The sequence below is a fragment of the Pseudomonas sp. Eqa60 genome, from assembly GCF_018326405.1.
Taxonomy (GTDB): domain Bacteria; phylum Pseudomonadota; class Gammaproteobacteria; order Pseudomonadales; family Pseudomonadaceae; genus Aquipseudomonas; species Aquipseudomonas protegens.
Genome location: NZ_AP024342.1, coordinates 2617767 through 2671899, shown reverse-complemented (window position 1 = coordinate 2671899; position 54133 = coordinate 2617767). Strand labels below are relative to the sequence as shown.

The 54133-nt window shown below is 66.2% G+C and carries 59 protein-coding genes, 1 pseudogene and 1 riboswitch (2 of these 61 only partly in view); of the genes and pseudogenes, 27 read left to right on the top strand and 33 right to left on the bottom strand.

Translation table 11 applies throughout. From position 1 onward, the window contains the following. On the bottom strand, positions 1-280 hold the 5' end (the start) of the coding sequence (locus KI242_RS12265; RefSeq protein WP_103407871.1) for an SDR family NAD(P)-dependent oxidoreductase. 578 nt of this gene lie to the left of the window's left edge; 280 of the gene's 858 nt are visible here — the first part of the coding sequence; it begins with the start codon at positions 278-280; the stop codon falls past the left edge of the window. A gap of 161 nt (positions 281-441) precedes the next feature. On the opposite strand from KI242_RS12265, the gene KI242_RS12260 reads away from it, so the two are divergent. Beyond that, entirely contained in the window at positions 442-1347 is a 906-nt protein-coding gene (locus tag KI242_RS12260) for a LysR substrate-binding domain-containing protein (protein ID WP_072444672.1), read from the top strand. A 39-nt stretch (positions 1348-1386) separates the two neighbouring features. On the opposite strand, the gene KI242_RS12255 is transcribed toward KI242_RS12260, so the two are convergent. The 7 genes from KI242_RS12255 to KI242_RS12225 form a co-directional block, all read right to left on the bottom strand. Further along, on the bottom strand, positions 1387-3861 hold the full coding sequence (locus KI242_RS12255; RefSeq protein WP_011060591.1) for a TonB-dependent siderophore receptor: 2475 nt from the start codon (positions 3859-3861) through the stop codon (positions 1387-1389). A gap of 102 nt (positions 3862-3963) precedes the next feature. Then, positions 3964-4935, bottom strand: a complete 972-nt coding sequence (locus KI242_RS12250) for a FecR family protein (RefSeq protein WP_212806196.1) — start codon at positions 4933-4935, stop codon at positions 3964-3966. Next, complete coding sequence (locus KI242_RS12245; protein WP_015635079.1) at positions 4932-5453, bottom strand: sigma-70 family RNA polymerase sigma factor; 522 nt, start codon at positions 5451-5453, stop codon at positions 4932-4934. The genes KI242_RS12250 and KI242_RS12245 overlap by 4 nt, the downstream gene beginning before the upstream one ends. A gap of 110 nt (positions 5454-5563) precedes the next feature. Then, the gene (gene hemB, locus KI242_RS12240; RefSeq protein WP_015635078.1) at positions 5564-6538 is read right to left on the bottom strand and encodes a porphobilinogen synthase; all 975 of its coding nucleotides are present in this window, start codon (positions 6536-6538) and stop codon (positions 5564-5566) included. Between the two features lie 286 nt (positions 6539-6824). Next, positions 6825-7421 (bottom strand): hypothetical protein, encoded by a 597-nt coding sequence (locus tag KI242_RS12235; RefSeq protein ID WP_212806195.1) that lies wholly within the window; start codon positions 7419-7421, stop codon positions 6825-6827. Further along, on the bottom strand, positions 7418-8320 hold the full coding sequence (locus KI242_RS12230) for a PhzF family phenazine biosynthesis protein (protein ID WP_125063400.1): 903 nt from the start codon (positions 8318-8320) through the stop codon (positions 7418-7420). Before KI242_RS12230 ends, KI242_RS12235 begins: the two co-directional genes overlap by 4 nt. A 217-nt stretch (positions 8321-8537) precedes the next feature. Continuing rightward, positions 8538-9242: a glutathione binding-like protein gene (locus KI242_RS12225; protein WP_011060585.1), complete on the bottom strand. Its 705-nt coding sequence runs from the start codon at positions 9240-9242 to the stop codon at positions 8538-8540. A gap of 227 nt (positions 9243-9469) precedes the next feature. On the opposite strand from KI242_RS12225, the gene KI242_RS12220 reads away from it, so the two are divergent. Then, a complete protein-coding gene (locus tag KI242_RS12220) occupies positions 9470-10144 on the top strand; it encodes a histidine phosphatase family protein (protein WP_174395031.1) in 675 nt (224 codons plus the stop codon). Here KI242_RS12220 and KI242_RS12215 read toward each other — a convergent pair whose 3' ends face one another. The 4 genes from KI242_RS12215 to KI242_RS12200 are packed head-to-tail and all read right to left on the bottom strand — an operon-like array spanning position 10145 to position 13661. Next, a complete protein-coding gene (locus KI242_RS12215; RefSeq protein WP_212806194.1) occupies positions 10145-11434 on the bottom strand; it encodes an FAD-binding oxidoreductase in 1290 nt (429 codons plus the stop codon). Beyond that, entirely contained in the window at positions 11431-12177 is a 747-nt protein-coding gene (locus KI242_RS12210; protein ID WP_011060582.1) for an amino acid ABC transporter ATP-binding protein, read from the bottom strand. Before KI242_RS12210 ends, KI242_RS12215 begins: the two co-directional genes overlap by 4 nt. Further along, positions 12174-12830: an amino acid ABC transporter permease gene (locus KI242_RS12205; protein WP_011060581.1), complete on the bottom strand. Its 657-nt coding sequence runs from the start codon at positions 12828-12830 to the stop codon at positions 12174-12176. Before KI242_RS12205 ends, KI242_RS12210 begins: the two co-directional genes overlap by 4 nt. A 60-nt stretch (positions 12831-12890) precedes the next feature. Next, positions 12891-13661 carry an ABC transporter substrate-binding protein gene (locus tag KI242_RS12200; protein ID WP_183000119.1) on the bottom strand — a complete coding sequence of 257 codons (771 nt, stop codon included), beginning with the start codon at positions 13659-13661 and terminating at the stop codon, positions 12891-12893. Positions 13662-13832: 171 nt separating this feature from the next. On the opposite strand from KI242_RS12200, the gene KI242_RS12195 reads away from it, so the two are divergent. From KI242_RS12195 to KI242_RS12175, 5 genes are all read left to right on the top strand, one after another. Next, complete coding sequence (locus tag KI242_RS12195; protein WP_019094200.1) at positions 13833-14609, top strand: IclR family transcriptional regulator; 777 nt, start codon at positions 13833-13835, stop codon at positions 14607-14609. 414 nt (positions 14610-15023) lie between these two features. Beyond that, complete coding sequence (locus tag KI242_RS12190) at positions 15024-16079, top strand: permease (RefSeq protein WP_053157597.1); 1056 nt, start codon at positions 15024-15026, stop codon at positions 16077-16079. 87 nt (positions 16080-16166) lie between these two features. Then, a complete protein-coding gene (locus KI242_RS12185; RefSeq protein ID WP_019094202.1) occupies positions 16167-16418 on the top strand; it encodes a type II toxin-antitoxin system HicA family toxin in 252 nt (83 codons plus the stop codon). Beyond that, positions 16415-16756 carry a type II toxin-antitoxin system HicB family antitoxin gene (locus tag KI242_RS12180; RefSeq protein WP_072451388.1) on the top strand — a complete coding sequence of 114 codons (342 nt, stop codon included), beginning with the start codon at positions 16415-16417 and terminating at the stop codon, positions 16754-16756. The genes KI242_RS12185 and KI242_RS12180 overlap by 4 nt, the downstream gene beginning before the upstream one ends. 460 nt (positions 16757-17216) lie before the next feature. After that, on the top strand, positions 17217-17558 hold the full coding sequence (locus KI242_RS12175; protein ID WP_053157594.1) for a DUF3077 domain-containing protein: 342 nt from the start codon (positions 17217-17219) through the stop codon (positions 17556-17558). Between the two features lie 52 nt (positions 17559-17610). Here KI242_RS12175 and mnmH read toward each other — a convergent pair whose 3' ends face one another. From mnmH to KI242_RS12160, 3 genes are read right to left on the bottom strand one after another with little or no spacing between them, the layout of a single operon-like run. After that, positions 17611-18714 carry a tRNA 2-selenouridine(34) synthase MnmH gene (gene mnmH / locus KI242_RS12170; protein WP_210456994.1) on the bottom strand — a complete coding sequence of 368 codons (1104 nt, stop codon included), beginning with the start codon at positions 18712-18714 and terminating at the stop codon, positions 17611-17613. Then, on the bottom strand, positions 18714-19748 hold the full coding sequence (gene selD / locus KI242_RS12165; protein WP_015635068.1) for a selenide, water dikinase SelD: 1035 nt from the start codon (positions 19746-19748) through the stop codon (positions 18714-18716). The genes mnmH and selD overlap by 1 nt, the downstream gene beginning before the upstream one ends. A gap of 43 nt (positions 19749-19791) precedes the next feature. Beyond that, a complete protein-coding gene (locus KI242_RS12160; RefSeq protein WP_227454131.1) occupies positions 19792-20193 on the bottom strand; it encodes a nuclear transport factor 2 family protein in 402 nt (133 codons plus the stop codon). Between the two features lie 262 nt (positions 20194-20455). Here KI242_RS12160 and KI242_RS12155 point away from each other — a divergent pair, with 262 nt between their 5' ends. Together KI242_RS12155 and KI242_RS12150 are read left to right on the top strand one after the other, a co-directional pair. Next, the gene (locus KI242_RS12155; RefSeq protein ID WP_015635066.1) at positions 20456-21412 is read left to right on the top strand and encodes a nucleoside-specific channel-forming protein Tsx; all 957 of its coding nucleotides are present in this window, start codon (positions 20456-20458) and stop codon (positions 21410-21412) included. A gap of 87 nt (positions 21413-21499) precedes the next feature. Beyond that, positions 21500-22528, top strand: a complete 1029-nt coding sequence (locus KI242_RS12150; protein WP_041117289.1) for a purine nucleoside permease — start codon at positions 21500-21502, stop codon at positions 22526-22528. A gap of 104 nt (positions 22529-22632) precedes the next feature. Here KI242_RS12150 and KI242_RS12145 read toward each other — a convergent pair whose 3' ends face one another. The 3 genes from KI242_RS12145 to KI242_RS12135 all read right to left on the bottom strand — a co-directional run bounded on the left by KI242_RS12145 (position 22633) and on the right by KI242_RS12135 (position 24974). After that, the gene (locus KI242_RS12145) at positions 22633-23589 is read right to left on the bottom strand and encodes a zinc-binding alcohol dehydrogenase family protein (protein WP_011060572.1); all 957 of its coding nucleotides are present in this window, start codon (positions 23587-23589) and stop codon (positions 22633-22635) included. A 41-nt stretch (positions 23590-23630) separates the two neighbouring features. Next, a complete protein-coding gene (locus KI242_RS12140) occupies positions 23631-23804 on the bottom strand; it encodes a DUF1427 family protein (RefSeq protein WP_015635062.1) in 174 nt (57 codons plus the stop codon). Positions 23805-24200: 396 nt separating this feature from the next. Continuing rightward, the gene (locus KI242_RS12135) at positions 24201-24974 is read right to left on the bottom strand and encodes a helix-turn-helix transcriptional regulator (RefSeq protein WP_123473625.1); all 774 of its coding nucleotides are present in this window, start codon (positions 24972-24974) and stop codon (positions 24201-24203) included. A gap of 224 nt (positions 24975-25198) precedes the next feature. Between KI242_RS12135 and KI242_RS12130 the strand changes: the two genes are divergently transcribed. Beyond that, complete coding sequence (locus KI242_RS12130) at positions 25199-25426, top strand: DUF6555 family protein (RefSeq protein WP_011060569.1); 228 nt, start codon at positions 25199-25201, stop codon at positions 25424-25426. Positions 25427-25475: 49 nt separating this feature from the next. Here KI242_RS12130 and KI242_RS12125 read toward each other — a convergent pair whose 3' ends face one another. Beyond that, on the bottom strand, positions 25476-25646 hold the full coding sequence (locus tag KI242_RS12125; RefSeq protein WP_015635060.1) for a hypothetical protein: 171 nt from the start codon (positions 25644-25646) through the stop codon (positions 25476-25478). 132 nt (positions 25647-25778) lie between these two features. Beyond that, entirely contained in the window at positions 25779-26546 is a 768-nt protein-coding gene (gene glcC / locus KI242_RS12120; protein WP_011060568.1) for a transcriptional regulator GlcC, read from the bottom strand. A gap of 231 nt (positions 26547-26777) precedes the next feature. Here glcC and glcD point away from each other — a divergent pair, with 231 nt between their 5' ends. From glcD to KI242_RS12100, 4 genes are read left to right on the top strand one after another with little or no spacing between them, the layout of a single operon-like run. After that, the gene (glcD, locus tag KI242_RS12115) at positions 26778-28277 is read left to right on the top strand and encodes a glycolate oxidase subunit GlcD (RefSeq protein WP_210694217.1); all 1500 of its coding nucleotides are present in this window, start codon (positions 26778-26780) and stop codon (positions 28275-28277) included. Further along, entirely contained in the window at positions 28277-29341 is a 1065-nt protein-coding gene (glcE, locus tag KI242_RS12110) for a glycolate oxidase subunit GlcE (RefSeq protein WP_212806193.1), read from the top strand. The genes glcD and glcE overlap by 1 nt, the downstream gene beginning before the upstream one ends. Positions 29342-29344: 3 nt before the next feature. Then, positions 29345-30562, top strand: a complete 1218-nt coding sequence (glcF, locus tag KI242_RS12105; protein WP_212806192.1) for a glycolate oxidase subunit GlcF — start codon at positions 29345-29347, stop codon at positions 30560-30562. A 23-nt stretch (positions 30563-30585) separates the two neighbouring features. Next, positions 30586-30993 carry a heme-binding protein gene (locus KI242_RS12100; protein WP_011060564.1) on the top strand — a complete coding sequence of 136 codons (408 nt, stop codon included), beginning with the start codon at positions 30586-30588 and terminating at the stop codon, positions 30991-30993. 7 nt (positions 30994-31000) lie between these two features. On the opposite strand, the gene KI242_RS12095 is transcribed toward KI242_RS12100, so the two are convergent. Both KI242_RS12095 and KI242_RS12090 read right to left on the bottom strand, forming a co-directional pair. After that, on the bottom strand, positions 31001-31453 hold the full coding sequence (locus tag KI242_RS12095) for a DMT family transporter (protein ID WP_041117272.1): 453 nt from the start codon (positions 31451-31453) through the stop codon (positions 31001-31003). Positions 31454-31455: 2 nt separating this feature from the next. After that, complete coding sequence (locus KI242_RS12090; protein WP_244868218.1) at positions 31456-31881, bottom strand: DMT family transporter; 426 nt, start codon at positions 31879-31881, stop codon at positions 31456-31458. Positions 31882-32072: 191 nt separating this feature from the next. Here KI242_RS12090 and KI242_RS12085 point away from each other — a divergent pair, with 191 nt between their 5' ends. Further along, the gene (locus KI242_RS12085; RefSeq protein WP_011060561.1) at positions 32073-33017 is read left to right on the top strand and encodes a LysR family transcriptional regulator; all 945 of its coding nucleotides are present in this window, start codon (positions 32073-32075) and stop codon (positions 33015-33017) included. Positions 33018-33196: 179 nt separating this feature from the next. On the opposite strand, the gene KI242_RS12080 is transcribed toward KI242_RS12085, so the two are convergent. After that, positions 33197-34465: an Nramp family divalent metal transporter gene (locus tag KI242_RS12080; RefSeq protein ID WP_244868217.1), complete on the bottom strand. Its 1269-nt coding sequence runs from the start codon at positions 34463-34465 to the stop codon at positions 33197-33199. Positions 34466-34673: 208 nt separating this feature from the next. Here KI242_RS12080 and KI242_RS12075 point away from each other — a divergent pair, with 208 nt between their 5' ends. Continuing rightward, a complete protein-coding gene (locus KI242_RS12075) occupies positions 34674-35129 on the top strand; it encodes a thiol-disulfide oxidoreductase DCC family protein (RefSeq protein ID WP_187682875.1) in 456 nt (151 codons plus the stop codon). 18 nt (positions 35130-35147) lie between these two features. On the opposite strand, the gene KI242_RS12070 is transcribed toward KI242_RS12075, so the two are convergent. The 3 genes and pseudogenes from KI242_RS12070 to folE all read right to left on the bottom strand — a co-directional run bounded on the left by KI242_RS12070 (position 35148) and on the right by folE (position 36787). Continuing rightward, on the bottom strand, positions 35148-35675 hold the full coding sequence (locus KI242_RS12070; RefSeq protein ID WP_011060558.1) for a DUF3833 domain-containing protein: 528 nt from the start codon (positions 35673-35675) through the stop codon (positions 35148-35150). Positions 35676-35699: 24 nt separating this feature from the next. Beyond that, positions 35700-36227 (bottom strand): chalcone isomerase family protein, encoded by a 528-nt coding sequence (locus KI242_RS12065; protein WP_212806190.1) that lies wholly within the window; start codon positions 36225-36227, stop codon positions 35700-35702. Next, a pseudogene (gene folE, locus KI242_RS12060) lies at positions 36228-36787 on the bottom strand (GTP cyclohydrolase I FolE). Between the two features lie 421 nt (positions 36788-37208). On the opposite strand from folE, the gene KI242_RS12055 reads away from it, so the two are divergent. Both KI242_RS12055 and KI242_RS12050 read left to right on the top strand, forming a co-directional pair. After that, positions 37209-37994 carry a hypothetical protein gene (locus KI242_RS12055; RefSeq protein WP_053157560.1) on the top strand — a complete coding sequence of 262 codons (786 nt, stop codon included), beginning with the start codon at positions 37209-37211 and terminating at the stop codon, positions 37992-37994. 154 nt (positions 37995-38148) lie between these two features. Next, complete coding sequence (locus KI242_RS12050; protein ID WP_011060554.1) at positions 38149-38727, top strand: hypothetical protein; 579 nt, start codon at positions 38149-38151, stop codon at positions 38725-38727. A 13-nt stretch (positions 38728-38740) separates the two neighbouring features. On the opposite strand, the gene KI242_RS12045 is transcribed toward KI242_RS12050, so the two are convergent. The 5 genes from KI242_RS12045 to KI242_RS12025 all read right to left on the bottom strand — a co-directional run bounded on the left by KI242_RS12045 (position 38741) and on the right by KI242_RS12025 (position 42717). Continuing rightward, positions 38741-39457, bottom strand: a complete 717-nt coding sequence (locus tag KI242_RS12045; protein WP_011060553.1) for an alpha/beta fold hydrolase — start codon at positions 39455-39457, stop codon at positions 38741-38743. Between the two features lie 62 nt (positions 39458-39519). Further along, positions 39520-39894, bottom strand: a complete 375-nt coding sequence (locus tag KI242_RS12040; RefSeq protein ID WP_212806189.1) for a hypothetical protein — start codon at positions 39892-39894, stop codon at positions 39520-39522. Positions 39895-40012: 118 nt separating this feature from the next. Further along, on the bottom strand, positions 40013-41125 hold the full coding sequence (locus KI242_RS12035; RefSeq protein ID WP_212806188.1) for a succinylglutamate desuccinylase/aspartoacylase family protein: 1113 nt from the start codon (positions 41123-41125) through the stop codon (positions 40013-40015). 103 nt (positions 41126-41228) lie between these two features. Then, entirely contained in the window at positions 41229-42008 is a 780-nt protein-coding gene (locus KI242_RS12030) for an ABC transporter substrate-binding protein (protein ID WP_011060550.1), read from the bottom strand. Positions 42009-42282: 274 nt separating this feature from the next. Further along, positions 42283-42717 carry a rhodanese-like domain-containing protein gene (locus tag KI242_RS12025; protein WP_011060549.1) on the bottom strand — a complete coding sequence of 145 codons (435 nt, stop codon included), beginning with the start codon at positions 42715-42717 and terminating at the stop codon, positions 42283-42285. 103 nt (positions 42718-42820) lie between these two features. Here KI242_RS12025 and ftrA point away from each other — a divergent pair, with 103 nt between their 5' ends. Next, on the top strand, positions 42821-43807 hold the full coding sequence (gene ftrA, locus KI242_RS12020; protein ID WP_053157556.1) for a transcriptional regulator FtrA: 987 nt from the start codon (positions 42821-42823) through the stop codon (positions 43805-43807). Between the two features lie 45 nt (positions 43808-43852). On the opposite strand, the gene cobF is transcribed toward ftrA, so the two are convergent. Both cobF and KI242_RS12010 read right to left on the bottom strand, forming a co-directional pair. Continuing rightward, positions 43853-44614 (bottom strand): precorrin-6A synthase (deacetylating), encoded by a 762-nt coding sequence (gene cobF, locus KI242_RS12015; protein WP_015635042.1) that lies wholly within the window; start codon positions 44612-44614, stop codon positions 43853-43855. Positions 44615-44805: 191 nt separating this feature from the next. After that, a complete protein-coding gene (locus tag KI242_RS12010) occupies positions 44806-45381 on the bottom strand; it encodes a histidine phosphatase family protein (protein WP_210693719.1) in 576 nt (191 codons plus the stop codon). A 354-nt stretch (positions 45382-45735) separates the two neighbouring features. On the opposite strand from KI242_RS12010, the gene KI242_RS12005 reads away from it, so the two are divergent. The 8 genes from KI242_RS12005 to KI242_RS11970 all read left to right on the top strand — a co-directional run. Next, complete coding sequence (locus KI242_RS12005) at positions 45736-46590, top strand: MurR/RpiR family transcriptional regulator (protein WP_011060545.1); 855 nt, start codon at positions 45736-45738, stop codon at positions 46588-46590. 2 nt (positions 46591-46592) lie between these two features. Beyond that, complete coding sequence (locus tag KI242_RS12000; RefSeq protein ID WP_011060544.1) at positions 46593-47237, top strand: isochorismatase family cysteine hydrolase; 645 nt, start codon at positions 46593-46595, stop codon at positions 47235-47237. Further along, entirely contained in the window at positions 47234-48589 is a 1356-nt protein-coding gene (locus tag KI242_RS11995) for a glutamine synthetase family protein (RefSeq protein ID WP_015635040.1), read from the top strand. The genes KI242_RS12000 and KI242_RS11995 overlap by 4 nt, the downstream gene beginning before the upstream one ends. Continuing rightward, positions 48573-49325, top strand: a complete 753-nt coding sequence (locus KI242_RS11990; RefSeq protein ID WP_011060542.1) for an N-formylglutamate amidohydrolase — start codon at positions 48573-48575, stop codon at positions 49323-49325. Before KI242_RS11995 ends, KI242_RS11990 begins: the two co-directional genes overlap by 17 nt. Before the next feature lie 215 nt (positions 49326-49540). Beyond that, complete coding sequence (locus KI242_RS11985) at positions 49541-50890, top strand: APC family permease (protein WP_212806187.1); 1350 nt, start codon at positions 49541-49543, stop codon at positions 50888-50890. A 173-nt stretch (positions 50891-51063) separates the two neighbouring features. Further along, positions 51064-52080, top strand: coding sequence for an arginine N-succinyltransferase (locus tag KI242_RS11980; RefSeq protein WP_212806186.1), 1017 nt, complete (start codon positions 51064-51066; stop codon positions 52078-52080). Between the two features lie 49 nt (positions 52081-52129). Next, positions 52130-53203 (top strand): arginine N-succinyltransferase, encoded by a 1074-nt coding sequence (locus tag KI242_RS11975; protein ID WP_011060539.1) that lies wholly within the window; start codon positions 52130-52132, stop codon positions 53201-53203. 216 nt (positions 53204-53419) lie between these two features. Beyond that, a riboswitch (cobalamin riboswitch) is annotated at positions 53420-53624 on the top strand. 151 nt (positions 53625-53775) lie between these two features. Next, positions 53776-54133 carry the beginning of a TonB-dependent receptor gene (locus tag KI242_RS11970; protein WP_212806375.1) on the top strand. The gene runs 1568 nt beyond the window's last position, so 358 of the gene's 1926 nt are visible here — the first part of the coding sequence; it begins with the start codon at positions 53776-53778; its stop codon lies off the right edge, out of view.

The following is a 54133-nucleotide window of genomic DNA, read 5'->3' as shown; positions in this document are numbered from 1 at the left end:
TATCCAGGCTGCCAAAGGCCTCCAGGGTGCGCTGCACCAGCCCCTGGCAACCGGCCTCGGTGCCCAGGTCGGCGGTGTCGGCCAGCGCCCTGGCACCGCTGGCCCGCAAGGCCTGCACCGCATCATGGGCGACACTGTCATCCGCCCCGCTGCCGCTGCCGTCACTCCCGCAATCGCTGATCACCACCTGGGCACCACGACGGGCCAGGGCCCGTGCATAACTCAAGCCCAGGCCGCGCCCGGCGCCGGTGACAATCGCCGTTCTGCCGCTGAAATCCATGCTCTTCCCTCCTGAGTGAATTCCAGGGTAACAGCATGAAAATCAGTGACTTAATACTAAATTCCAGGTTCTGTGAGAGGTTTTTGATATCAATGAATTCGCTGTGAAACCATGAGCCTTGGGGTTTACAGTCCCAAGGCCCCCAGCCAGGAAGCATCGCCATGATCGAAACGCGCCTGTTGCGCCAGTTCATCGCCGTCGCCGAAGAACTGCACTTTCACAAGGCCGCCACGCGCCTGCACATGGCCCAGCCGCCCCTGAGCCAGGCCATCGCCCGCCTGGAGGAAAAACTCGGTTTCAGCCTGCTGCGGCGCAATCGTCGAGGCGTGGCCCTGACCCCGGCCGGGGCGGATTTTCTGCACAGCGCCCGGCGCACCCTGGCTACCCTGGAACAGGGCATCGAGCAGGCGCGCCATATTGCCCAGGGCCTGGCCGGCAGCCTGCGCGTCAGTAGCCTGTCACTGGCCGGCTACCCGAGCTTGCTCGCCCGCCTGCGGGGCTTTCGCCAGGCCTTGCCCGAGGTGCGCCTGGAACTGCGGGAACTGCCTTCGGCCGAGCAACTCAAGGGCTTGCTCGGCGGCGACATCGACCTGGCGTTCATGCGTGAGCTGCCGCTGCCCGAAGGGCAGATAGCCTCGCGCCTGATCCTCGATGAGCCGATCGTCATCGCCCTGCCCCACGACCACCCCCAGGCCCAGGCGCCAGAGGTGGACCTGCGGGAGCTGGCCAACGACGACTTCGTGTTCACGCCCCAGGCCCTGGGCAGCGGCTACCACAACCAGTTGATGGCGCTGTGCAGCGCGGCCGGGTTCACCCCGAAGGTGGTCCAGGAAGTGGCCCGGGTCCAGACCCAGCTGGGCCTGGTGGGCTGCGGTTTCGGCGTGGCCCTGGTGCCCCGCTCGATGGCCGATGCGGTGCTGCAGGGCAGCGTCGCCTACCGCCCGCTGCGGGCCATGGGCACGCAGCCCGGGCCAAGCATCGGGCTGTACATGAACTGGCACCGGGACAACCCTTCGCCACAGCTGCAGCGTTTCATGGCCTTGCTCGACGCCGGGCCCGGGGCCTGAAGCGGCCGTGCAGAAGGTCTGCGCGGCCGCCACCAGGCCTTAGAAGTCGGCCTTGACCGACAGGGTGAGGTTGCGCGGGTCACCGTAGAAATTGCCGAAGCCTTCGGTGCCGATGGTGGTGTAGTAGCGCTTGTCCAGCAGGTTGTTGCCGTTCAGCGCCAGGGACCAGGTGTCGTCGATGCGGTAACCGATGCGGCCGTTCCAGATCGCATAGCCGGCCTGGCGGATGTGGTTGCCGCTGGTGGGCGAGACTCGGTAGTTGTCACTCTGGGCGTTGACCCCGGCCCCCACGGTGAAGCGCTCCAGGGCACCTCCCAGCTGATAGTCGCCCCAGACCCGCAGCAGGTGGCGCGGCACGTAGGTGGTGAACGGCAAGCCGTTGTTGGCGCTGTTGGCATCCTCCAGGGTCTTGGTCTGGGTGTAGGTGTAGCCGGCCAGCACTTGCAGGCGTTCGATCACCTCACCGCTGAGCTCCGCTTCAAAGCCCTGGGCGCGGACCTTGCCCGAGTTCAGCGAGCAGGTGCTGTCCGGGCAGGCCGGGTCGTCCTGCTGCGCGTCCTGCTGGATGGTGCGGAACAGGCTGAAGGCGCTGTTGAGGCGGCCATCGAACCACTCGCCCTTGATCCCCAGCTCGTAGCTCTTGCCCACCAGCGGCTTGAGGGAGGCGCCGTCCAGGGTCCGATAGCTGCCCTGGGGGGTGAAGATGCTGGAGTAGCTGGCGTAGGCCGTGAGGTTGTCGTTGAGGTCGTACAGCACCCCGGCGAACGGCGTGACCTCGCCGGTTTCCTTGGATCGGGCACTGCTGGGCGTGCGCGTATCGCGCCAGTAGGCCACCGAATCGTTCTGCGACTTGTACCAGCTGACCCGGCTGCCCATGACCAGGGTCAGCGGGTCGGCCAGCTTCAGGCGCACAGTGGAATACAACCCTTGCTGCTGGATCCGCAGATCAGTGGGGCCGCCCCGGGTGGAATTGCTTTCGTAGTAGCTGTCGTCGGGCTTGGGCAGGTGGTGATCGGGGTCCAGCACATTCTGCCGCTGGGGCAAGCCGGCCACGGCGTAGAAGTCGTCCTTGATCGAGCGGCTGGCGTTGGCGCCGAAGGTCAGCTCGTGCTCCTGGCCAAAGGCCTGGAAGTGCCCGTCGACATAGGCATCGAAGCCGTAGTCCACCTGGTCGTAGTCGTAGATGCTGCCCAGCATCAGGGTGCTGGAACGGCTGGCCCCCACCGGCACCGAACCGCTGGGGAAGGCGTACTCGATATCCTGGGTATTGCGGGTGTAGACCCCGGCCACCTTCAGCGCCCAGTCGTCGTTGAGTTGCTGGCGCAGGTCGGCGAAATAGGTCGCGCGCTTGCTGCGCGAGTTGTTCCAGGCGGTGTTCAGGCAGGTGGAACGGCCCAGCTTGAGGTCGCTGCCGTCGCTGTAGCGCGGCAGGCCGCCCCAGCACGGGCGCGAGTCGACGTCTTCATAGGCCATGCCCAGGCCCAGGGTGGTGGCGTCGCTGAGGTCGAAATCCAGGGCGCCGTAGTAGACCTGGTCCTTGCGCTCGCCCAGGTCGTAGAAGTACTGCCGGGTCTGCTGGGTCACCACCGCCCGGCCGCGGACGGTACCGGCATCGTTCAACGGCCCGCCGGTGTCCACCTGGGCCCGGTAGTTGTCCCAGCTGCCGGCGGACATCGTCAGTTCGGTGTGCGGCGTGGCCTGGCCGCGCTTGCGCACGAAGTTCACCGAGCCGGCAGTGCCGCCCGCGCCCTTGAGCATGCCGGCAGCGCCGCGCAGGATCTCCACCCGGTCATAGAAGGCCATGTCGCTGCTGAAGCTGTCGGCCTGTACGTAGCTGCTACCCATGTCCAGGGGCACGCCGTCGTACTGGTACTGGCCGGTCATGCGAAAGCCCCGGGAGTAGAAATACTTGCCGCCCATGGGCGAGTCGTAAAGGGTGATGCCCGGAGTCTTCTCCATCACCTGGTCAATGGTGTTGAGGTTCTGGTCATCGAGCATCTTGCGAGTGATCACGGTCACCGACTGCGGGGTTTCCTTGAGCGAGTGCTGGCCCTTGCCGATGGTGACCGCGCCGGTGGTGTAGGAACCGGAATACTCGGTGGTGGCCCCCAGCTCCTGGCCCTGCACCTGGGTGGTGCCCAGCTCCAGAGCGCCGCTGCCCTGGGGCACGGGGCGCAGCACGAAGCTGCCGTTGCTCTGTGGCTCGGCCTGCCAGCCGCTGCCGGCGAGAATCCGCGCAAAGCCTTCCTGTACCCCGTATTCACCCTTGAGCCCCGCCGAACGCAGGCCGGCGGTCTGCCGGGCATCGAAGGAAATGGCCGCGCCGGCAGCGCTGGCGTAACGGCTCAGCACCTCGGTCAGGTCACCGGCGGCAATATCGAAGCGGCGCACCGCGGTCTGTTCGCTGGCCGCCACTGCGGTCAACGGCAGCAGTGCCGCACCGTAGACCGCCAGTGCGCCCCAAAGCCCGACCTTGATCGCCTGGGCCAACTTCGACTTGTGAACATCAGACATGCTTTGCCTTCCCCGCTAACGAAAATGAATCCACTGGGGGATAAGCCGGACCAGGAGGGGCAAACATGCAAAGACCCTTGAATTTTTTTTCGCCCCGCGGATTCAACCCACGCGGCTATCGGAAACCCGTACCCAGTAGCGGGTGTAGCGCTTGATCTGCAGGGAGAAACCGCTTTCCAGCGCCGCCAGGGCGCGGTCGGTGTCATCGATGGGGAAGGCCCCGGAGATCTTCAGCCCGGCAATCTGCGGATCGCACTGCACAACCCCGCGGCGGTAGCGCGACAGGTCGGCCAGCAATTCCCCCAGGGGCAGGTCGATGGCGATGATGCTGCCCTGGCGCCAGGCACCCACCGCGGCATCGTTGGGCCGCAGCGCGGCAAAGCCCCCGGCGCTGAACGCCAGTTGCTGGCCGGCCTCGACCCGACGCGGCGCAAGGCCTGCGCCCAGGCTGACCTGCACCGCGTGCTCCAGCACCGCCACCTGCTCCTCACGCTCATCGCTGCGCAGCACGAAGCGAGTGCCCAGGGCCAGCACCTCGGCGTCCCGGGTGAAGACCCGGAACGGCCGCTGCAAGGGATCGGCAGCGGTGCTGACCAGCATCTCGCCCCACAACAGCTGCACCTTGCGTTGCTGGCTGTCGAACTGCACGTTGATCGAGGTGTTGGTATTGAGCAGCAGCGAAGTGCCGTCCGCCAGGCGCACTTGCCGGCGCTCGCCGATCCGGGTCCGGTAGTCCGCCAGCAGTTGCTGGGCGCTGTCGCTGCGCCAGCCCAGCCAGCCCAGGGAACCGGCCGAGGCCAGCACCACCAGGTTGCGCATCAGCTCGCGGCGCGAGCGCCCTGCCCCGCGCAAGGTGGAACCGGCCAGGCCGCCGGGCAGCGCCGACATCTGCTCGCCCAGTTGCTGCATGCGTTCCCACGCCTGGCGGTGCAAGGGGTCGGCGGCCAGCCATTCGCGCCAGGCGGCCTGCTCCTGCTCGCTGGCGCTGCCGGAGCGCAATTGCGCGTACCAGCGTGCCGCGCCGCTGATGGCCTGGCGCTCGCCGACGCTCAGTTGCAGGCCGGCGAAACTCATGACAGCTGCATCCGCATCTGCATCAGGCAGCAATGCTCCATGGCCTTGGCCATGTAGTTGCTCACGCTGCGCACGGAAATCTGCAGGCGCTCGGCGATCTGCTCGTAGGTCAGGCCGTCGCACTGGGACAGCAGGAAAGCCTGTTTCACCTTGGGCCCCAGGCCATCCAGCAGCCGGTCGATTTCCATCAGTGCCTGGAACAGCACGCTCTGCTCCTCCGGCGACGGGTGCTCGCCCTCGGGCACCAGCGCCAGGGCTTCGAGGTAGGCCTGCTCCAGGGAACGCCGGCGAAACAGATCGATCAGCAGGCCCCGGGCAATGCGCGACAGGTAGGGCCGCGGCTCACGGATCTCCACTGCGTTGCGCGCCTTGAGCACCCGCACGAAGGTGTCCTGGGCCAGGTCGGCGGCATCGAAGGCGTTGCCCAGGCGCTGGCGCAACCAGCCCTGCAGCCAGCCATGGTGATGGGTGTAGAGGTCGGTGACGGCACAGCGCAGGGATAAGTCGTCGGCGGGCATGACAGTAAGGATTCATATTTGATAATGAATCGCATTGTCATGTAGAGGCGGAAGTCTTGGCAATAGCCACGAACGCCGGGCGACGTTCGTGGCAGTACTGCGGGGCCTAATCAGATCCCGGCCAGGGCCAGGTCCATGGCGAAGTAGGTGAAGATCAGATCGGCGCCGGCGCGCTTGATCGAACCCAGGGTTTCGCGCACCACTCGCTGCTCGTCGATGGCGCCGGCCTGGGCGCCGAACTTGATCATCGCGTACTCGCCGCTGACCTGGTACGCCGCCACCGGCAGGCGCGAAGCCTCGCGGATGTCGCGGATGATGTCCAGGTAGGCCCCGGCGGGCTTGACCATCAGCGAGTCGGCGCCTTCCTGCTCGTCCAGCAAGGACTCGCGCACCGCTTCGCGGCGGTTCATCGGGTTCATCTGGTAGCTCTTGCGATCGCCCTTGAGCGCGCTGCCGCCGGCTTCACGGAACGGGCCATAGAGCGCCGAGGCGAACTTGGTGGAATAGGCCATGATCGGCGTCTGGGTGAAGCCGGCGGCGTCCAGGGCGCGGCGGATGGCCTGGACCTGACCGTCCATGGCCGCCGACGGCGCGATCACATCGGCGCCGGCACGGGCCGCGGCCACCGCCTGCTTGCCGAGGTTGAGCAGGGTCTGGTCGTTGTCCACTTCATGGCCGTGCATCACGCCACAGTGGCCGTGATCGGTGTATTCGCAGAAGCAGGTGTCGGACATCACGATCATCTCCGGCACCGCATCCTTGGCGATGCGCGACATGCGCGACACCAGGCCGTTTTCCTTCCAGGTATCGCTGCCGTCGCAGTCCAGGTGGTGGGAGACGCCGAAGGTCATCACCGACTTGATCCCGGCGCGGGCGTAGCGCTCGATCTCGCCGGCCAACCTGGATTCGGGAATGCGCATCACCCCGGGCATGCTCTTGATCGGCACGAAATCGTCGATTTCTTCCTCGACGAAAATCGGCAGCACCAGGTCGTTGAGGGTGAATTCGGTTTCCTGGAACAGGCTGCGCAGTTGTTCGGAGCGACGCAGGCGACGCGGACGGGCTTCTGGGAACTGGCTGGACATGATTTTTCCTAAGGCTGAGCGCGAAACAACACGAGCTATGGCGAAAAAAGGCTGAAAGCTTATGCCCGCAGCCGCCCCGGTACAAACCCGCACGGCTCAAGAGAGTCTTGCCCAAGCCGTAACAATGCCCTTGAGGCCCCGCGATCCAAGGGGTATCGGTCACTCGACGCGGCCAGCCTGCGACCATCTGACGCAACAGCGGCAGCCGCCATTGAAAAACCTGCGTGCGACAAATCCGGCGGTTGGCCGCTTGCAGCAGCTCCTGGCTCCCGCACGGGTGTGCACACTACGGCGGCTCGCTGCCCTGCAAATTGAGGGTGTAGTCCTTCAGAGGCGTTTTGAAGTAGGCCATGCCGGTATCGTCAACCTTTCCCCTGAGCACGATCTTCTTGATCCTGTCGGCAATTTCATCGGCAGCGTTTTCGGACTGAATCGTCGCTTCGATGCACTCGCCAGGCCGGTAACCCACAGTTCGAACGATCAGATTGAGATCGACGTAATGGTCAGCCTCGCGGCCCACCACGCGACGATTTTCCGGGCCCTGGGTCCAATATATCTCCACGACTTTGCCGGCTGATGGCTTGACCGGCAGGTTGCACGTGGCATTCACCGCCACGCCGTTGTCCCCTGGCGTGGCCGCCACGCTGGCGGATGCCGCGGATTCGCTCCCCGGTGTATTACCAGGCAAGGTTGCCGGGCCGGGCGGTTGTTTGACCGCCGTGGTTTGTGCAATGCAAAGCAGTGGATCAAGCGCCAGCAAACCCAGCAGGCCTGCCCGCAGCATCCCGCCCTTACAGGAAACAACCTGGGCCCAGGCGCACAGGAGCCGTGCCGGCTTGTGCGTGGCGGTGCCTGCAAAATCGCCAGGCGCCAGCGCGCTCATGGATGCCTCGGTCCAGTGGGCGAAGGTGTATTCCCGCACGCTTGCTCACTGGTTTGGAGAAGCCGCAGGTGTCCCTCAATGCAGGTTCGCACCGTGCCGCCGATCCAGATTTCGTCGCCGATCTGTTCCACGTCAATCCGCCCTGCCCGCCCCATACTCAGGCCCTGGCTGACCCGGTAGCGAGCCGGTGCCAGCCCCGCGCCCAGCAACCACTGGGCGATGCCGGCATTGAGGCTGCCGGTGGCCGGGTCTTCGGGCATGCCATCACCGGCGATAAAGGCCCGTACCTCGAACTGCGCGTCGCTGTCATCACGCTCGGGGTCACAGGGCGCGATCACCCCGACCGCCAGACCGATCAGCGCCGGGTAGTCCGGTTGCAGGTCCAGCACCTGCTGGCGTTCGCCGAGCATCACCGCCAGCCAGCCGGCGCCGTTGTCGACCCACTGCGCCTGCACGATGTCCCCGGGCGTAAGGCGCAGGCCACGGCGCACCTGCTCCAGCACCTGGGGCTCCACCGGGCCGGCCTTGAGCAGCGGCGGCGCGAGAAAGGCCAACTGATCGCCCTGGCGGCGGATGCGCACCAGGCCCACTTCGCACTCCTGGATGATCTCCTCGCCCCGGGGCACGCCGCCGGCTTCGAGCCAGGCGTGGCAACTGCCCAGGGTCGGGTGACCGGCGAAGGGCAATTCCTGGGTGGTGGTGAAGATCCGCAGGCGGTAGTCGGCCCGGGGATCGCGGGGCTGGAGCAGAAAGGTGGTTTCGCTGAGGTTGGTCCAGTTGGCGAAGGTGGCCATGCGCTCGGTGCTGAGCTCGTCGGCGTTGAATACCACGGCCAAGGGGTTGCCTTTGAGGGGAGTCGAGCTGAAGACATCGACTTGCTTGAAACTTAAGGGGGGCATGCAAAAATTCCTGTTTCTTAATAAGGCCCAGCGTTATGAGGCACAACGTTGGCTGTAGCCGCTGCCGAGCCAGGGCGAGGCTGCGAAAGAGCGGGCTGCGTTCGGTACCCAGGCCCTGACTGGGCGCCCCCAGACACACCCCTGGCATTCTTGGGATCGCCGCCACCGCTGCGCGCTCGTGCACAGCCTGCGGCAGCGGCTAAAGGGCGTGCGTGCGTCAAGAAACCTTGGGAATCTCCAACCCGCGGATCACCGCCGGGCGCGCCACGAATTTGGCCAGCACTCGCTTGACCTCGGGGAAGTTGTCGATGCCCACCAATTCACCCGCCTCATAGAACCCGATCAGATTGCGAATCCACGGAAAGGTCGCGATATCGGCAATGGTATAGCGCTCGCCCATGATCCACTCGCGCCCCCCCAGGTGCTTGTCCAGCACCCCCAGCAGACGCTTGGCCTCGTTCACGTAGCGCTCCAGCGGCCGCTTGTCCTCGTACTCCCTGCCGGCAAACTTGTTGAAGAACCCCACCTGCCCGAACATCGGGCCGATGCCGCCCATCTGGAACATCAGCCACTGGATGGTTTCATAACGCGCCGCCGACTCCTGGGCCAGCAGTTGCCCGCTCTTGTCCGCCAGGTAGATCAGGATCGCCCCCGACTCGAACAGCGCCAGCGGCTGGTCCCCCGGGCCGTGGGGGTCGAGAATCGCCGGGATCTTGTTGTTCGGGCTGACACTGAGGAACTCCGGGGTCATCTGGTCCTGGGTCTCGAAGCTGACCCGATGCGCCTCGTAGGGCAGGCCGATCTCTTCGAGCATGATCGAGACCTTGACCCCGTTGGGGGTCGGCAAGGAATACAACTGAATCCACTCAGGGAATTGCGCAGGCCATTTCTGGGTGACGGCAAAGGCGGAAAGATCGCTCATGACAGGCTTCCAGTCTCAATCAAAGGGGGGTGGCGCCACGGATGGGCAACGGCGGGGAATTATCCGCCGGGTTTTCTTAAATCGGCAACATGCAGTGCTTAAGCTGCCTGCAATCGAACCAAAAGCCGCTCAGGGACTCATAAGCCACGGCCCGATCAGGCCATGAGCAACGACAGGGAACACGGGTTTGTCAGCCTCACGCATCGCACTTGAAGAATGACCGCACCATGAACCTGCCCCGCCGCCTTGCCCGCCACTTCAAGCACCGCCTCTACCTGCCGTTGCCGGCCCTGTTGCTGGGCGGCGCCCTGTGCCTGTCCCTGGAATCCAGCGCCAGCCGCGCGCAACCGGTGGACGGCACCCAGACCCTGGTGTTCCTGCGCCACGCGGAAAAGCCCGCCGGCGGCCTCGGGCAGCTCAACTGCCAGGGCCTGAACCGGGCCATCGACCTGGCCTCGCTGCTGCCGGAGAAATTCGGCAAGGCGCAGTACGTGTTCGCCGCCAACCCCACGCGCAACGTCGAGGAAGGCGAGCTGGACAACTCCTACAGCTATATCCGCCCGCTGATGACCATCAGCCCCAGCGCCATCAAGCTCGGCCTGCCGGTGAACATCGACTTTGCCGCCAATGACACCAGCGACCTGGCGGACGAGCTGCTGCATGACCGCTACCACAACTCGATCATCTACACCGCCTGGTCCCACGGCTACCTGCCGGAGCTGATCAACAAGGTCGCCGAAGAAGCCGTGGGCGAACAGCAGCCGATCACCGAAGACTGGGCCTCCAGCGACTTCGACTCGCTGTACGTGCTGACCCTGACCTGGCGCAACGGCAAGGCCAGCCTGCACAGCCAGAGCTACAAACAGGGCCTGGACGGCGGCGAGCAGGATTGCCCGAGCTGATCAGCCCAGGGCGTCGAGCAACCGGTACCAGGCAATCCCCGCCCCCAGGTAGAGGCGTTGCAGGCCGTGCAGCGGAATCGGCCGCAACGGCGTGACCGGGAAAGGAAAACCCTGCCCCGCTCCCGTCAGCCGCGCCGCCAGGTGCCTGCCCAGCAGGGTCGACAAGGCAATGCCGCGCCCGTTGTAGCCCAGCAGGATCGACAGCCCCGGCGCCGGCTCGTGCAACTGCGGCAGAAAACTCGGGGTCAGGGCCACGCGCCCGCTCCAGCGATACTCGATGGGGACGCCCGCCAATTGCGGAAACAGGTTCAGCAACGAACGCTCCAGGTGGTTCCAGTCGGCATCCCGGCGCGGCTCGGAAAACGGCCCGCGCCCACCCAGCAGCAGGCGCCCCTGGGCGTCCTGCTTGAAATACAGCAGCAGGCGCCGGGCATCGGAACACACCTCGCCGCCCGGCAGGATGCTCTGGCGCAGCTCGGCAGGCAGCGGCCGGGTGGCGATGATGAAACTGTTGGCGGCGATCACCGTCTGGCGCAACCCCGGCCACAAGTCGTCGGTGTAGCCATTGGTCGCCAGCAGTACCTTCGAGGCACGCACCCGAGCGCCGCGGTCGGTCTCCAGGGTCCAGCGCCCGCCATCGCGCTGCAGCTTCCGGACCCGGCTCTGGCCGTGAATGCTCACCCCCAGCCCCATCGCCACCCGGGCCAGGCCCCGGGCGTAGTTCAGCGGGTGCAGGCTGCCGGCCCGCGGGTCGACCCAGCCGCCCAGGTATTGCGAACTGCCGATGCGCTGGCTCACGGCGGCCTTGTCCAGCAACTCCACGGCCACGCCGCGCTGGCGCCACTGCTCGGCGCGCTGCTCCAGGGTGTGCATCGCCGCGCCGGAAAACGCCGGCTGGATCCAGCCCTTGCGGGTGGCGTCGCAGCGAATGCCGTGTTCCTTGATCAGCTCGAACACTTCATCGGCCGCGCCACCCACGGCATCGACCAGCGCCTCGCCCTGTACCGGGCCGAACTTGGCCAGCAGTTGCTCGGGGTCGAACTTGAGCCCGGGGATCACCTGCCCACCGTTGCGCCCGGAGGCGCCCCAGCCGGGCTCGCCGGCATCCAGCACACAGACGCTGGCACCGCTCTGGGCCAGGCGCAGGGCGCTCACCAACCCGGTGTAGCCGGCGCCGACAATCGCCACATCGACCTCCCGGTCCCCGGCCAGTGCCGGGGTGTGCTCGGCCGGCATGGCCGTGGCCGCCCACAGCGAGGGCGGCATGCGCAGGGGCTCGGATGCGCTCATGCCTGCACCTCCGCGCCCTGGTTGAGCAAGCGCCGCAGGAAGTCCTGGGTGCGCGGGTGGCTCGGGGTACTGAGCACGGTTCGGGCCGGGCCGGCCTCGACGATGCGCCCGCTGTGGAGGAAGCACACCTGGTCTGCCACGTCCTGGGCAAAGCCCATTTCATGGGTGACCACGATCATGGTCATGCCCTCGTCGGCCAGCTTGCGCATCACCGCCAGCACCTCACCCACCAGTTCCGGGTCCAGCGCCGAAGTCGGTTCGTCGAAGAGAATCGCCTCCGGGTCCATGGCCAGCGCCCGGGCAATGGCTACCCGTTGCTGCTGGCCGCCGGAGAGCTCGTCCGGGTAGGCGTGCATGCGATGGGCCAGGCCGACCTTTTCCAGCAGCGCCTCGGCCCGCAGGCGTGCTTGCCGGGGGTCCTGTTTCTTGACGTAGATCGGCCCCTCGGTGACGTTCTGCAAGGCCGTGCGATGGGGAAACAGGTTGAAGCGCTGGAACACCATGGCCACCCGGGTACGCAGTTCATGGATGCTCTTGGCCTGCCGGTCGACCCGCGCCCCGCTCACCAGGATGTCGCCCTGCTCGTAGCTTTCCAGGCCATTGATGCAGCGCAGCAGGGTCGACTTGCCGGACCCGGAAGGCCCGATCAGGCACACCACTTCACCGCTGTGCACCTGTAGGTCGATGCCTTCGAGCACCGCCACGTTGCCAAAGCTCTTGTGTACGCCCTTGATCTGGATCATGGCTTTCTCCGGGTGCTGATGCGCGCCTCCAGGCGGCGCAGGGCAAAGGACAGCGGCAGGCTCAGGGCCAGGTAGAGCAAGGCCACCAAGGTGTAGACGGTCATGTTCTCGAAGGTCGAGGAAGCGATCAGCTGCCCGGCCCGGGTCATTTCGGCCACGGTGATGGTGGACACCAGGGACGAGTCCTTGAGCATCATCACCAGGGTGTTGCCATAGGGCGGCAAGGCGATGCGCAGGGCCTGGGGCAGCACCACCCGGCGCATGATCATCGGCCCGCGCATGCCGATGGATTCGGCGGCCTCGATCTGCCCCTGGTGGATGGCCTGGATACCGGCGCGGAAGTTTTCCGCCTGGTACGCCGAGTAGGCGATGCCCAGGCCGATCACCCCGGCCTGCATGGCGGTGAGCTGGATGCCGAAATCCGGCAGCACGAAGTAGATGTAAAACAGCTGGACGATGATCGGCAGCCCGCGAATGACGTTGACCACGCCGATGGCGAACAACGCCACCGAGCGCACCTTGGACACCATCATCAAGGCAAAGACCAGGCCGATCAGCGAGCTGAGCACGAAGGAGCCAACGGTGACCTGCAGGGTGACCACTGCGCCTTTCAACAGAATGGGCAGGAAGTCCAGAGCGTTCTGGAGAAACATGGAGAGACCCGTTTAATCAGCAGGAAAGGGACCCGGGCCAGGCGCCGGGCCGCGACTGGATCAGTTGAGCTTCCAGTGCTCGATGATGCGCTCCAGGGTGCCGTCGGCCTTGATCGCGGCGATCCCGCGATTGACCTCGGCCAGGGTCTGGGCATCGCCCTTGCGCACGATCAGGCAGACATCGCCCATGACCACCGGCTGGTAGCCCTTGACCAGCCGCACCTTGTTCTGGGTGCCCTGGGCCAGTTGGTAGGCGAGGATCGGCCGGTCGGCGAAACCGGCCTTGATCCGCCCCAGGGCCAGGTCGCGCATCAGATCGGGAATCGAGTCGTAGCCGCGCACTTCCTTGAAGATCCCGCGCTTGTTCAACTCGTCGATAAACACCGTGCCGACCTGGGCGCCGACGGTTTCCCCGGCCAGGTCCTCCATGCGGCGGTAGTCGCTGGCGTCGTCGGCCTTGACGATCAGGCCCTCGCCGTAGCTGAACACCGGGTCGGAGTACTGCACCACTTTCTCGCGCACCGGGGTGCGCAGCATGGCAGCGGAAATGATGTCGATCTTGTTCGAGGTCAGAGAGGGGATCAGTGCGGCGAAGGTGGTCTGCTGGATGTCCACGGCGAAACCGCCGGCCTTGCCCACGGCCCGGGCGGCATCGATCATCATGCCCTCGATGCTCTGGCTCTTGACGTCAAGGAAGGTGAAGGGAATACCGGTGGCGGTGGCCCCGACCTTGTACAGCGGCTCGGCCTGGGCCGACGCCGAAAGGCCCAGGCCAAGGGCGCAACAGAATGCGAAAACAGCGGGTGCAAGGACGCGAGTGCGGGTGTGCATGGCGAATCTCCCATTGGACGGTTTTATTGTTTGAAGTCCGTGATGGATAGCCTCTGGTGTGGAAGGCAGGAGGCATGAACCCGACTATAAACAATTTACAAAAATCGTAAAGAGATTTATAAATATCGAATATCGATATTCAAAACACAAAATAACCTGAAAGGACTGGTCATGAGCGATAACAACAACTCCCTTTTCAACCAGTCACTGGAGAAGGGCCTGGCGGTGCTGCGGGCCTTCAACGCCGCGCAACGGACCATGAACCTGGCGGAAATCGCCACGGCCGCCGACATCAACAAAAGCTCGGCGCAGCGCATGATCCACACCCTGGAACAGCTGGGCTACGTGCGTAAGCACCCGCAGACCAAGCGCTTCCAGCTGACCCCGCGGGTGATGGAGATCGGCTACAACTACCTGGCAGCCGACACCCTGGTGGACGTGGCCAACCCCTTCCTCGCCGAGCTGGCCCAGGTCACCGGGGAAACCACCAACCTCACCGAGCCCGATGGCCTGGACATGGTCTATGTAGCGCGCTTCGTGGCGCCCAAGTTCATCCCCATCCACATGCCCATCGGCAGTCGTATCCCGATGTACTGCACCGGCTCGGGCCGCGCCTACCTCAGCGCCCTGCCCGCCGCCGAGGCCACCCAGATTCTCGAAGCCAGCGAGCGCAAGGCCCACACCCGGCACACCCTGACCGAACTGGCGGACATCCAGCGCGAGATCGACGCCACCCAGCGTCGCGGCTACGCCCTGAACCCGGAAGAGCTGTTCCTGGGGGACATGAGCATTGCCGCGCCGATCCTCGGCAGCCAGGGCCTGCCGGTGGCCGCGGTGCACGTGGTGGTGCCCAGCAGCCGCTGGACCCTGGAAGAAGCCGAACGCAAACTCGCGCCCTCGGTGATCGAATGCGCCCGGGCCATCCGCACCTCGATTCGCACCCTCTGAAAATCGCTCCCCGCTGCCGCTCGGCAGCGGCTACAGGGCCAGTGCCGATCAGGGATTTGTGTAGCCGCTGCCGCAGGCTCGGGCCGCGTTCGGACGAACGGCCCGTAGGGACGCGACGCTCTCAAGGCCGACAGAGTTCCGACGGGGGATCGCCAGGCAAGGCCCTGCGGGCCTTTGCGCAGCCTCGCTGACGCTCGGCAGCGGCTACAGGGCCAGTGCCGATCCAAGATTGGTGTAGCCGCTGCCGCAGGCTCGGGCCGCGTTCGGACGAACGGCCCGTAGGGACGCGGCGTTCTCAAGGCCGATGAGCTCCCGACGGGGGATCGCCAGGCAAGGCCGGACGAGATCGGTTCGCAGCGCGCCGGCGCCAGCGGCTACAATTCGCGCTTATTGTCTTCGTGCGGAATACCTTTCATGTCCAACCTCGCCTCCACCCAGCCCAACCGCGGCTGGGCGTTCTGGTGCAAACCCCTGCTGTTCCTGCTGGTCGCCGCCATCGGCCTGTATTACGTGAAGTGGTCGCCCTACTACCTCAAGGCCTTTGTCGCCGCCGACAGCCACAGCATCGGCGCCTCGATCCTCAACGATCAGCAGAGCTCGCCCTGGAGCGCCGCCCTGGCCTATTCCCAGGTGTACTTCCTGGCCATCTGGAAGGCTGCGGTGCTGGCGGTGATCCTGGGTTCCCTGCTGCAGGTGCTGATTCCCCGGGATTGGCTGCTGCGCCTGTTCGGCCGTGCCGGCTTCGGCTCGACCCTGCGCGGCGGGCTGTTCGCCCTTCCGGGCATGATGTGTTCCTGCTGCGCCGCGCCGGTGGCTGCTGGCCTGCGCCGGCAGAAGGTTTCGGTGGGTGCGGCCCTGGCGTTCTGGATCGCCAACCCGGTGCTCAACCCGGCCACCCTGGTGTTCATGGGCTTTGTCCTGGGCTGGGGCTTTTCCGCCCTGCGCTTGGTGGCGGGCATTGTCCTGGTGTTAGGCGTGTCCTTGGTGGCCCAGCGTGTCGCCGGCCCCGAGCAACTGCCCGAAGCCGCGGTGGATGCGGTGGTGGAAGCCAGCACGGTGAACGACCAGCCGTTCCTCAGCCGCTGGGGCAAAACCCTGTGGCAACTGTTCTGGAGCACCATTCCGATCTACGTGCTGGCGGTACTGGTGCTGGGCGCGGCGCGGGTCTGGCTGTTTCCGCATATCGACGGTGCCATGGGTGACAGCCTGTGGTGGCTGGTGCCGCTGGCGATCGCCGGGACCCTGTTCGTGATCCCCACGGCGGCAGAGATTCCCATCGTCCAGACCATGATGACCCTGGGCCTGGGCACCGGGCCTGCGGTGGCCCTGCTGATGACCCTGCCGAGCATCAGCCTGCCGTCGCTGCTGATGCTGCGCAAGGATTTCGATGCCCGGGTGCTGGTGACCGTGGCCGTGCTGACCATGCTGGTGGGGATTGTCTGCGGGTTGATTGGTGCGGCGTTGTTGTAGAGCCCTGGTGGTCGAAGCTTATAAGTGACTCACATTGACACCCTTGAATCATGCAACTAAATTTAGTCGCAAAAAAAAGAGGATGCTGTGTCCAAGAACGATAAGCTTCTCGCCAAGTTACTCAACGACCGAGGGACCTTTTCCTGGCAGGAACTGGTCACTCTCCTAAAGCGCCTGGGCTACACACCGTTGGAGGGCTCGGGCAGCCGGGTAAAATTCGACAATGGTGATCCAGGCGCAATGATCAACCTGCACAAACCGCACCCCGGTAATGAGCTGAAGGCCTACATACGCCGCCAAGTGATCGAGCAACTGAAATCGGGAGGTCTCATACCGTGAACAACCTACTGCAGCACAAGGGCTATTACGGCTCTATCGAGGTCAGTACCGAGGACAATTGCCTCTTTGGCAAACTTCAGTTCATAAGGGCCTTGGTTAGCTATGAGGGGCAGACCGTGGCTGAACTCGAAGCGGCCTTCAAAGAGGCAGTAGACGACTATCTGGATACCTGTGAGCAATCGGGTACAGCACCCGAAATCCCTTGCAAAGGCTCGTTCAACGTTCGGGTAGGCCACGATCTTCATCTAGCGGCTGCCGTGGCCGCCACCCGGCAGAATGTATCGTTGAACGATCTGACTCGTCAGGCCCTGAATGAATACCTGCAACATCACGGCTGATTGGTGTCTCGTGGAGGCCAAGGCACTCATAAAATGCTGGCCTCCAATGGAAATTTCCACAGGCCCCGCCGCATCGTCTTGAAACACATTGGTCAGGGAATGCCGCTCCCGAAACCAGAGTTTTCGCTTTGTTTTGTAAGGCTTGTCCGAGAGAATCGCCAACGCCTTTGAGCGGCTTGTGCCCTTGGTGTTCGTCAGGCAGTCTCCCCCGGTCGCTGCACAATCAGCGACTCGGATGTGGAAGTCCGGAAGGGTCATAGGTACAACGCTTCAACGCGCCTGCCGACGCTTTGCGCCTGCGGATACGTGTTATGGCGGCCATGCGTGGGGCACCTTCGGGTGCGCCGGGTTTTGGGTACCAAAAGACTCCCCGGTCTTCCACACCCACGCACGGCTGCCACCCTCTCGTGTGGAAGCGAGACCGGCGGCTCTACTTAACCTTAGAGTCGTAGGTACCCCAATGAAAAAGCTCGTCCCCGATCCACCCCGCCCACTGCGCGACCCCGAACTGGATCGCGCCAACGCCAACCTGCTCAGCGCACTGAAACCTACCCAGGCACGCCCGTTCGGCCTGCGCGATGCCCTGGGCAATACCCTGTTCAGCGTGCAAGCCGGAGTCAACGCCGAAGAGGCCTTGAGGCACGTCGCCCTGCTGCTCAAGTGCGCCGAGGAGGTGTCCGATGAAATCACCGAGCGCGCCAGCGGCATCGAACGCGGCCTGATCTGGTCCATGGTGCATTCCGTGGAAATGGCCCGGGCCGTGGTCGAGGCCTTGCTCGACCGTCCACGCCCTGCCGGCTGACGCCCGCGCACACCGCGCGCTCAGGTGCTGCGAGCGCGCGGATTATTGAGCGCTAGCGCGATGGCGGCTGGCGCTGGCGCAGGTAATCGAGCACGGCGCCGTGCTCGCCGCTGAACTCGATCCGCGCGCCCTTGCTCTCGCGCTGGAAGGCGTACATCGGGTCGTAGTATTCACCCAGCAAGCCTTCGATCCAGGCCCGGTGCCGTTCCACGTCGCCGCTGCGGGCCTGTTCCGCCAGCGCGGCTTCCATCAGCAGGAACAGGCGCTGGTGACGCTCGCCACCGAGGCGCTTGTGGATCTTGTTCAGGCTTTCCAGCAGGCGCTCGGCGAACAGCGCGAAGCCCTGTTCGCCATGCACCGCCACAAACTCGGCGCAGAGGTTGACCACGTAGTCGTCGAGGATCCTTTGCACCCGGTTGGCCAGGCTGTCCTCCAGCCAGACCATGGGCAAGCCCTGCATGCTCTGGTACAGCGGCAGCGGCAAGGCGCAGCTGCCGATCATGCGGTTTTCGTCTTCCAGGACAAAGCTCTGCACGCCGCGCTCACGCTTTTTCAGCAGGTCCACCGCCAGGCGGTTTTCGAAGTCGATGTTGCTTGGCTGTCCGGTGGCGCGGCGGCCGAAGCTGGAGCCGCGGTGGTTGGCGTGGCCTTCCAGGTCCAGGGCGTTGTCCAGCTGGCCCAGCACTTGGGTCTTTCCGGTGCCGGTCATGCCCCCCAGCAGGACGAAATCGCACTGCTGCAGGGCCTGTTCGGTGGTGTCCAGAAGGAAGGTACGCATGGCCTTGTAGCCGCCGCCAACCCGCGGGTAGTCAATGCCCGCTTCGTCCTTGAGCCATTGCTGGACGATCTGCGAGCGCAGGCCGCCACGGAAGCAGTACAGCAGGCCGTCGGGATGGGCCCGGGCAAAATCCGCCCAGGCCTGGATGCGCTGCTCCTTGATCGCGCCGGACACCAGTTGATGCCCGAGCACGATGGCCGCCTGCTGGCCCTGCTGCTTGTAGCAGGTGCCGACCCGTTGGCGTTCCTGGTCGGTCATCAGGGGCAGGTTGAGCACCCCGGGAAAGGCGCCCTTGGTGAATTCGATCGGCGCGCGGGTGTCCATCATCGGCCGGTCGTTGAGGAAGATCTCGCGGTAGTCGGTGCAGTCCAGAGACATCAGAACACCTCGACCGCGTGGCTCTGTCGCTCTACCAGCTCGCCAATCGGCGCCAGCTCCAGGCCCAGTTCCGCCGCCAGGGCCAGGAACTCGGCATTGCCTTGCGGGGTTACCGCCACCAGCAGCCCGCCACTGGTCTGCGGGTCGCAAAGCACGCGCTTGTGCAGTTCCTGCACCCGCCCGACCTTGTCGGCGTAGCTGCTGTAGTTGCGCAAGGTGCCACCGGGCACGCAGCCCTGGTCCAGGTAGTATTCGACCCCCGGCAGGCGCGGTACGCGGTCGTAGTGAATGCGCGCGGTCAGGCCACTGCCGTCGGCCATTTCCACCAGGTGCCCGAGCAGTCCGAAACCGGTGACGTCGGTCATCGCGGTCACCCCTTCGAGCTTGCCGAAACGGCTGCCGGGCTTGTTCAGGGTGCACATCCAGTCCCGGGCCAGGCCGATGTCGGCGCTGCGCAGCTTGCCCTTTTTCTCGGCGGTGGTGAGCACGCCGATCCCCAGGGGCTTGGTCAGGTACAGCAGGCAACCGGCGGTGGCGGTGTCGTTGCGCTTCATGAAGCGCTTTTCCACCAGCCCGGTGACCGCCAGGCCGAAGATCGGCTCCGGCGCGTCGATTGAGTGGCCGCCCGCCAGGGGAATGCCTGCCGCGTCGCACACCGCGCGGCCGCCGCGGATCACCTCACGGGCGATTTCCGGGGCCAGCACGTTCACCGGCCAGCCGAGAATGGCAATCGCCATCAGCGGGTCGCCGCCCATGGCGTAGATGTCGCTGATGGCGTTGGTGGCGGCGATGCGGCCGAAGTCGAAGGGGTCGTCGACGATGGGCATGAAGAAGTCGGTGGTGGAGACCACGCCGCGCTCTTCATCGATGGCGTACACCGCCGCGTCATCGCGCGAGGCATTGCCGACCCAGAGCTTGGGGTCGAGGTTCTGCGCCCCGCTGCCGGCCAGGATCACCTCCAGTACCTGGGGGGAAATCTTGCAGCCGCAACCGGCTCCGTGGCTGTACTGGGTCAGGCGAATCGGCTCGCTCATGGGGCACCTCGTCAAGTCTGGGACGGGGATTCTAGCAGAGCCCTCAGGCACTTGGCCGCGGCGTGCCCTGATGGAACAGCATCTGCCAGCGCCCCTCCTGGCAGCGCCACAGCGAGCTGCGCCAGGCACTGCTGGCCGCCCGCCCGGGCGCTGCGGCGTTATGGCACAGGTAGGTGACCTGGGCCAGGTCGGCCCCCAGGCACTGCACGGCGAACTCGCTGATGCGCCGTTCGATGAACACCTGCTGCGGCAGGCTGGCCAGCACCTGGGCCTTGTCCCAGCGCCCGCCGCTGACGCCGAATTCAAGAAAGTCATCGGCCAGCAAGGCCTCCAGCGCCTGGCGATCGGTACGCACTTCGGCCTGTTGCAACTGGCGTTCAAGCATCAGCAGGTGGTCGGACAGCTCCATGGTCACTCCCGAGGTGGTGGCGGGTAAGTGGCGCACTCTAGCATTGCGCGCCTGCACCAGCGCCGGGCCTGGGGGGCGGGCATTGCCCAGGCCTGCAGCGCCCGGCCCTCCCCGCCATCGGCACGCACCCCGCCCCAAGCGCCAATCCCGCGGCCATTCACGCCTTTGTCGCAAGCCGCTGTTTCAAGTTGGTACGCCATATGCAAACGTTTGCGAGTTGTAATTTTGTGGGTGTTCGCCGCCTTCTTTCGAAGTGTCGAGCACAAGGGACTTCACACTGCAAGAACAGGGACTTTCCATGCTCAACCCTCTGCGACGCCATGCGTCCTGCCGTACCCTGGCTGTTTCGTTGTGGCTGGCCGGCGTTACGGGTCTACCCAGCGCCTTCGCCCAGCCCCCCGCCGCCCCGGCGGACGACTCGGCCCAGGGCGAAAGCCTGAGCGCCGATGTGCAACCGGCCAAACAGGGCGCCTACCTCTCCGACTGGTACAACCAGGACCTGATGCTCATCGGCAGCAAGGACATCAGCTTCGGCCCGCGCCCGGCAGACGACATCTACCTGGAATACGAATACTTCGGGCGCAAGGGCCCCTTCGAGCTGTACGGCTACATCGACCTGCCGAAGATCCTCGACATCGGCAACAGCCACGACAAGGGCATCTGGGATCACGGCTCACCGCTGTTCATGGAGCACGAGCCGCGAATCTCCATCGACTACCTGGCCGGCCGCAGCCTGGCCATCGGCCCGTTCAAGGAGTGGTACGTGGCCTTCGACTGGATCTACGACCACGGCAGCCGCACCGCCAACCGCGCCAACACTCTGTACAGCGGCCTGGGCACCGACATCGACACCCATTCGCGGGTCAACCTCTCGGCCAACTTCTACGGCCGCTACCAGTGGGAAAACTACGGCGCCAGCAATGAATATTCCTGGGACGGCTACCGCGCCCAGCTGAAATACATCGTGCCCATCGACAGCTTCAGCAACGGCGCCTCGCTGACCTACATCGGCTTCACCAATTTCGATTTCGGCTCCGACCTGCACAAGGACAACCCGGCGCGCACCGCCAATGCCACGGTGGCCACCAACGTGCTGCTCTATTCCTTCACCCACCTGCGCTTCACCCTGGTGGGCCGCTACTTCCACAACGGCGGCAACTGGGAGGATGGCAGCGTGCTGAATTTCGGTGATGGCGAGTTCCGTGCCCGCTCCAATGGCTGGGGCTATTACGCCGGGGTCGGCTATCAGTTTTAAAGCAGCGACAAGACAAGAACGGTTGCGATGAGTTGCAACCTGGATCAGGCAGGATAAGCGCCGGTTAACGGCAGTCATGGAGGTTGTATGCGTGGGATTCAAAAGGTTTCGTGGGCAATGGGCTTGAGTGCACTGGTGGCTAGCGGCGCCTGGGCCAGTGAGGCACCGATCAAGCCCAAGGTGGTGCTGATCAGCATGTTCGCGCCGGAAGCGCAGCACTGGATCGAGCGCCTGGAGCTCAAGCGCGAGATCCGCGTGCCGGGGCTGGCGGCGGAGTATCCGGTGATTCGCTGCAACGACCGGGAGGTGTGCCTGTTGACTACGGGCATGGGCCAGACCAATGCCGCGGCGTCGACCCTGGCCCTGGCGCTGTCGCCCAAATTCGACCTGCGCAAGAGCTATTTCCTGATTGCCGGGATCGCCGGCATCAGCCCCCAGCACGGCACCATCGGCACCGCCGCCTGGGCCCATTACCTGGTGGAGTTCGGCACCCAGTGGGAAATCGACTCCCGGGATGCGCCCGAGGGCTGGCCCACCGGCTACCTGGGGATCAACACCAAGGGCCCCAACGAAAAACCGCCCCTGGACTACAAGACCGAAGTCTTCGAGCTGAACCCCAAGCTCCAGGCCAAGGCCTTCGCCCTGAGCCGCAACGTGGCCCTGAGCGAGAGCAAGGAGTCGGCGGCCTGGCGCCTGAAATACCCCAAGGCCCCGGCCAACCAGCCACCGGTGGTGACCCGTTGCGACACCCTGGCGGGCAATACCTGGTTTTCCGGCACCCGCCTGAGCGAACGGGCGGAGGTCTGGACCCGCTTGCTGACCGACAACAAAGGCACCTATTGCACCACCCAGCAGGAAGACAACTCCACCTACGAAGCCTTGCTGCGGGCCAGCCGCGAGGGCCTGCTGGACATCCAGCGCCTGGCGGTGGTGCGCGCCGGTTCCGACTTCGACCGCCCGGCCCCGGGGGCCAGCGAAGTGGACAACCTGCTCAAGTACGCCGACCAGGGCGGCTTTGTCCCGGCCCTGGAAAACCTCTACCGGGCGGGCAATCCGCTGGTGCAGGACATCCTCGGCAACTGGTCGGCCTGGGAAAAGGGCGTGCCCGAGACCTGATTTCTCTCCCGGGAGCGGCCAGGCGGCGTTCCGCTTGCCGGCGAAGGCGATCTCAGGGCCCCTTCGCCAGCAGGCGGGCTCCTACGCAGGGATGGCCGCTGCGCTCAGGGGATGAGGATGATTTTTTCGCCGCGCCCCTGGTTCACTTCGGCATAACGCTCCAGCCCCCGCTCCAGCGGCGATTCCACCAGGCCTTCCGGCAGCGGCAGCAGGCCTTCATCGAAATAGCGGCCGAACTGCTCCAGCATCGCCGCGCACGCCTCTACGCCATACAACAGCGAGTTGATCCCCACCACCGAGCCACCCTTGCGGTACAGCGCCAGGGCCGGCAGTTGCACATGGCCGTCCACCGGGGCGGCGATGATGGCGATGCGGCCAAAGGTGGCCAGGGCCGGCACCGAGGCCGGCAGCCAGAAGCCGGTGGTGTCGAAGATCACCTCGGCACCGCCGGCATAGACTTCGGCCACCTGGGCCGCCAGGGTTTCCGGCTGTTGCAGGTGCAAGGTCGGGTAGCCCTGGGCTTCAAGCGCCTGGACCTGCTCCACCCGGCGCGCCGCCGCCAGCACCCGGGCGCCGCGCACCTTGGCCAGGGCCAGGGCCGCCGAGGCCACCGCGCCGCCGCCGATCACCAGCAGCCGGGTGTCACGGGCTACGCCACTGCGCTCCAGGGCATCCCAGGCCGTGGTGTAGGGCACCCCGAGGCTTGCGGCCTGGGCAAAGCTCAGGTGCCGTGGCTTGCGGGCCACGCCCTGGGCGGACAGCACCACGTACTGGGCATGGCTGCCGTCGGCGAAGAAGCCCAGCTCCTTACCGGTGCCCCAGACTTCCTGGCCCAGCAGTTGCGCCGGCCCCTGCTCCACCACCCCGGCAAAGTCCCGCCCGGGCACCCGCGGCAGTGTGGTGTAGGGAAAGCGCCCGAGGACGTTCTTCACATCACTGGGGTTGAGGCCCGCGGCCTTGATGCGCACCAGCACCTGGCCAGCACCCGGCACCGGGGTGGGCAGGTCCACTACGTGCAGGGCCGCGAGGTCGCCGGTGGCGGAAAATTGCAGTGCTTTCATCGTCGGTTCCATGAGTCGGGGGAGAAAGGAAAAATGCCTGTTCAGGACAGCCAGCTGCCGAGCAACTGGCGCCCCAGGGGCCACAACTGCTCACCGCCGAGCATGCCCAAGAGGCCGACCAGGGCGATTGCCGGCGGCGCCGGAGAACGCACCTGCAAGGCGCCGTAAAGCAGGCCGACCAACAGGCCGGCGGCCAGGGAAATCAGGTAGTTCATGCTGCGCTCCAGAGGCCGTGCGGCTCATGCCGGGGTGAAGTGGCGTGTGCGGCACAGTCTAGGTGGCACGGTCCCGCGGCATCGGCCAAGTGCTTCAGGATTTCGGCCAAGGCCGAAACCCTGGCGGTCGCTTGGCTGGCGTCCGCCTGATGCACATCCGGCGCTCTCCGGATCTTCACGTCTCCTGCGGAGCCGTTCGTCCGAACGCGGCCCGAGCCTGCGGCAGCGGCTACACGACGCCAGGCACTCCCTGTAGCCGCTGCTGAGCCTGCGAAGCTGCGAAAAGGACCGAAGGGCCTTGCTTGGCGATATCCAGACGAACCTATGGCGGGTTTGAGATTGCCGCGTCTCCTGCGGAGCCGTTCGTCCGAACGCGGCCCGAGCCTGCGGCAGCGGCTACACCTGGCTGGCGCTGGCGTACTGGGAAGGCGCGACACCCAGTTCCCGGCGGAACATGTCGCTGAAGCTGCTGGGGGAATAACCCAGCTCCCGGGCAATGCGGCTCACCGGTACACCCTGGATCAGTTCCGCGGCAGCGGTGGCCAGTTGCACCTGGCGCCGCCATTCGGCAAAGCCCACGCCCAACTGCTCCTTGAACAGCCGTGCCAGGGTGCGCACGCTGGCCCCCGCCGCATCGGCGTGCTGTTCAAAGGAGATGGCCAGGGACGGCGCCGCCATCACCGCCTGGCACAGGCTGCCCAGGCGCCGGTCGGAGGCGTCCGGCAGGGCTATCTTCAATTGCGAGCGACGAGCCCGGCGCAGTTCCAGCAGGGCCAGCCCCACCAGCGCCTCGTAGTACTCCGGCTGCGGCGGGTCGAGTTCCACCAGGCGCACGATCAATTCGCGCAGCAAGTTGTCCACCTGCAGCACCTGGACGCTGGGGTCCAGGGTCGCCGCCAGGGACGGGCGCAAATAGATGTTGCGCATCTGCAGGTCGCTGACCACGCGAATCCCGTGGCTCACCCCCGGCGGCAACCACACCGCGCGCTGGGGCGGCACCACCAGGGCTTCATGGGGCGTCTCGACCCACATCACCCCGCTCAAGGCGTAGAGCAACTGGCCCCAATCGTGTTCATGGGGCTCGATGAACAAGCCCCGCGGATAGGTGCGGGCCAGGGGTTGCACCGGGATCGCGGGGTCGCTGAGGTCGGGGGGTGCGGCTAGGGCCATGGCAAGGTCGCGGCAGGTCGGCGGGCGCCCATGGTAACTAGCCGCCCGGGGCGCCGCCAACCGCTGCCGCGCCCATCCGGATGAAGGCCTGGGCGCCGCTCGGGAATCCATTCGGATAGAGCGGCTGGCGGCCCATGACCGTCGGTAGCCCGGGCGGACAATCAGAGTGAATTTTTCCGCCGCGCCAGGATCACTAAAAGATCACAGGGAGGAACCAAGGCTTTATGAACAACGCAAAACTTTTCGTCATCGAATACACCCTCCACGGCGCCCCCAAGTCCTTCATCATCCGCCAGGAAAAGATGGACAACGCCGAGGCCTGGCACTGGGCCAGTTGCGACGCTGGAGTGGGTCGGATAGGACGTTTCGGCCGCGAACGGGTGAAGAAGACCAGCAAGCCCATGGCCGAAAAGTTCGGTATCGAAAACGTCACCTGGCGCCCTTCGGTCTAGGACGCAGCAACGCGGGTGGAGCCGCACGGCCCCACCCGCCGATCCCCCCTCAGCCGTGGGCGCCCTTGGCGCATTTGCAGCCTTCGGTGGAAGCGCAAGGCTCGCCGTGGGCGTGATGGTCGGCGCACGCCTGGCAGCAGTAGTGCTTGCCGTGACGGACGATGGCATGGGCGCCCAGCTTGCAGGTGCAGGCCGGGCAGGCACAGGTTTGCGTGGACATGGCATGGCTCCTCGGGTTCAAGGCTCGGGCCTTTGAGCGGGTGCTTCACCGAGCGCCCCGCTCGGGCCGAGTCCCCACAGGTTAGGCCAAGGCACCGCCCGGCCAGGGCGCACGCGACTGATGGTCGGCCCCTCACTCCCAGCCCTGCAAACGCAAGGTAGCGCGCACCAGCCGCTGTTCTTCGTCCTCGATGTCCCTGAGGTTGCGGGCAATGCCCTGGATATGCGCCACCGCCGCCTTGCGCGCTTGTTCCGGCAGGCGCCCGGTGACTGCGTTGTACAGCCGCGCATGCTGGCGGTCGATCTGGCGCTTGGGCGCCGGGCGGTGATAGAGGTTGTTGACCGAGGCGAACACCGAGTTCAGCAGCAGGTCGGTGAGCGAGCCCAGGGTCTGCACCAGCACCGGGTTGTGCGAGGCCTCGCAGATCGCCAGGTGAAAGGCGTGGTCCAGGCGCGCCAGGGCGGCGGGCTCCAGGGCCTGTTCATGGGCCTGCAGCAGGGCCTGGTAGGCGCGCTCGATCAGCACGAAATCCGCTTCGGTGCCGCGCAGGGCCGCCAGCCGCGCCGACTCGCCTTCAAGCAGGCTGCGCACTTCCAGCAGGTCGTAGAGGGTGCGGGGCTGGGAGCTGAACAGATGCATCAGCGGCGACTGCGCCGCCGGGGCCGACAGTTGCGCCACCTGGGAGCCGCGGCCCTGTCGAGTGTCGATGATGCCCCGCGCCCGCAGCAGTTTCAGGCCCTCGCGCAGGGCCGTGCGCGAAACCCCGAGCTTGGCCGTCAGGCGCCGTTCCGAGGGCAGCAACTGGCCGGTCTTGAATACCCCGTCGACGATCAGCCGCTCGATCCGTGCGCAGACCAGGTCCGCCACCTGGGGCCGACGCCCCGCTTGCGTGTCCTGCATGCTTCCTCCCACTGGTATGACCAGCCCTGTGCCATTTGTCCGGCTATTCCTGCGTGCCCGCCAAGCGTTTGAAAAAACTGATCTTTTGGAAAAACCCCGGCCTGCCCTGGAAAACAAAGTGGTTCGACCACTGCCAACGCACATGGACACTAAAGCCCGCCGGGCCAATCATGCAAGGCAGCCGTACAGCATTCGCGACCTGATAAAAACCACACAAGGTCCTTAGCCGCCATGACGATTCTCTACGACGAACGCCTCGATGGCGCCCTGCCCGACGTCGACCGCCAGGCCCTGATCCAGGCCCTGCGCCAGCAGCTACCGGAGCTGGAGCTGCTGGACCAGGAGCAACAGCTCAAACCCTACGAATGCGATGGCCTGAGCGCCTACCGCAGCACGCCGATGCTGGTGGCCCTGCCCCGGCACCTGGACCAGGTGCAGCGCATCCTGCAGATCTGCCACGCCCACCGGGTGCCGGTGGTGGCCCGGGGCGCCGGCACGGGCCTGTCCGGTGGCGCCCTGCCCCTGGAAAAGGGCCTGCTGCTGGTGATGGCGCGCTTCAAGGAAATCCTCCAGATCGACCCCGCCGCCCGTTGCGCCCGGCTCCAGCCCGGGGTGCGCAACCTGGCGATCTCCCAGGCCGCCGCGCCTTGGGGCCTGTACTACGCCCCCGACCCCTCTTCGCAGATCGCCTGTTCGATTGGTGGCAATGTCGCGGAAAACGCCGGCGGCGTGCATTGCCTGAAATACGGCCTGACCGTGCACAACCTGCTCAAGGTCCAGATGCTCAGCGTCGAAGGCCAGCCCCTGACCCTGGGCAGCGAGGCCCTGGACGCGCCGGGCTTCGACCTGCTGGCGCTGTTCACCGGCTCCGAAGGCCTGCTGGGGGTGATCACCGAAGTCACGGTCAAGCTGCTGCCCAAGCCGCAGATCGCCAAGGTGCTGCTGGCGGCCTTCGACTCAGTGGAAGCCGCCGGCCGCGCCGTGGCCGACATCATTGCCGCGGGCATCATCCCCGGCGGCCTGGAGATGATGGACAACCTGGCGATCCGCGCCGCCGAGGACTTCATCCATGCCGGCTACCCGGTGGACGCCGAGGCCATCCTGCTGTGCGAGCTGGACGGCGTGGAAGCCGATGTCCACGACGATTGCGAGCGGGTGCGCCAGGTGCTGGAACGGGCCGGCGCCAGCGAGGTGCGCCTGGCCCGGGACGAGGCCGAGCGCGTGCGTTTCTGGGCCGGGCGCAAGAACGCCTTCCCGGCGGTGGGGCGCTTGTCCCCGGACTACTACTGCATGGACGGCACCATCCCCCGCCGCGAGCTGCCGGGGGTGCTGCGGGGCATCGCCCGCCTGGCCGACGAACACCAGCTGCGGGTGGCCAACGTGTTTCATGCCGGCGACGGCAACATGCACCCCTTGATCCTGTTCGACGCCAACCAGCCCGGCGAGCTTGAGCGGGCCGAGGCCCTGGGGGGCAAGATCCTCGAACTGTGCGTGGCAGTGGGCGGCAGCATCACCGGCGAACACGGGGTGGGCCGGGAGAAAATCAACCAGATGTGCGCCCAGTTCAACCACCACGAGCTGACCCTGTTCCACGCCATCAAGGCGACCTTCGACCCCAGCGGCCTGCTCAACCCGGGGAAGAACATCCCGACCCTGCACCGCTGCGCCGAATTTGGCGCCATGCACATCCACCACGGGCAACTGCCCTTCCCCGAACTGGAGCGATTCTGATGAACGTGGCCAGCGATTTCGACGCCGCCGAGACCTTGCTGGAACAGGTGCGCGATGCCTTGGCGAGCAACACCGCGCTGCGCATCCAGGGTTCCAACAGCAAGGCCTTTCTCGGCCGCGAGAGTGCCGGGGAAATACTCGATACCCGCAGCCATCGCGGCATCGTCAGCTACGACCCCACGGAGCTGGTGATCAGCGCCCGGGCCGGTACGCCGCTCGCCGAGCTGCACGCCACCCTGGACGCCGCCGGGCAGATGCTGCCCTGCGAACCGCCGTCCTTCGGCACGGGCGCGACCCTGGGCGGCATGCTCGCCAGCGGCCTGTCCGGGCCGCGCCGGCCCTGGGCCGGGGCGGTGCGCGATTTCGTCCTCGGCACCCGGGTCATCAGCGGCAGCGGCCAACACCTGCGGTTTGGCGGCGAGGTGATGAAGAACGTCGCCGGCTATGACCTGTCACGGCTGATGGCCGGCAGCTACGGCTGCCTGGGGCTGGTCACCGAGGTCTCGCTGAAGGTCCTGCCCAAGCCCCGGCAATGCCTGAGCCTGAGCCTGGAAATGGACCGCCAGCGGGCCCTCGCCCAGCTTGCCGAATGGGGCCAGCAGCCCTTGCCCATCAGCGCCGCCTGCCATGACGGCGAACGCCTGCACCTGCGCCTGGAGGGCGGTGAAGGCTCGGTGGCGGCGGCCCATGACCGGCTCGGCGGCGAGCCCCTGGACCCGGGCTACTGGAGCCAGCTCAACGAGCAGCAACTGGACTTCTTCAACCCCGGCCTGCCGCTGTGGCGCCTGTCGGTGCCGCACAACACCCCGCTGCTGCCCCTGCCCGGCGAACAACTGCTGGACTGGGGCGGCGCCCAGCGCTGGCTGAAGACCGATGCCACGGCCGCCGACATCCGCGCCGTCGTCAGCGCCGTTGGCGGCCACGCCAGCTGCTACAGCCACGGCCTGCTGGACAGCCCGTTCCAGCCCCTGGCGCCGACCCTGCTGCACTACCACCAGCGCCTCAAGACCCAGCTGGACCCGCAAGGGATCTTCAACCCCGGCCGACTCTACGTGGAGCTCTAGACCATGCAGACCACCCTCAGCCCCGAGGCCCGGCAACTGCCCCGGGCCGCCGAAGCCGAGCGCATCCTGCGCAGTTGCGTGCATTGCGGCTTCTGCAACGCCACCTGCCCCACCTACCAGTTGCAGGGCGATGAGCTGGACGGCCCGCGGGGGCGCATCTACCTGATCAAGCAGGTGCTCGAAGGCGCCCCGGCCACCGCCCAGACGCAGCAGCACCTGGACCGCTGCCTGTCGTGCCGCAACTGCGAAAGCACCTGCCCTTCCGGGGTCGACTACCACAACCTGCTGGACATCGGCCGCGCCGCGGTGGATGCCGCCCTGCCCCGGCCCGCCGGCCAGCAATTGTTGCGCCGCGGCCTGCGGGCGCTGAGCGCCAACCCGCAGCTGTTCAAGGCCCTGATCCATGGCGGCAGCCGCCTGCGCCCGCTGCTGCCCCAGGCCCTGCAGGACAAGCTGCCGCGCCAGGTGCCCAGCGCCAAACCGCGTCCGCCCCTGCGCCATGCACGGCGCGTGCTGCTGCTCGAAGGCTGCGTGCAGCCGGGGCTGTCACCCAATACCAACGCCGCCGCAGCGCGGGTCCTGGATCGCCTGGGCATCAGCGTGCAACCGGTCAGCGAGGCCGGCTGCTGCGGCGCGGTGGACTATCACCTGGATGCCCAGCAAGCCGGTCTGCAGCGCGCCCGGCGCAATATCGACGCCTGGTGGCCGCACCTGCAACTGGGGGCCGAAGCCATCGTCCAGACCGCCAGCGGCTGCGGCGCCTTCATCAAGGATTACCAGCACCTGCTGGCCCATGACCCGGCCTACCGCAGCAAGGCCCAGCGCGTCAGTGCCCTGGCCCGGGACCTGGTGGAAGTGCTGCGGGACGAACCCCTGGAACAGCTCGGCGCCCACAGCGACCAGCGCCTGGCCTTCCACTGCCCCTGCACCCTGCAGCACGCGCAGAAGCTCGGCGGCGCCGTGGAACGCCTGCTGCAACGCCTGGGTTTTCACCTCACCGCGGTGCCCGACAGCCACCTGTGCTGCGGTTCGGCGGGCACCTATTCGCTGACCCAGCCGGCGCTGGCGCGGCAACTGCGGAACGACAAGCTGCAGGCCCTGGAAAGCGGCCAGCCGGACCTCATTGCCACCGCCAATATCGGCTGCCAGAGCCACCTCGACGGCGCCGGCCGGACCCCGGTACGGCACTGGATCGAAGTGCTGGAAGCCGCCCTGCCCTGAACCTCACGCCCCTGGAGCTCGCCATGCAGCACAAAGCCGTACTGGGTCAAGACGAAGCCCGCCGCATCCTCGCCGCCGCCCGCGCCGAGGCCCAGCGCCACCGGTGGGCGGTGAGCATCGCCGTGGTCGACGACGGCGGCCATCCCCTGGCCCTGGAACGCCTCGACGGCTGCGCGCCGATCAGTGCCTATATCGCCACCGAAAAGGCCCGCACCGCGGCCCTCGGCCGGCGCGAAACCAAGGCCTACGAGGACATGGTCAATGGCGGGCGCAGCGCCTTTCTCTCGGCGCCGCTGCTCACCTCCCTGGAAGGCGGCGTGCCGATCCGCGTCGGCGGCCAGGTGGTCGGCGCGGTGGGGGTTTCCGGGGTCAAGTCCGGTGAAGACGCCCAGGTGGCACTGGCTGGCGCCGCGTGCCTGGAGGGCGATTGAAGCGGGTTCAGGCGCGGCGCACGCTGCTGCGGTACATGAACAGCAGCGCCAGGGTCAGGCACAGCATCGCCAGCAGGCGGCTGGGCGACAGTTCGATGGCCGGGTTGCCGAACCAGCCGAAGTTGTCGATCAGCATGCCCATGCCCAACTGCCCGAGAATCACCGCCACCGTGGCCACCGCAGTGCCGACCCGGGGCACGGCCCCCACCATCACCAGCATGTAGACCACGCCGAACAACGCGCCGGTCAGTTGCCATTTCGGCGCCTGCAGCAGGCTCATGGCCTGGGGCGGCTGGAAAAACACGATCAGCAGCCCGGTGATCAGGGCACCCACGGCAAAGGTCAGCAGGCTGCTGCGCAACACACCGACGCTTTCCCCCAGGCGGCCATTGATCGCCGCCTGCACACTCAGCACCGCACCGGCGGCCACCACCACAACCAGCAATAGAAACAGATTCATCTTCAACCTCGGGCAATCAGGATCAGGGCCAGCACAATCAGCGCCAGGGCCAGCCAGCGTTCGGCATTGACCGGCTTGCGGGCGCTGCCGAACCAGCCGAAATGGTCGATCAGCACGCTTTTGCCCACCTGCCCGGAAAGGATCGCGATCATGGTCATGGCAATGCCGATATGGGGCGTGGCCAACGTCAGCACCACCACGTAGATCGGCCCCAGCACCCCGCCCAGCAACTGCCAGCGCGGCAACTGGCTGAAGGCCGGGCCGGGCTGCGGGCCGCTGAACAACAGCAGCAGCAACAGCAGCGCCGTGCCCACGCCGAAGATGCTCAGGGTCGCCCACAAATGGCCCACCTGGCTCCCCAGCGGGCCCAGCAGACCGGCCTCCACCGACAGGCCCATGCCCGTCAGGATCACCAGCGGCAACAGCATCAGACGCTGCCAGCCGGCAGCGGGTACAGCGTTCGCCACCGGGTTGGGCAGCGGTACTTCTATCGTTTCAGAGGACATGCAACACCTGCTCGACATCAAGGAATGGCCGGCATTATCGATTGCGCAAGCTTTGCGATAAATGGGAGCATGCCGACAACACCTTTGCGCAAAACGCACAGTAGGATCGACCCATGCACGGCTTCAACGACCTCGGTTTCAAGGCCCTGCGCCTGTTTATCGCCGTGCTCGACCAGGGCAGTTTTTCTGCCGTGGCGCGCCGCGAGGGGCTGGCGCCCTCGTCCATTTCACGGCAGATCCAACTGATGGAACAGGCCCTGGGCCAGCAGTTGCTCTACCGCCACACCCGCGCCGTCAGCCCCACCGAGGCCGGGCGCCTGTTGGGGCACCACGCGCGGCGGGTGCTGGCGCAGTGGGAGGAAGCCGAACAGGCGTTGCAGGAACAGCAAGACGAGCCGGCCGGGCTGGTGCGGATCAACGCCCCGGTGGTCTTTGGCCAGCGCCACCTGTCGCCCTGGCTCGGTGAACTGCACGGGCGCTACCCGAAGCTGCAGCTGGATATCCAGCAGACCGACCGCTACATCGACCCCTTGCAGGACGGCACTGACCTGCTGTTTCGCATCGGCACCCTGGAAGACTCCTCGATGCAGGCGCGCCTGCTGGCCCCGCAGCGCTACCGGGTAGCGGCCAGCCCGGCGTACCTGGCCCGGCACGGCACCCCGCAGCATCCGGAGCAACTGCAGCGGCACCAGTGCCTGGCCTACAAGGGCGAGACCGGCCAGCAGCGCTGGTTCTTCCGCCAGGGCCGGGCAGACTGGACGCCCTACAGCGTCAAGGGCCCGCTGACCGGCAACCACGCCGACACCCTGACCCAGGCCGCCGAACAGGGCCTGGGGCTGGTGATGTTCCCTTCCTGGCTGATTGGCGAAGCCCTGCACCAGGGCCGGCTGGTGGCCTTGTTCGAAGACTTCGACGTGGCCACCAGCCTCGAACCGCAACAGATCGCCGCCCTCTGGCCCGGCAGCCGACGGCTGTCAGTGAAAGTGCGCACGGTGATCGACTTCTTCGTCGAGAAATTCGGCCCCGAGCCTTACTGGGACCGCCGCCCCGCCCCGTAGGAGCTGGCTTGCCAGCGAAGGCGGCGGCAAGGCTTGCGCAGGATCCAGGGGCCCTTCGCCGGCAAGCCGGCTCCTACAAGAGCACGCCATTCACCCGCCCCGTAGGAGCTGGCTTGCCAGCGAAGGCAGCGGCAAGACTTGTGCAGAGTCCAAGGGCCCCTTCGCCGGCAAGCCGGCTCCTACAGGGCCATTTGCAGGATCAGCCAGGCATTGGCCGCGCTGATGATGGCGAACAGGCTCCAGGCGAGGATCCGGGTCGGCCAGCGGTTGACGAACTCGCCCATCAGGCGCCGGTCGTTGGTCATGCGGATCAGCGGGTACAGGGCGAACGGCAGTTGCAGGCTGAGCACCACCTGGCTCAGCACCAGCAACTGGCCCACGGCGCCGTCACCCAACAGCCAGACGCCGATGAACGCCGGGATCAGGGCCAGCCCACGGGTGATCAGGCGCCGCTGCCAGCAGGGAATCCGCAGGTTCAGGTAACCCTCCATGATCACTTGCCCGGCAATGGTCCCGGTGAAGGTCGAGCTCTGCCCCGAAGCCAGCAGCGCCACGCCGAACAGCACGCTGGCCAGGGCCCCGCCCACCAGCGGGTCGAGCAGGTGGTAGGCGTCCTGGATCTCCACCACATCGCTGTGGCCGGTGTTGTGGAAGGCCGCGGCGGCGAGGATCAGGATCGCCGCGTTCACCAGCAGCGCCAGGGCCAGCGAGCCGATGGTGTCGATCCGCGCCAGCTTGATGGCGTCGGCGCGGCTGGCGCGGTCGTTGCCCACCAGCCGGGTTTGCACGACGGAGGTGTGCAGGTAGAGGTTGTGGGGCATGACCGTGGCGCCGAGGATGCCGATGGCCAGGTACAGCGGCGCGGCGTCGCCGATGGCCGAGAGCGAGGGTACAAAGCCCCGGGCCACGTCCGGCCAGTAGGGCTTGATCAGCAGCAGCTCGATGAAGAAGCACACGCCAATGGTCGCCACCAGCGCCAGCATGATCGCCTCCAGCCGGCGGAAGCCGCGGTTCTGCAGGGCCAGCACCAGCAGGGTGTCGAAGGCGGTGATGACGATCCCGGTGCTCAGGGACACCCCCAGCAGCAGGTGGAACGCCAGGGCGCAGCCCAGCACTTCGGCCAGGTCGGTGGCGATGATCGAAACCTCTGCCAGCAGCCACTGGGTGCGCGCCGAACGGGTGCTGTAGCGCTCGCGGCAGAGCTGGGCCAGGTCGCGCCCGGTGGCGATCCCCAGGCGGGAACACAGGCACTGCACCGCCATCCCCGCCAGGCTCGCCAGCAGCACCACGAACAGCAGGTTGTAGCCGTAGCGCGAGCCGGCCTCGATGGCCGTGGCCCAGTTGCCGGGGTCCATGTAGCCGATGGAAATCAGCAGCCCGGGGCCGGCAAAGCGCAGCAGGCGGCGCCACAGGGGAGCGCCGGGGTCGACGGCGACGGAACCCGCCACCTCCGGCGGGCAAAAGGGCGCGGTGGCGATTTTCGGCAAGCTGAATTTCACGGATATTTCCCAGGCGGATTGGCGCAGGGGCCCAGCTTAGACGTTTCAATGCGGGCACCCAAGCCTGAATTTACCCCGCCAAGGCGAGTATGCTGCGCAGGTTGTGCCCTGCGCCGAAACCTTCGGCAGTGGGTATTTTCTGGCCCAAGGTAGCCCTGTGAACAGCACTGCGACGCCCCCCGAACCTCTGCCCCCTTTCCTGCAACCCGGCGACCGGGTGCTGCTGTTCGATGGCGTGTGCAAGCTGTGCAATGCCTCGGTGCGCTTCGTCATCCGCCACGACAGCCAGCGGCGGATCAAGCTGGCCTCGGTGCAATCGCCCCAGGGCCAGGCGCTGCTGGCCTGGTTCGGCCTGCCCACCGAACAGTTCGACAGCGTGGTGCTGATCGAGGAAGGCCGGCTGTCCCAGCGCTCCGATGCGTTTATCCGCCTGATGGCGCAACTGCCGGCGCCCTGGCGCTGGCTGCGGCTGTCGCGCGGGGTTCCCCGGCCGCTGCGGGATTGGGTCTACGACCTTATTGCGCGCAATCGCTATCGGTTGTTCGGCCGTCTCGACGTCTGTTTACTGCCGAGCCCGGATCACCAGGGGCGCTTTCTCGACGACCCGTCCTGAGGCCCCGACCCGACCCGATCAGCCGGGCTGACGCCGGAAGAACAGCGTCACCTGCCCGAGCTCGAAGCCGAACTTGGTCATGTAGGAACGATTGGCCAGGGTGTTTTCGTCCAACAGGTACATCCAGTCGTCGAAGTGCACCTGGTAGGTCTTGCCATCCACCGGCAGGTTGAGCACGTAGCGCCAGCGCAGGGCATTGCCGGCGACCTCACCCCGGGCCTCGCCGACCACATCGTCGGCGGTCCCGCGCCACAGGCCGGGCCCCGCGGGGACCAGGGTCCAGACCCGGGTCTGGCGGGTGCCGTCGCTGTAGGTGAAGTCTTCGTGCATGATGAATTTCTCGCCTTCGCTGCGGCTGTCGATCTGCACATGAAAACGCTTGATCACCTCGCCGGAGCGCTTCTGGAACAGGCCCCAGGCCTCGACACGACCCTTGAAGAACTGCCGCAGTTCCAGCTCGGGCTTCTGGTCACGGTACTGCTTGACGTCGGTGTCGCTGCATGCGACCAGGCCGAGGCACAGCACTAGCAAGTATTGCTTGAGCATGGAATATCTCCTGTGCTGCGCCCGCTATTGGCCCAGCAGTTGTGCGCGCAACTGCGGATTGCGCGTGCGCGGGTCGAGCCAGATGGCGAAAAACGCTCGGGCGAAGGCTTCGTCCTCGACCCTGTACTGCAAGCGCTGGTCGACAAAGAACTGCACCCCGCGCCCGGGCAGGAACACCCCGGTGATGCGCTGGCCCGGTTCGACATCGACGAAGGCGCGCTGCATCTGCGCCTGCCAGTCCTTGAGTTGCGCCGGGCTCACCGCGCTGCCGGACAGGCGCTGGATCTCGTCGAGGCTGGTCTGCACCAGATCGTCGCGGCTGATCGTGCGCCGGTAGGTCAGTTCCAGGGCGAAGGGGCTATCGGCCGTCAATGGCAACGTCGTGCCCCAGAGCCGCGCGGTGTAGACCTTGAAGCCGAACCAGCTGAACTCGCCGCTGCCCAGCAGCCGCGCATTGGGCAACGACTCTTGCCAACCGGCACTGGCCGTAGCGCTGAGCAGCACCAGCAGCCACAGCAACCGGGCCACGCCCACTCGCCGCCTGCGTTTCATTCAAGGCTGCCTGCGCAACAGCTGAAGAAACTCCTGGCGGGTGCTGGCCGACTCGCGAAAGGCCCCAGCATTACCGAGGTGTTCATCAGCGAGTTCTGCTTCTCGACCCCGCGCATCATCATGCACATGTGCCGCGCTTCGATGACCACCGCCACCCCGGCCGCCCGGGTCACTTCCTGGATCGCCTCGGCAATCTGCCGCGTGAGGGTCTCCTGGATCTGCAGGCGTCGCGCATACATGTCGACGATCCGTGCCACCTTGGACAGGCCCAGCACTTTGCCGGTGGGGATGTAAGCCACATGAGCCTGACCAATGAACGGCAGCAAATGGTGCTCGCACAGGGAATACAACTCGATGTTCTGGACCATCACCATCTCGTCGCTGGTGGAGCTGAACAACGCACCGTTGACCAGTTCTTCGAGGCTGGTTTCGTAACCATGGCACAGATAACGCAAGGCTTTTGAGGCTCGCTGCGGGGTGTCCCGCAAGCCCTCGCGGGTCGGGTCTTCACCCAATCCCTGCAAAATGCCGTGAAAGTGCTGGGAGAGAGGATCGTGCATGGCGCATGGCTTCCGAAAGGCTGGCAGGGCGGGCAATTTCCTTGCACGTGCCAAGGAAAAAAGGCCTCCGAGGTGGTCGACCACCTAACTGACCCAGCCCCGGTTCCACCCGGGCTGACCTCGGAGCCCAAAAAGCGTGGGGAGCGAGCGCCGCCCCTTGAAAAACTGAGCAGCTATCAGCACATCCCACACCTTAAAAACCTATACGACAATTTAATTTTTGTACAATTTTTATCGGCGAAAAATGCGTTTTAAGCCCAAATACTTGTACAAACAAGCCTTTAATCGATTCAATACTTTCTATCTGTACAAGAAAAAACGACCCTGCACTTCACTCCCGACCACTTCCCTGCCTGCAGATACGCGCCAATCGCTTCGTTGGATGCTAGCGTGGCGCACCGTTCATCCGCCGAGTGCGCCCATGCTGCTGTTGAAATTGCTGACCGTTCCCGGATTTCTGTGGTTGATCTCCCTGGCGAGCAAGCGCTGGGGCCCGAATGTCGCTGGCTGGCTGGCGGGATTTCCCGTGGTGGTGGGGCCGATCCTGCTGTTCCTGGCCCTGGAGCAGGGCCAGGTGTTCGCCACCCATGCCGCGGTGGCGGCCCTGTCGGCGGTGTTCGCGATGATCGCCTTCAGCGTCGCCTATACCCATGCCGCGCAGCGCTTCTCCTGGCCCGGGGCCCTGGCCATTGCGACCCTGGTGTGGGCCTTGCTGGCCACGATCATCGCCCAGGTGCCGCCATCCCTGGGTTTTTCCAGCCTCTGCGCCGCCAGCGCCCTGCTCCTGGCCCCACGGCTGTTTCCGCCGGTGGGCGAACTGCCCGCCAGCCCTGGGCCGCGCTCCGACAAACTGCCCTACCGGATGCTCGCCGGGGCCCTGCTGACCCTGGCCGTGACCCTGTTGGCCAGCACCGTCGGCGAACGCTGGAGCGGCATGCTCGCGGTGTTCCCGGTGCTTGGCAGCGTCCTTGCGGTGTTCTCCCATCAGAGTCGTGGCGTGGCCTTCACCACCGTCCTGCTGCGCTCCCTGACCACCGGCCTGTACGCCTTTGCCGCCTTCTGCCTGGCCCTGGCACTGGCCCTGCCCCCGCTGGGCATGCTCGCCTTCGCGGTGGCGCTGGCAGCGTCGATGCTGGTCCTGGGGCTGAGCAAGCGGCTGTTGCGAGCCACTGTGCAGGAGCCGGCTGGCCGGCGCAGGGGCCCTTGAGTCTTGCAACGGGCTGGCGGAAGTTTTCGCTGGCCAGCCAGCTCCTACAAGCCTTGGCTGGCCGTCATCGGAGCCGCGCTGAAAAATCCTTGTGGAGCAGGCCGCAACGGCCGTGGGATGATGCGCGCCTTTGATCACTGCCCGGAGATTGCGCATGTCATCTTTCGCTAGAAAAGCCCTGGTCCTGGTGTTCGCCGCCGTGGCGGGCCTGGGCGCGCTGAACGCGGTCGCCGCCAGCAAATCCGCGGCCAGGCAGGCCTCGGGGGAGAAGGTCGCAGTCCTCGACGGCAAGCTCGCCTTCACCCTGCCCAAGGGGTTCAGCGCTTCGGTACTGCCGGCCGGCAGCGAGGCCAATGGCACCGAGGGTGCCAGCGGCACCCTGTATTCCAACGCCACCACCCGTACCGTGGTGATCGCGGCGCAGAACACCATTCCCCATGGGGCCAAGGTCCAGGACAACGACGCCGCCTTTCTCGATGACGCGGTCAGCGGCTTTCTCGCGCAACAGGCCGCGGCGCTGCCGGATTTCAGCAAGCAAAGCGAAAAGAACATGACCCTCAAGGGCCTTGGCGTGCGCCAGATCGACAGCACCGCCACCATGGGCGGCGGCCTGACCCTGAACTCCACCCTGATTGCCGGCTCCGGCACACGCATGGCGGTGATCCAGATAATTTCCCGGGCCACCGACAAGGCCGGCCACACCGCGCTGATGAAGCAGATCCTCGGTCAGTAAACCCCGTGCCGGCTCAGGGGTTGAGCCCCTGCAGCCAGCCCTTGAGGTCGTCGATCTCCGCTTCGCTGATGCTGTGCCCCAGGCCCGGGTAGGCATGGAACTGCGGTTGCAGTGACAACCCCTGCAGCAAGCGCTGGGCATCCACCGCATCGCTGTAGGGCAGGCGCTGGTCAAGGGTGCCATGGCCGATGAAGATGCCCAGGCGCTGCAGGCTCGGGTTGTTCTTCACCTGCGCTGCCAGCACCGGCAGGATCTTCCCGCTCAAGGCGGCGATGCCCCGCACCGACTGCGGATGGCGCAGGCCCACTTCATAGGCCATCACCGCGCCCTGGCTGAACCCCACCAGCACCACCTTGTCCGGCTGGGTCTGGTACTTGGCCAGCGCCGCGCGGACAAACTGGCCGATCAGCTCGGCGCCGCTGGCCAGCTCGCTGGTCACACCGTCGTAGGGGCCCTGGCCCTTGCGGTGGAACCACTGGTAGCTGCCCTCCTCCAGGGTCTGCGGTGCCCGCACCGACACATAGGTGTAGCTCGCCGGCAGGCGCTGGCGAAGGCCGAACAGGTCGGCCTCGTTGCTGCCGTAGCCATGCAGGAAAATCACCAGCGGCTGGTTGCGCGGCTCGGCCGGTGCCTGCTCCAGGTACTTGAGCGGCAGGTCATCGTGCAGTGCATCGGCGGCCTGCACCCAAGGCGCGGCCAGCAGCGCCAACAGCGCCAGGTAGCGGATCATGTGTAGCTCCTTGAAGGGGTAAAAACGGGTCGCCAGAGCCTAGCACTGCCAGTCCCGAGTGTTCATCTGCCCAGCCCGCGCCAGGCCAGCGGCGAGCACAGCAGCACCGCCAGCGCAAACCCCACCTGGGACAGGTAGAAGGTCTCCAGCCACTGGCCATGGGCCGCCACGTAGAGGCTGTTGTGCAGCACATCCAGCAGGATGATTGCCAGGGTCAGCAGCAGGCCCCAGCGCGGGCGCACCAACAGCAGCAGCGCCGCCAGCGGATCGAACAGCGTCAGGGAGCCCCAGAAGGCCCGGCTGAGCAGGGGCGTGGCGGCGCCGTAGCCATAATCCCAGAGCAGGCCATGCTCGAAGGCGGCGCGCAGGTGATTGAACGTCGCCGCCAGCAGACACAGGGCGAACAGCAGGCGGATGCACAGCGACACTCGGGGCATGGGCACATCTGTCATAGGAGCCGGCTGGCCGGCGCAGGGCGTGACGCCGGATCAAGGGGTGGGCGCGCTGCAGCTTGCGCTGGCCAGCCAACGCCCGATCGACCCCTGCGGTGGCGGTTCAGTCGTTGATCAGCTTGCCTTCACGAATCGCCTCGCGGCCGGCCACCTTGGCCAGCCAGATGCCCGGCTGGGTGTAGCGCCCACGGTCCAGGGCAAAGAGCACGCCGCTGGTGCCGGCACACACGGTGCTGACGCGATCGCTCAAGGGGTCCACCACTTCGAACAACGCATCGCCACGCTCCACCCACTCTCCGGCATCGCGCAGGAAACTGACCACGCCATGGTGGGGGGCGAACAGGTACTGGGTGCCTTCGAAGGGCATGCCTTCACAGCACTGCTGCGCAGCGGCCGGCCACTCGCCGCTGATCAGCCCCTGTTCGGCGAGAAACCCCAGGATGGCTTCGCAGTTGGCCCGGGCCTGCTGCACCCGGGTGTCGCCCATGCTGCCCAGCTCCAGGGTGGCGGCCAGGTTTGCCGGGGGAATCGCCGCCCGCGGAAAGTCCCGGGCCAGGCGCGGCCAGGGCGCGGAACAGGATTCATCGAAAGAGCTGCCGCCGGAGTCTTCGCACAACAGCGCCACCCCGGCCTTGAGCCGCGCCGCCAGGGATTGCCAGCGAGGCCAGTGCTGGGGCAAGGCATAGAGGTGGATCGCCGCTTCGAAATCGCAATGCAGGTCGAGGGTGATGTCGGCGTCGCAGGCATGGCGCAACAGCAAGCGATGCAGGGCTTGCAGCTGCGAATCAGCCGCTGGCAGCTCATCCAGCACCTGGACCATGGCCCGGCGGATCAGGGCGATATTGGCCGTGGCGTCGTCCCCCAGTTGCTTGCCGATCAAGTCGCCCACCGGGCCGCTGAGCTCGACGAAGGCGCGATTGAAATTCTTGCCGCTGCCCAGCTCGAAACGCCCCAGGTGGCTGCCCTGCACCTGCTGGTCGAGGCCGATGGGATTGGCCACCGGCACCAGCTCGACCACTGCCTGCAGGCGCCCCTGGTTCTCCAGCTGCGCCAGGCGCTGCTTGAGCTCCCAGGCAGTGCGCATGCCGGGCAGTTCGTCGGCGTGCAGGCTGGCCTGGATGTACACCTTGCGCGGGCCGCTGCCAAAGCGGAACACACTGAGCTGGCGCTGGGTGCCCAGGTGGCCCCAGGGCAAGGAATGGTCGATGCGTTGCATGGCAACTCCGGAGATCAGAAAAAGGCGTGGCGCAGAATAAAACAGTGGCGCACAAAAAAGGTGGCGGCCGGCCCCCGGCAACCACCTTTTTCAACGCCCGGGCTTACTCGCCGTAGACGTCGAAATCGAAGTACTTGTCCTGCACTTGCTTGTACTTGCCGTTGGCACGGATCTCGGTGATGGCCTTGTTGAATTTCCCGGCCAGTTCCTGATCCCCCTTGCGCACGGCAATGCCGGCACCGCCGCCGAAGTATTTCGGATCGTTGTACTCAGGGCCCACGAAGGCGAAGCCCTTGCCGGCGTCGGTTTTCAGGAAGCCATCGTCGAGGTTCACCGAATCCGCCAGCAGCGCGTCGACGCGGCCGGAGACCATGTCCAGGTTGGCTTCCTGCTGGGAGCCGTAGCGCACCAGGTCGATGCCCGCCGGCACCAGCACTTCGGTGGCGAAGCGGTCATGGGTACTGGCCCGCAGCACACCGACCTTCTTGCCCTTGAGCTCGGTCAGCGGGTCCTTGATGCTGGTGCCGGCCTTCATCACGAAGCGCGCCGGGGTGTGGTAGTACTTGATGGTGAAATCGACGTTCTTCTTGCGGTCGTCGGTGATGGTCATGGACGACAGGATGGCGTCGATCTTCTTCACTTTCAGCGCCGGGATCAGGCCGTCGAACTCCTGCTCGACCCAGGTGCACTTGGCCTGCATCTGCTCGCACAGGGCGTTGCCCAGGTCGACATCGAAACCGGTGAGCTTGCCGTCGGGGGTCTTCATCGAGAACGGCGGGTAGCCGGCTTCGATACCGATACGGATCGGCTTGGCCTCGTCGGCCGAAGCGGTGAAGGAAAACAGCGACAGTGCCAGGGCACCGAACAGCGCAAACTTGTTCATTTATAACTCCAGGAGACGGAGGCTTTTATTGGCTGGTTTCGATTGGGGGGCAAATCGAAGTGGCCAGCAGTCTAGAGCGGCTCCCGGGATGCAAATTGTGTTTATGCGACAAATACTTATAAAAAATATGCGCCCGCGATCCTCTGCCTCCTCCCTCGCCCCGGCATGATGCGTTTGTCCCTGAAAATCCCGACGTTCGCCTCAGAACGGGCCATTTTTACCGACACATCCCCGCTAGCCGCAGCCCAAGGCCGCTACCAGCGGAGTCAGCCCTTCAGCAGGCGCAGGACAGATCCGCTCCCTCGCGGCGCGGTTGCCCGGTGCTGAGCTGGAAGCCCTCATCGAGCCAGCCGGTGACACCGCCGATCATCTCCTTGACCGAGTATTCCAGGGCCGCCAGCTTGACCGCCGCCTTGTTCGCGCCATTGCAGTGAGGGCCGGCGCAATACACCACGAACAGGGTGTCGCGAGGATAACCGGCCAGGTGTTCGGCGGTGAGCAAGCGCCCGGGCAGATTGATCGCCCCGGGGACATGGCCACGGGCAAAGGCTTCGGGGCCACGCACATCCACCAGGACAAAATCCACTTCACCGGCCTCCTGGCTGCTGTGGACGTCGGAACAGTCGGTTTCAAAGGTCAGGCGGTTGCAAAAATGCATCAGGGCAATGGCCGAAGGGGCGGCGGCAGTGCTGCGGACCAGGCTGGTCATGGGCGTCTCCAGAAACTTGCGATTAAGGTGGGAAGGACTTTATAGGCCCTGCCCCACCACGCTAAAGTGGCGACCCGGACACTGACTGGTAACTTTCCGCCAAATGCACAATCCTCCCGGTTTGGTCGCGATCCTGGCCTACGACGGCCTTTGCACCTTCGAGTTCGGCATTGCCGTGGAGATCTTCGGCCTGGCCCGGCCGGAGTTCGATTTCCCCTGGTACCGGCAAACCATCGCCGCCGTGGACCCCGGCCCGATGCGTGCCCTGGGCGGGATCCAGGTGCTGGCCGACGGGGGCCTGGAGCTGCTGGAGCAGGCGCGGACCATCATCATTCCCGGCTGGCGCAGCCGCGAGCAGGCGCCGCCGCCGAAGTTGCTGGAAGCGCTGCGCCAGGCCCACCAACGCGGTGCGCGGCTGCTGTCGATCTGCTCCGGGGTGTTCGTTCTGGCGGCGACCGGGCTGCTGGATGGTTGTAGCGCCACCACTCACTGGCGCTACGCCCGCGAGCTGGCCGAGGGTTTCCCGAATATCCGGGTGGACCCGGATGTGCTCTATGTCGATGCCGGGCAACTGATCACTTCCGCCGGCAGCGCCGCCGGTATCGATGCCTGCCTGCACCTGGTGGCTCGGGATTTCGGCACCCAGGTGGCCAACAGCGTGGCCCGGCGTCTGGTGATGTCGCCGCAGCGCACCGGCGGCCAGGCGCAGTTCATTCCCGCACCGGTCAGCCGTACCCCGCGCAGCGACCTGTCGCGAGTCATGCAATGGGCCCGGGAGCGCCTGCATCAACCGCTGAGCGTGAGCGAACTGGCGGCCCGGGCGCTGATGAGCGAACGCACCTTCCTGCGGCGTTTCCACGACGCCACTGGCGCCTCGCCCAAGGCCTGGCTGCAGCATGAACGGCTGGCCCGGGCCAGGGAACTGCTGGAAAGCGGCAGCGAGAGTACCGAAAGCATTGCCCTGCGCTGCGGTTATCGCTCGGTGGAGAGCTTTCGCGTGGCCTTTCGCGGCCTGGTGGGCGTACCGCCGTCGGTGTACCGCGAACGCTTCGGCCGCGGCCTGGAAAGCACCACACCACCGCGCCCGTAGGAGCCGGCTTGCCGGCGAAGGGGGCGACGCTGGTCCGGCGGGGCGTCAGTCCTGGGGTTTGCGCAGCAGGTAGGTGTCCATGATCCAGCCATGGGTCTGGCGGGCCTGCAGGCGTACACGGCGGATTTCATCGGCCACCTGGTCCAAGGGGCCGCTGATGAGGATTTCATCCGCGGTGCCCAGGTAGGCCCCCCAGTAGATGTCCAGGCCCTGGTTGCGCAGGTGGCGGTAGGAATCCTCGGCGTCGAGCATCACCACCAGGCTGTCGGCGGAGCCGGCCTGCCCCGCTGCCAGGCGGCGTCCGGTGGTGATTTCCACGGAGCGGCCAATGCGGTTCAGCGGCACTTTGTGCCGGGCCGTCAGGGCCTGGACACTGGTGACGCCGGGGATCACTTCGTACTCGAACGACGCCGTACCGCTGGCCAGGATCTGCTGCAGGATGCGCAGGGTGCTGTCGTACAGCGCCGGATCGCCCCAGGCCAGAAAAGCGCCGGTTTCACCGTCCGCCAGTTCCTGGTTGATCAGCCGCTCGAAGACCTGCTGCTTGTCGCGGTTCAGGGTCTGCACACTGGCCTGGTAGTCCACGTCGCCGCGCTCGCGCTCGGGGTTCTGCGCCTCGACGTAACGAAAGGGCCGCTCGGTGAGGTAGCGCTCGCACAGCTCGCGCCGCAGGTCGATCAGGGAATCCTTGCTCGGCCCCTTGTCCATGAGGAACACCACGTCGCTGCGGTTCAGCGCCTTGATCGCCTGGATCGTGATGTAGTCGGGGTTGCCGGCGCCGATGCCGATCACCAGGAGGGTTTTCATGGGCTTGCTCTCGCTGTTTTGCCAGCGGGCCAGTATGCGGCGCTTTGGCCTGATGAGAAATGCTTCTGTAGCCCTCTGGGGCGGCGGGCATCGGCGCGGCGATGCTGGCCTGGAGGCCGTCGCATGTCCGGCTGGAGATGGCCAGGCAAGGCCCCCGGGGCCTTTGCGCAGCCTCGCGGGCTCGGCAGCGGCTACCGGGATGGCGTCGGGGGGCCGGGCAGGCGCAGGCGCCAGCGGCCGGCGTGGCTCAGGTCGAGCCGGGACAGGGGCTCGATGTCGATCTGGTTGAAGCTGGCCAGCGGCGCCTGCAGCACCTGCACCAGCACGGCGCGGATGACGAACGGATGGGTCACCGCCAGCCAGTGGCCCGGGCGCTGCGCCATGACCTCCAGCCATTGCGCCACGCGCTGGCACAACTGGGCCAGGGATTCGCCTCCCGGTGGCGCCAGCTGCGGGTCCCTGAGCCAGGCCTGCAGCGCCTCGGGTTCACGCTCTTGCAGTTCATCGATGCGCAGCCCCTGCCAGGCGCCGAAATCACAGTCGCGCAAGGCGTCCTGCACCTCATGCTCGGCGCTGAACAGCTGGGCGCTCTGGCGGGTACGCAGCTCGGGCCCGCACAACACCCGGATGCTGCGCTTGAAATCACCGGCGCGGCTCAGGGCCTGGGCTTGCCAGTCCAGCTCCAGGGGTTCGTCCCGGGGAAAACGCGCCAGCTTCTGGGCGGCGGTACGGGCATGGCAGATCAGGGTCAGACGGGTGGCCTGCACGGTGTTTACTCTGGCGTTATCGATTGGCAAACCTACACGGGCCGGGCAGATGCAACATCTTTGCTGCAACCGCCTCCAAGGTTCATTGCAAAACAGCACGCCGGTGCCTGTCCGGTGCGGTCGCGCCACTGTATTCGGCCTGCTCGGCGTAAGCCAGACCCTGTTGCGATCGCTCCCCTACGTCCCGCACCGTGGCTTCCCGCCCCGCCAACAACAGATTCCCACCTGAAACCGCCCCATTTCAGGGCAATTTGATATCAGAGGAAAATTCACTAGACATGTAGCGTCTATTACATAAATATCCATTTCGCCATTTTATGAAATAAAAACGACATCACTTTCCAAGGCACCCCGATGCCCTCTCTCAGAGACCTGATCACCGACCCCGCCCTCGACCTCACGCCGTCCGAGCGCAAGGTCGTGCGGGCCCTGCTCGATCACTACCCGCGCAATGGGCTGGGGCCGATGTCACGCCTGGCGGAACACGCCGGGGTCAGCGATCCGACCATCGTGCGCCTGGTGAAGAAGCTCGGTTTCAGCGGCTACGGCGAATTCCAGGAAGCCCTGCTCAGTGACATGGATGACCGCCTGCGCTCCCCCAGCACCCTGCTGCGCCCGCGTTCGCAAGTGGCCCAGGGCGATACCTGGGGCCGCTACCTGGCCGACAGCCAGCGCGTACTGCAGGACACCCAGGCCCTGACCCAGCCCGAAGACATCCGCGTGCTCATGGACTGGCTGCTGGACAGCCGGCATTCGGTGTACTGCTTCGGCGGCCGCTTCAGCAGCTTCCTCGCCCTCTACCTGTTCAACCACCTGCGGCTGATGCGCCCGGGCTGTTTCTTCCTTGACGACAACGCCCAACTGCCGGACCGCCTGTTCGATGTCCAGCGCCAGGACCTGGTGCTGCTGTTCGACTACCGCCGCTACCAGTCCCAGGCCATGCGCGTGGCCAGTGCGGTCAAGGCACGCAACGCCCGGGTGGTGCTGTTCACCGATATCTATGCCTCGCCGCTGCGGGAGCTGGCGGACCTGGTCATCAGTGCACCGGTGGAATCCTTGTCGCCATTCGACACCCTGGTGCCGGCGCTGGCCCAGGTCGAGGCGCTGGTCGCCTGCCTGACCCCGCGCAGCCCTCATCTTGATCAACGCCTGGAGGGCATCGATGCCCTGCGGGCGGAATTTGCTACCCATGTGCTGGAGGAAAAATAAGGATGTTCAGCCTGCCCCACCGTTCGCCCCGGGACCTGCCCTTCGTCGTCGACCACACCGCCCTGCTGCTGGTGGACATGCAGCGGGCGTGGCTTGAACCGCAGTTCGATCCGCACCTGCAAGGGCCCGAGGGCGAGGCCTTTCTCAAGCGCGCACGAGAGCGGGTGATCCCCAACCAGCAACGGCTGCTGGCGGCGGTGCGCGAGGCGCGGCAGAACGTGCTGCACACCATTATCGAAAGCCTGACCGCCGATGGCCGTGACCGCTCCCTGGACCACAAGCTGTCGGACATGCACCTGCCCAAGGGCAGCCCCCAGGCGGCGATCATTGCCGAGCTCGAGCCGGTGGAAAACGAGATCGTGCTGCCCAAGACCTCCTCCGGGGTGTTCAACTCCACCAACATCGACTACGTGCTGCGCAACCTGGAAACCCGCCACCTGATCATCGCCGGGATCGTCACCGACCAGTGCGTGGACATGGCCGTGCGCGACGCCGCCGACCGCGGCTACCTGGTGACCCTGGTGGAAGATGCCTGCGCCACCTACGGCGATACCCGGCACCAGGCCTGCCTCAACGCAATCAAGGGCTACTGCTGGATCACCGACACCGACACCGTGCTCGGCCGCCTGCGGGAGATCCGCGGATGAGCCGGGGCCAGGGCATCGAGGCCCTGACCCCGGTGGCCATGACCAGCATCGTCACCACCGACCTGATCGGCGTCACCCGTGGCCGCTCCTTTCCCAGCGACGAACTGGAGCGCTACAAGGTCGGCGGCTGCGGCTGGGTGCCGGCCAACAGCGCGCTGACGCCCCAGGACCTGATCGCCGAGGACAACCCCTGGGGCGCCTATGGCGACCTGCGACTGATCCCCGACCTGGACAGCCGGGTCAGTGTCGGCGCCGGGCCGGATGCCAGCGCGGCGCCGCTGGATTTCATCCACGCCGACATCTGCGAGACCGACGGCACGCCCTGGGCGGCCTGCCCGCGCACCCTGCTGCGCAAGGAAATCGAGCGCTACCGCGAGCTGGGCATCCAGATCACCGCGGCCTTCGAGCATGAATTCAACCTCGACACCGGCACCGGCCAGCGCGAGCACCTGGCCTTCTCCCTGGAAGCCCAGCGCCAGGGCGCGGCCTTCGGTGGCTGGCTGCTGGCGGCGTTGCGAGCCGCCGGCGCCGAACCGGAAATGTTCCTCCCCGAATACGGCAAGCAGCAGTACGAGATCACCTGCCGGCCGACCCAGGGCCTGGCCGCTGCCGACCGGGCGGTGAACGTGCGCGAGATCACCCGGGAAATCGCCCGGCAACTGGGGCACCGGGTCAGCTTCGCGCCCAAGACTGCCGACGACGCGGTGTGCAACGGGGTGCACCTGCACCTGAGCCTGCAAAACCTGGACGGCGAGCCACTGCTCTACGACCCCCACGCGGTGAGTGGCGACGACCTGTCGAGCCTGGGCCAGCACTGGGCCGCCGGGGTGCTCAGGCACCTGCCGGCGCTGTGCGCCTTCACCGCGCCGACGCCGATTTCCTACCAGCGCCTGCAGCCCCATCACTGGAGCGCCTCCTACGCCTGCCTGGGCCTGCGCAACCGCGAAGCCTCGCTGCGTATCTGCCCGACCCTGAGCCTGGGCGGCAAGCCGGTGGCGCCGCAGTACAACCTGGAATTCCGCGCCCTGGATGCCACCGCCTCGCCGCACCTGGCCATGGCGGTCATCCTGATGGCCGGGCGCCTGGGCCTCGAACAGCAACGGGTGCTCAATGCGGTGACCGACAAGGCCCCCTCGGACCTGAGCGCCGAGCAACGCCTGGCCAGTGGCATCGTGCCGCTGCCGGGCTCCCTGCCCCAGGCCCTGGAATGCCTGCGCGGCAACACTGAACTGCTGCAGTTCCTGCCCCAGGACCTGCTGGCCACCTACTTCGCCGTCAAACAAAAGGAAGTGTCCCTGACCGAGCACCTGACCGCTGCCCAACTCTGTGAGCACTATGGACACCTGTACTAAATCCGCCGAGCTGGGGTTCTACACCGAGCCGGCCTACCGCCTGATCCGTGAAGACTCCGAGCACCCGCTGATTCTGGTGTGCGAACACGCCAGCCACTACATTCCACCGGCCCTGCACGACCTGGGCCTGGACCCGCTGGCGGCCCGCGAACACATCGCCTGGGACCCGGGCGCCCTGGAACTGGCCCAAAGCCTGTCCCAGGCCCTGGGCGCGACCCTGATCGCGGCCAATTACTCGCGCCTGCTGATCGACCTCAACCGGCCGCGCCACGCCCCCGACAGCATCCCGCTGCAAAGCGAGATCTATCAGGTGCCGGGCAACCAGCAGCTGGACGAGGCCACTCGCGAGTACCGCCGCCAGCAGCTGTTCACGCCGTTTCACCAGCGCCTGCAAAGGATCATCGACCGGCGCCTGGCCCAGGGCCGTGAAGTGCGGGTGGTGGGGATCCACAGCTTCACCCCGGTCTACTACGGGCAGCCGCGCGCGCTGGAAATCGGCGTGCTGTATGGCAGCGCCACCGACTACGCGGCGCGGATCCTCGAAGGGCTGTGGAGGCTGCCGATCAAGGTGGCGGGCAACCAGCCCTACGAGATCGATCCGTTGAGCGACATGACCGTGCCGGTGCACGGCGACGCCCGTGGCCTGGCGTCGGTATTGATCGAGGTGCGCAACGATCTGCTGCGTACCCCTGAAGCGGTGCAGCACTGGAGCGATACACTGGCGCCGCTGCTGTAGCCGCGGCGAGAGGAAGGTTTCACCGGCGCGCCCCGAAGGACTCACCCGGCGCGCCAAAACGCTGTTTGCAGGACCGGTACAACAACTAGAAAAACCGCTGTGGTGTGTCTTTAAACCCTGCCAGGTTCAAACACGAAAGCGCGGCCCGAGGTGTCAATGACGACCCGCAGGGCCCCGCCTTTACCCACTTACACAGGCTCAAGGAGAACGGCTTCATGGAGATTGAAGAATTCGGCTACAAACAGGAACTCAAGCGCGGGCTGAGCCTGCGTGACCTGGTGGTCTACGGGATGATTTTCATGATTCCCATCGCCCCGTTCGGGGTCTACGGCTACGTCAACCAGGAAGCCCCGGGCATGGTGCCCCTGGCCTACATCATCGGCATGGTAGCGATGGTCTTCACCGCCCTGAGCTACGGCGCCATGGCCCGCGCCTTTCCCATCGCCGGTTCGGTGTATTCCTACGCCCAGCGCGGCCTCAACCCCCATGTGGGCTTTCTTGCCGGCTGGCTGATGCTCCTGGACTACCTGCTGATCCCGCCGCTGCTCTACGTCTACGCGGCCATGGCGCTCAACCACCTGTACCCGGAAGTGCCCAAGGTCGGCTTCATCCTGGCGTTCCTGGTCAGCGCCACCTTCGTCAACCTGCGCGGTATCACCTTCACCGCGCGGATGAACATCCTGTTCCTGCTGGCGCAACTGGCGGTCCTGGGGATCTTCCTGTTCTACGCCTGGAATGCCCTGCACGGTGGCGCCGGCAACGGCCAGCTGACCCTGGCGCCGCTGTACAACCCGGAGAACTTCCACTTCGGCATGCTGATGCAGGGCGTGTCCATCGCGGTGCTGTCGTTCCTCGGCTTCGATGCCATCTCCACGCTCGCCGAAGAGGTCAAGGGCGACCCGGGCCGCAGCGTCGGCCGCGCCGCGCTGATCACCCTGGTGGTGATGGGCGCGATCTTCGTGGTACAGACCTGGATCGCCACCGACCTGGCCGCCGGCATGGGCTTCAAGTCCGCCGACACCGCCTTCTATGAAATCGCCGAACTGGCCGCCGGCAGCTGGCTGGCGACCCTCACCGGAGTGGCCACCGCGCTGGCCTGGGGCGTGGCGGTGGCCATCACCTCGCAGGCCGCGGTATCGCGCCTGCTGTTCGGCATGGCCCGCGACGGCAAGCTGCCTAAGGTGCTGGCCAAGGTCCACACCAAGCACAACACCCCGCACATCAGCATCTACCTGGTGGCGGTGCTGTCGCTGCTGATCTGCTACCTGTTCATCAACTCGGTGGACACCCTGACCTCCCTGGTCAACTTCGGCGCCCTGAGCGGCTTCATGCTGCTGCACATCACCGTGATCAATTTCTACTGGCGCCGGCAGAAGTCCGGCCAGGTGGTGCGCCACCTGATCTGCCCGGTAATCGGCTTCGTGATCGTCAGCGCCATCATGTACAACATGGGCGTGGATGCGCAGAAACTCGGCGCCATCTGGATCCTTGCCGGGCTGGTCTACCTGTTCCTGCTGAACAAGCTGGGCAGCGGCGCCGCCCTGCCCGACCCGCTCAAGCACTAGTTGCACCCGCGCGGCGCCCCAGGGCGTCGCGCCAACCCCGGCGCTGCCAGCAAGAGCGGCCCGGGGACTGGCCGCCGGATGCCGCGGCCGTGGAACTGCGTGGTAACCGACAGTGATGTCTGGCCAGTGCCTGCCCCCCCGGGGCAAGCGGCCCTTGATACAGGAGTACACCCATGCTGGCCTTGCGTCCGGTGGCGTTATCCGATCTGCCCCAACTGCGGCGCCTGGCCCGCGAACGCCTGCTGGGCGTGACCTCCCTGGTGGATGACGAAACCTGCCTGCGGGACAAGATCCTCGATTCCCAGGCCTCCTTCGCCAAGAGCGATGCCAGCCAGGGCCCGGAGAACTATTTCCTGGTGCTCGAGGACCTCGACAGCGGCCAGTTGCGCGGCTGCTCGGACATCCTCGCCACTGCCGGTTTTGCCAGCCCGTTCTACAGCCTGCGCAACCGCCCGTTCATCAGCAGTTCCCGGGAGCTGAACATCCAGCACGGGGTGCCTACCCTGTCGCTGTGCCACGACCTCAGCGAACAGACCCTGCTGCGCAGCTTCCATGTCGACCCGCCGCTGGGCGGCACCCCACTGGCCCAGCTCACCTCCCGCGGGCGGTTGCTGTTCATCGCCGCCCACCCCCAGCGCTTCGCCGACAGCTGCATCAGCGAGATCGTCGGCTACAGCGACGCCAACGGCGAGTCGCCGTTCTGGCAAGCCGTGGGCCAGCACTTCTTCGACCTGCCCTATGTCGAGGCCGAGCGCCTGTGCGCCCTGCAGGGCCGCGGCTTTCTCGCCGAACTGATGCCCCAGTACCCGCTGTACATCCCGATGCTGGCGCAGGCGGCCCAGGACTGCATCGGCCAGGTTCACCCGGATGCCCGGGAGGCCTGCCAGATCCTGATCGACGAAGGCTTCGCGCCGACCCAGTACGTCGACCTGTTCGATGCCGGGCCGACCCTTCAGGGGCGCAGCCACCAACTGCGCTCGATCGCCCAGAGCCGGGTCGCCACCAGCTACCCCAGCCCCCAGAGCGGCCAGGGCCAGCAGTGGTTGCTGAGCAACGAGCGGCTGCAGGGCTTTCGCGCCATAGTCGCGGCGCTGGACACCGCCCCGGGCGCTGAAATCGGCCTCGACCCGGCCATGTTCCAGGCCCTGCAACTGGCGCCGGGCGAGCCGGTACGGAGCGTTGCCTTATGAACCGGCCCCTGTTGCCCCCCTGCCCGGCGTCATTGCCAGGAGCCCGCCAATGATCGTCCGTCCGATCCGCGTCACCGATCTGCCGGCGGTCTTGAGCCTGCTCGAAGGTAGCTGTCGCGAACTGAACAACCTGTCCACCGACCCCGAGCGCCTGGCCCATCGGGTGCGCTGGGCGCAGCGAGCCTTCGCCAACCAGGTGGAGCGGGCCGATGCCGACTACCTGTTCGTCATGGAAGATGACGAGCAGCAGGTGATCGGGGTCTGCGGCCTGAGCGGCGCCATCGGCCTGCGCGAGCCCTGCTACAACTACCGGGTCGGCACCACCCACGGCAGCGCCCCGGTGCTGGGCATCGAAAAGCACATCCCGACCCTGTTCCTGTGCAACGAGATGACCGGGCAGTCGCTGCTGTGCTCGCTGTTCCTGCGCCGCGATCACCGCCAGGGCTACACCGGCCGCCTGCTGTCCACCGCGCGCCTGCTGTTTGTCGCCGAATTCCCCCGGCTGTTCGGCGACAAGCTGGTGGCCGAACTGCGCGGCCAGCTCGACAGCCAGGGCCGCTCGCCGTTCTGGGACAGCCTGGGGCGGCACTTCTTCAAGATGGGTTTCCAGCAGGCCAATCGCCTGTCCAGCCACGGCAGCAAATCCTTCATCGCCGAACTGATGCCGCGCCAGCCGCTGTACACCTGCCTGCTCAGCCCCCAGGCGCAGGCCGCCATCGGCCAGGCCCACGCCAGCACCGAACAGGCGGTGAGCATCCTGCGCGACGAAGGCTTCAGCCATCAGGGCTGCATCGACATCTTCGATGGCGGGCCGCTGATCGAGGCCGAGGTGGCGAAGATCCGCAGCGTGCGCGAGAGCCAGACCCTGCCCCTGCTAGTGGGCACTCCGGACGCACAGGCGCCGGTGTGGCTGATCCACAACCGGCGCCTGGAAAGCTGCCGCATCACCGCCGCCCCCGGGCGCCTGGTTTCGGGTTGCCTGCTGGTGGACCGGCTGACTGCCAAGCGCCTGCAACTGCAGCCGGGCGACTCGGTACGGGCGGTGCCGCTGCTGGCCTGCGAGTCACGCACGGCCCTGCACGCACAGCGGCACCTGGCTCCGCAAAGCGCCCTGCTCCTGTAGCCGCTGCCGCAGGCTCGGGCCGCGTTCGGAAGAACGGCCCGCAGGGGCGCGAAATCTCAAGACCGCTGAGGCGCTCGACATGAGACTGCCAAGCAAGGCCCTGCGGGCCTTTGCGCAGCCTCGCGCGCTCGGCAGTGGCTACAGAGGCGTCAGGGCGATGAATCCGGTAACACCTGGCGGCAGGCGCAACATTGACGAACGCCGGGGCGGATGTTCATATGCCGCCCAGTTTCAGGTGCCTCCTGCCGCCGTGCAGGAGGTGAAACGGGAAACCGGTGTGCCCCTTTTCGGGCAAGTCCGGTGCTGCCCCCGCAACGGTAAGCGAGTGCTGCATTCAACAGGCCACTGTACCCAAGGTATGGGAAGGCGAATGCCGCCAGACTCGCAAGCCCGGAGACCGGCCTGTGACGTCTGTTTGGCAATCCTGCGGTGGGCGGGCATGGGCCGGTATGGTCGCGTGCCCGTGGCCGATACCCTCTCCTGCGTGCTTCCCGAAGACACTTTCGAGAAGACCAACAATGACAACACCTGACTCTTTGCCTGCACGCGACTGGCGTGCACCTCGCCGCACCATGAGCGGCGCCCTGCTCGGCTGCCTGTTCAGCCCCCTGCTGCTGGCGGACGACAGCCCCCTGACGCTGGACCAGCAATTTGTTTCCGCCCCCTCGGTGGAGTCCACCACGGTGGCCGAAATGGCCCGCTATGGCAGCAAGGTGGAGATCATCGACCGCCAGCAGATCGAACGCGCCGGCCCCAGCAGCGACATCACCCGGGTCCTGCAGATGTACGTGCCGGGGCTGTATGTGGCGCCCAAGAATGGCCCCTTCGACTACGGCACCTACTCCCTGCTGGGCGGGCGCAACGACGACACCCTGATCCTGCTGGACGGCGTGCGCCTGAACAACCGCCTGTACGGCGGCCTGTACCTGG

Excerpts from the sequence above, each read along its gene's own strand:
- KI242_RS11995 (WP_015635040.1), top strand. The coding sequence starts at position 47,234 with ATGAGCCGGGGCCAGGGCATCGAGGCCCTGACCCCGGTGGCCATGACC.
- KI242_RS12205 (WP_011060581.1), bottom strand. The coding sequence starts at position 12,830 with ATGTTTCTCCAGAACGCTCTGGACTTCCTGCCCATTCTGTTGAAAGGC.
- KI242_RS12145 (WP_011060572.1), bottom strand. The coding sequence starts at position 23,589 with ATGAAAGCACTGCAATTTTCCGCCACCGGCGACCTCGCGGCCCTGCAC.
- KI242_RS12030 (WP_011060550.1), bottom strand. The coding sequence starts at position 42,008 with ATGAACAAGTTTGCGCTGTTCGGTGCCCTGGCACTGTCGCTGTTTTCC.
- KI242_RS12100 (WP_011060564.1), top strand. The coding sequence starts at position 30,586 with ATGCAGCACAAAGCCGTACTGGGTCAAGACGAAGCCCGCCGCATCCTC.
- KI242_RS12135 (WP_123473625.1), bottom strand. The coding sequence starts at position 24,974 with ATGGCCCTAGCCGCACCCCCCGACCTCAGCGACCCCGCGATCCCGGTG.
- selD (WP_015635068.1), bottom strand. The coding sequence starts at position 19,748 with ATGAGCGAGCCGATTCGCCTGACCCAGTACAGCCACGGAGCCGGTTGC.
- KI242_RS12250 (WP_212806196.1), bottom strand. The coding sequence starts at position 4,935 with ATGAGTTTCGCCGGCCTGCAACTGAGCGTCGGCGAGCGCCAGGCCATC.
- KI242_RS12230 (WP_125063400.1), bottom strand. The coding sequence starts at position 8,320 with ATGCCCCCCTTAAGTTTCAAGCAAGTCGATGTCTTCAGCTCGACTCCC.
- KI242_RS12255 (WP_011060591.1), bottom strand. The coding sequence starts at position 3,861 with ATGTCTGATGTTCACAAGTCGAAGTTGGCCCAGGCGATCAAGGTCGGG.
- KI242_RS12210 (WP_011060582.1), bottom strand. The coding sequence starts at position 12,177 with ATGATCCAGATCAAGGGCGTACACAAGAGCTTTGGCAACGTGGCGGTG.
- glcE (WP_212806193.1), top strand. The coding sequence starts at position 28,277 with ATGAACGTGGCCAGCGATTTCGACGCCGCCGAGACCTTGCTGGAACAG.
- glcF (WP_212806192.1), top strand. The coding sequence starts at position 29,345 with ATGCAGACCACCCTCAGCCCCGAGGCCCGGCAACTGCCCCGGGCCGCC.
- ftrA (WP_053157556.1), top strand. The coding sequence starts at position 42,821 with ATGCACAATCCTCCCGGTTTGGTCGCGATCCTGGCCTACGACGGCCTT.
- KI242_RS12070 (WP_011060558.1), bottom strand. The coding sequence starts at position 35,675 with ATGCTCAAGCAATACTTGCTAGTGCTGTGCCTCGGCCTGGTCGCATGC.
- KI242_RS12125 (WP_015635060.1), bottom strand. The coding sequence starts at position 25,646 with ATGTCCACGCAAACCTGTGCCTGCCCGGCCTGCACCTGCAAGCTGGGC.
- KI242_RS11975 (WP_011060539.1), top strand. The coding sequence starts at position 52,130 with ATGATCGTCCGTCCGATCCGCGTCACCGATCTGCCGGCGGTCTTGAGC.
- KI242_RS12045 (WP_011060553.1), bottom strand. The coding sequence starts at position 39,457 with ATGATCCGCTACCTGGCGCTGTTGGCGCTGCTGGCCGCGCCTTGGGTG.
- KI242_RS12025 (WP_011060549.1), bottom strand. The coding sequence starts at position 42,717 with ATGACCAGCCTGGTCCGCAGCACTGCCGCCGCCCCTTCGGCCATTGCC.
- KI242_RS12050 (WP_011060554.1), top strand. The coding sequence starts at position 38,149 with ATGTCATCTTTCGCTAGAAAAGCCCTGGTCCTGGTGTTCGCCGCCGTG.
- KI242_RS12260 (WP_072444672.1), top strand. The coding sequence starts at position 442 with ATGATCGAAACGCGCCTGTTGCGCCAGTTCATCGCCGTCGCCGAAGAA.
- glcD (WP_210694217.1), top strand. The coding sequence starts at position 26,778 with ATGACGATTCTCTACGACGAACGCCTCGATGGCGCCCTGCCCGACGTC.
- KI242_RS12235 (WP_212806195.1), bottom strand. The coding sequence starts at position 7,421 with ATGAGCGCGCTGGCGCCTGGCGATTTTGCAGGCACCGCCACGCACAAG.
- KI242_RS12190 (WP_053157597.1), top strand. The coding sequence starts at position 15,024 with ATGTCCAACCTCGCCTCCACCCAGCCCAACCGCGGCTGGGCGTTCTGG.
- KI242_RS12040 (WP_212806189.1), bottom strand. The coding sequence starts at position 39,894 with ATGCCCCGAGTGTCGCTGTGCATCCGCCTGCTGTTCGCCCTGTGTCTG.
- glcC (WP_011060568.1), bottom strand. The coding sequence starts at position 26,546 with ATGCAGGACACGCAAGCGGGGCGTCGGCCCCAGGTGGCGGACCTGGTC.
- KI242_RS12085 (WP_011060561.1), top strand. The coding sequence starts at position 32,073 with ATGCACGGCTTCAACGACCTCGGTTTCAAGGCCCTGCGCCTGTTTATC.
- KI242_RS12200 (WP_183000119.1), bottom strand. The coding sequence starts at position 13,661 with ATGCACACCCGCACTCGCGTCCTTGCACCCGCTGTTTTCGCATTCTGT.
- KI242_RS12220 (WP_174395031.1), top strand. The coding sequence starts at position 9,470 with ATGAACCTGCCCCGCCGCCTTGCCCGCCACTTCAAGCACCGCCTCTAC.
- cobF (WP_015635042.1), bottom strand. The coding sequence starts at position 44,614 with ATGAAAACCCTCCTGGTGATCGGCATCGGCGCCGGCAACCCCGACTAC.
- KI242_RS12175 (WP_053157594.1), top strand. The coding sequence starts at position 17,217 with ATGAAAAAGCTCGTCCCCGATCCACCCCGCCCACTGCGCGACCCCGAA.
- mnmH (WP_210456994.1), bottom strand. The coding sequence starts at position 18,714 with ATGTCTCTGGACTGCACCGACTACCGCGAGATCTTCCTCAACGACCGG.
- KI242_RS12155 (WP_015635066.1), top strand. The coding sequence starts at position 20,456 with ATGCTCAACCCTCTGCGACGCCATGCGTCCTGCCGTACCCTGGCTGTT.
- KI242_RS12215 (WP_212806194.1), bottom strand. The coding sequence starts at position 11,434 with ATGAGCGCATCCGAGCCCCTGCGCATGCCGCCCTCGCTGTGGGCGGCC.
- KI242_RS12000 (WP_011060544.1), top strand. The coding sequence starts at position 46,593 with ATGTTCAGCCTGCCCCACCGTTCGCCCCGGGACCTGCCCTTCGTCGTC.
- KI242_RS12035 (WP_212806188.1), bottom strand. The coding sequence starts at position 41,125 with ATGCAACGCATCGACCATTCCTTGCCCTGGGGCCACCTGGGCACCCAG.
- KI242_RS12005 (WP_011060545.1), top strand. The coding sequence starts at position 45,736 with ATGCCCTCTCTCAGAGACCTGATCACCGACCCCGCCCTCGACCTCACG.
- KI242_RS12225 (WP_011060585.1), bottom strand. The coding sequence starts at position 9,242 with ATGAGCGATCTTTCCGCCTTTGCCGTCACCCAGAAATGGCCTGCGCAA.
- KI242_RS12095 (WP_041117272.1), bottom strand. The coding sequence starts at position 31,453 with ATGAATCTGTTTCTATTGCTGGTTGTGGTGGTGGCCGCCGGTGCGGTG.
- KI242_RS11985 (WP_212806187.1), top strand. The coding sequence starts at position 49,541 with ATGGAGATTGAAGAATTCGGCTACAAACAGGAACTCAAGCGCGGGCTG.
- hemB (WP_015635078.1), bottom strand. The coding sequence starts at position 6,538 with ATGTCCAGCCAGTTCCCAGAAGCCCGTCCGCGTCGCCTGCGTCGCTCC.
- KI242_RS12130 (WP_011060569.1), top strand. The coding sequence starts at position 25,199 with ATGAACAACGCAAAACTTTTCGTCATCGAATACACCCTCCACGGCGCC.
- KI242_RS11980 (WP_212806186.1), top strand. The coding sequence starts at position 51,064 with ATGCTGGCCTTGCGTCCGGTGGCGTTATCCGATCTGCCCCAACTGCGG.
- KI242_RS11990 (WP_011060542.1), top strand. The coding sequence starts at position 48,573 with ATGGACACCTGTACTAAATCCGCCGAGCTGGGGTTCTACACCGAGCCG.
- KI242_RS12090 (WP_244868218.1), bottom strand. The coding sequence starts at position 31,881 with ATGCTGTTGCCGCTGGTGATCCTGACGGGCATGGGCCTGTCGGTGGAG.
- KI242_RS12055 (WP_053157560.1), top strand. The coding sequence starts at position 37,209 with ATGCTGCTGTTGAAATTGCTGACCGTTCCCGGATTTCTGTGGTTGATC.
- KI242_RS12150 (WP_041117289.1), top strand. The coding sequence starts at position 21,500 with ATGCGTGGGATTCAAAAGGTTTCGTGGGCAATGGGCTTGAGTGCACTG.
- KI242_RS12140 (WP_015635062.1), bottom strand. The coding sequence starts at position 23,804 with ATGAACTACCTGATTTCCCTGGCCGCCGGCCTGTTGGTCGGCCTGCTT.
- KI242_RS12245 (WP_015635079.1), bottom strand. The coding sequence starts at position 5,453 with ATGCCCGCCGACGACTTATCCCTGCGCTGTGCCGTCACCGACCTCTAC.
- KI242_RS12065 (WP_212806190.1), bottom strand. The coding sequence starts at position 36,227 with ATGAAACGCAGGCGGCGAGTGGGCGTGGCCCGGTTGCTGTGGCTGCTG.
- KI242_RS12195 (WP_019094200.1), top strand. The coding sequence starts at position 13,833 with ATGAGCGATAACAACAACTCCCTTTTCAACCAGTCACTGGAGAAGGGC.